The 54,247-nt window shown below is 42.6% G+C and carries 55 protein-coding genes (1 of these 55 cut by a window edge); 33 read left to right on the top strand and 22 right to left on the bottom strand.

The window, feature by feature from the left end; translation table 11 throughout:
• Positions 1–70 precede the first annotated feature (70 nt).
• The 5 genes from DP923_RS15120 to mtgA form a co-directional block, all read right to left on the bottom strand.
• Positions 71–964, bottom strand: a complete 894-nt coding sequence (locus DP923_RS15120; RefSeq protein ID WP_112304832.1) for a polysaccharide lyase — start codon at positions 962–964, stop codon at positions 71–73.
• A gap of 713 nt (positions 965–1,677) precedes the next feature.
• A complete protein-coding gene (locus tag DP923_RS15110) occupies positions 1,678–2,559 on the bottom strand; it encodes a polysaccharide lyase (RefSeq protein ID WP_112306684.1) in 882 nt (293 codons plus the stop codon).
• A gap of 995 nt (positions 2,560–3,554) precedes the next feature.
• Positions 3,555–4,460: a polysaccharide lyase gene (locus DP923_RS15105; RefSeq protein ID WP_112306683.1), complete on the bottom strand. Its 906-nt coding sequence runs from the start codon at positions 4,458–4,460 to the stop codon at positions 3,555–3,557.
• Positions 4,461–5,627: 1,167 nt separating this feature from the next.
• Positions 5,628–6,083, bottom strand: a complete 456-nt coding sequence (locus DP923_RS15095) for a YybH family protein (RefSeq protein ID WP_112306681.1) — start codon at positions 6,081–6,083, stop codon at positions 5,628–5,630.
• Positions 6,073–6,810, bottom strand: coding sequence for a monofunctional biosynthetic peptidoglycan transglycosylase (mtgA, locus tag DP923_RS15090; RefSeq protein WP_112306680.1), 738 nt, complete (start codon positions 6,808–6,810; stop codon positions 6,073–6,075). The genes DP923_RS15095 and mtgA overlap by 11 nt, the downstream gene beginning before the upstream one ends.
• Before the next feature lie 145 nt (positions 6,811–6,955).
• Here mtgA and DP923_RS15085 point away from each other — a divergent pair, with 145 nt between their 5' ends.
• Entirely contained in the window at positions 6,956–7,591 is a 636-nt protein-coding gene (locus tag DP923_RS15085; protein WP_112306679.1) for an LON peptidase substrate-binding domain-containing protein, read from the top strand.
• A gap of 24 nt (positions 7,592–7,615) precedes the next feature.
• On the top strand, positions 7,616–8,848 hold the full coding sequence (locus tag DP923_RS15080) for a metallophosphoesterase (RefSeq protein ID WP_112306678.1): 1,233 nt from the start codon (positions 7,616–7,618) through the stop codon (positions 8,846–8,848).
• Here DP923_RS15080 and DP923_RS15075 read toward each other — a convergent pair.
• Positions 8,843–9,754 (bottom strand): diacylglycerol/lipid kinase family protein, encoded by a 912-nt coding sequence (locus DP923_RS15075; protein ID WP_112306677.1) that lies wholly within the window; start codon positions 9,752–9,754, stop codon positions 8,843–8,845. The two genes, DP923_RS15080 and DP923_RS15075, sit on opposite strands and share 6 nt — an antisense overlap.
• 307 nt (positions 9,755–10,061) lie before the next feature.
• On the bottom strand, positions 10,062–10,871 hold the full coding sequence (locus DP923_RS15070; RefSeq protein ID WP_112306676.1) for a M48 family metalloprotease: 810 nt from the start codon (positions 10,869–10,871) through the stop codon (positions 10,062–10,064).
• A 251-nt stretch (positions 10,872–11,122) separates the two neighbouring features.
• On the opposite strand from DP923_RS15070, the gene DP923_RS15065 reads away from it, so the two are divergent.
• Positions 11,123–11,320, top strand: coding sequence for a hypothetical protein (locus DP923_RS15065; protein ID WP_112306738.1), 198 nt, complete (start codon positions 11,123–11,125; stop codon positions 11,318–11,320).
• A 70-nt stretch (positions 11,321–11,390) separates the two neighbouring features.
• Here DP923_RS15065 and DP923_RS15060 read toward each other — a convergent pair whose 3' ends face one another.
• Positions 11,391–12,203, bottom strand: coding sequence for a murein L,D-transpeptidase catalytic domain family protein (locus tag DP923_RS15060; RefSeq protein WP_112306675.1), 813 nt, complete (start codon positions 12,201–12,203; stop codon positions 11,391–11,393).
• A 268-nt stretch (positions 12,204–12,471) separates the two neighbouring features.
• On the opposite strand from DP923_RS15060, the gene DP923_RS15055 reads away from it, so the two are divergent.
• Positions 12,472–12,849 (top strand): hypothetical protein, encoded by a 378-nt coding sequence (locus tag DP923_RS15055; protein ID WP_112306674.1) that lies wholly within the window; start codon positions 12,472–12,474, stop codon positions 12,847–12,849.
• A 53-nt stretch (positions 12,850–12,902) separates the two neighbouring features.
• Here the strand turns inward: DP923_RS15055 and DP923_RS15050 are convergent, their stop codons facing one another.
• The 3 genes from DP923_RS15050 to DP923_RS15040 form a co-directional block, all read right to left on the bottom strand.
• Positions 12,903–13,298, bottom strand: a complete 396-nt coding sequence (locus DP923_RS15050; protein ID WP_112306673.1) for a hypothetical protein — start codon at positions 13,296–13,298, stop codon at positions 12,903–12,905.
• Between the two features lie 400 nt (positions 13,299–13,698).
• Positions 13,699–14,157, bottom strand: a complete 459-nt coding sequence (locus DP923_RS15045; RefSeq protein WP_112306672.1) for a DUF4199 domain-containing protein — start codon at positions 14,155–14,157, stop codon at positions 13,699–13,701.
• A gap of 25 nt (positions 14,158–14,182) precedes the next feature.
• On the bottom strand, positions 14,183–14,653 hold the full coding sequence (locus DP923_RS15040; protein WP_112306671.1) for a DUF4199 domain-containing protein: 471 nt from the start codon (positions 14,651–14,653) through the stop codon (positions 14,183–14,185).
• 329 nt (positions 14,654–14,982) lie between these two features.
• Between DP923_RS15040 and DP923_RS15035 the strand changes: the two genes are divergently transcribed.
• Complete coding sequence (locus tag DP923_RS15035; protein ID WP_112306670.1) at positions 14,983–16,602, top strand: ABC-F family ATP-binding cassette domain-containing protein; 1,620 nt, start codon at positions 14,983–14,985, stop codon at positions 16,600–16,602.
• Positions 16,603–16,688: 86 nt separating this feature from the next.
• Positions 16,689–17,417, top strand: a complete 729-nt coding sequence (locus DP923_RS15030; protein ID WP_239021055.1) for a hypothetical protein — start codon at positions 16,689–16,691, stop codon at positions 17,415–17,417.
• A 72-nt stretch (positions 17,418–17,489) separates the two neighbouring features.
• Here DP923_RS15030 and DP923_RS15025 read toward each other — a convergent pair whose 3' ends face one another.
• Complete coding sequence (locus DP923_RS15025; protein WP_007660460.1) at positions 17,490–17,639, bottom strand: lmo0937 family membrane protein; 150 nt, start codon at positions 17,637–17,639, stop codon at positions 17,490–17,492.
• Between the two features lie 59 nt (positions 17,640–17,698).
• Positions 17,699–17,851: a lmo0937 family membrane protein gene (locus tag DP923_RS15020; RefSeq protein WP_112306669.1), complete on the bottom strand. Its 153-nt coding sequence runs from the start codon at positions 17,849–17,851 to the stop codon at positions 17,699–17,701.
• Between the two features lie 444 nt (positions 17,852–18,295).
• On the opposite strand from DP923_RS15020, the gene DP923_RS15015 reads away from it, so the two are divergent.
• Entirely contained in the window at positions 18,296–19,189 is an 894-nt protein-coding gene (locus tag DP923_RS15015; RefSeq protein WP_112306668.1) for a 3-hydroxyacyl-CoA dehydrogenase family protein, read from the top strand.
• A gap of 169 nt (positions 19,190–19,358) precedes the next feature.
• On the opposite strand, the gene DP923_RS15010 is transcribed toward DP923_RS15015, so the two are convergent.
• The gene (locus DP923_RS15010) at positions 19,359–20,171 is read right to left on the bottom strand and encodes a 2,3,4,5-tetrahydropyridine-2,6-dicarboxylate N-succinyltransferase (protein ID WP_112306667.1); all 813 of its coding nucleotides are present in this window, start codon (positions 20,169–20,171) and stop codon (positions 19,359–19,361) included.
• A 49-nt stretch (positions 20,172–20,220) separates the two neighbouring features.
• Here DP923_RS15010 and DP923_RS15005 point away from each other — a divergent pair, with 49 nt between their 5' ends.
• From DP923_RS15005 to DP923_RS14910, 20 genes are all read left to right on the top strand, one after another.
• Positions 20,221–21,348: a glycosyltransferase family protein gene (locus DP923_RS15005; protein ID WP_112306666.1), complete on the top strand. Its 1,128-nt coding sequence runs from the start codon at positions 20,221–20,223 to the stop codon at positions 21,346–21,348.
• A 91-nt stretch (positions 21,349–21,439) separates the two neighbouring features.
• Complete coding sequence (locus tag DP923_RS15000; RefSeq protein ID WP_112306665.1) at positions 21,440–22,438, top strand: 3-oxoacyl-ACP synthase III family protein; 999 nt, start codon at positions 21,440–21,442, stop codon at positions 22,436–22,438.
• Positions 22,439–22,523: 85 nt separating this feature from the next.
• Positions 22,524–23,180 carry a metal-dependent transcriptional regulator gene (locus DP923_RS14995; RefSeq protein WP_112306664.1) on the top strand — a complete coding sequence of 219 codons (657 nt, stop codon included), beginning with the start codon at positions 22,524–22,526 and terminating at the stop codon, positions 23,178–23,180.
• A gap of 11 nt (positions 23,181–23,191) precedes the next feature.
• Positions 23,192–24,109, top strand: a complete 918-nt coding sequence (locus DP923_RS14990; protein ID WP_112306663.1) for a metal ABC transporter solute-binding protein, Zn/Mn family — start codon at positions 23,192–23,194, stop codon at positions 24,107–24,109.
• A 4-nt stretch (positions 24,110–24,113) separates the two neighbouring features.
• Positions 24,114–24,911, top strand: coding sequence for a metal ABC transporter ATP-binding protein (locus DP923_RS14985; protein ID WP_112306662.1), 798 nt, complete (start codon positions 24,114–24,116; stop codon positions 24,909–24,911).
• On the top strand, positions 24,908–26,194 hold the full coding sequence (locus DP923_RS14980; RefSeq protein WP_112306661.1) for a metal ABC transporter permease: 1,287 nt from the start codon (positions 24,908–24,910) through the stop codon (positions 26,192–26,194). Before DP923_RS14985 ends, DP923_RS14980 begins: the two co-directional genes overlap by 4 nt.
• A 46-nt stretch (positions 26,195–26,240) precedes the next feature.
• Positions 26,241–27,113, top strand: coding sequence for a metal ABC transporter permease (locus DP923_RS14975; protein ID WP_112306660.1), 873 nt, complete (start codon positions 26,241–26,243; stop codon positions 27,111–27,113).
• An 86-nt stretch (positions 27,114–27,199) separates the two neighbouring features.
• On the top strand, positions 27,200–27,769 hold the full coding sequence (locus DP923_RS14970; RefSeq protein ID WP_112306659.1) for a thioredoxin family protein: 570 nt from the start codon (positions 27,200–27,202) through the stop codon (positions 27,767–27,769).
• 74 nt (positions 27,770–27,843) lie between these two features.
• Complete coding sequence (gene mnmE / locus DP923_RS14965; protein ID WP_112306658.1) at positions 27,844–29,223, top strand: tRNA uridine-5-carboxymethylaminomethyl(34) synthesis GTPase MnmE; 1,380 nt, start codon at positions 27,844–27,846, stop codon at positions 29,221–29,223.
• 231 nt (positions 29,224–29,454) lie between these two features.
• Positions 29,455–30,018, top strand: coding sequence for a helix-turn-helix domain-containing protein (locus DP923_RS14960; protein WP_112306657.1), 564 nt, complete (start codon positions 29,455–29,457; stop codon positions 30,016–30,018).
• Positions 30,019–30,025: 7 nt separating this feature from the next.
• Positions 30,026–31,162: a site-specific integrase gene (locus DP923_RS14955; protein WP_112306656.1), complete on the top strand. Its 1,137-nt coding sequence runs from the start codon at positions 30,026–30,028 to the stop codon at positions 31,160–31,162.
• Between the two features lie 68 nt (positions 31,163–31,230).
• On the top strand, positions 31,231–32,163 hold the full coding sequence (locus DP923_RS14950; RefSeq protein WP_112306655.1) for a hypothetical protein: 933 nt from the start codon (positions 31,231–31,233) through the stop codon (positions 32,161–32,163).
• Positions 32,164–32,277: 114 nt separating this feature from the next.
• Complete coding sequence (locus DP923_RS14945) at positions 32,278–32,616, top strand: helix-turn-helix domain-containing protein (protein WP_112306654.1); 339 nt, start codon at positions 32,278–32,280, stop codon at positions 32,614–32,616.
• A 100-nt stretch (positions 32,617–32,716) separates the two neighbouring features.
• The gene (locus DP923_RS16595; RefSeq protein ID WP_125047752.1) at positions 32,717–32,899 is read left to right on the top strand and encodes a hypothetical protein; all 183 of its coding nucleotides are present in this window, start codon (positions 32,717–32,719) and stop codon (positions 32,897–32,899) included.
• Positions 32,896–33,327 carry a VRR-NUC domain-containing protein gene (locus DP923_RS14935; protein ID WP_112306652.1) on the top strand — a complete coding sequence of 144 codons (432 nt, stop codon included), beginning with the start codon at positions 32,896–32,898 and terminating at the stop codon, positions 33,325–33,327. Before DP923_RS16595 ends, DP923_RS14935 begins: the two co-directional genes overlap by 4 nt.
• Positions 33,320–34,279, top strand: a complete 960-nt coding sequence (locus tag DP923_RS14930) for a helix-turn-helix domain-containing protein (protein ID WP_112306651.1) — start codon at positions 33,320–33,322, stop codon at positions 34,277–34,279. Before DP923_RS14935 ends, DP923_RS14930 begins: the two co-directional genes overlap by 8 nt.
• 25 nt (positions 34,280–34,304) lie before the next feature.
• Positions 34,305–34,811: a terminase small subunit gene (locus DP923_RS14925; protein WP_112306650.1), complete on the top strand. Its 507-nt coding sequence runs from the start codon at positions 34,305–34,307 to the stop codon at positions 34,809–34,811.
• Positions 34,812–34,815: 4 nt separating this feature from the next.
• Entirely contained in the window at positions 34,816–35,073 is a 258-nt protein-coding gene (locus DP923_RS14920) for a hypothetical protein (protein WP_112306649.1), read from the top strand.
• Positions 35,074–35,111: 38 nt separating this feature from the next.
• Complete coding sequence (locus tag DP923_RS14915; protein WP_112306648.1) at positions 35,112–35,339, top strand: hypothetical protein; 228 nt, start codon at positions 35,112–35,114, stop codon at positions 35,337–35,339.
• A 30-nt stretch (positions 35,340–35,369) separates the two neighbouring features.
• Positions 35,370–36,026: a hypothetical protein gene (locus tag DP923_RS14910; RefSeq protein WP_112306647.1), complete on the top strand. Its 657-nt coding sequence runs from the start codon at positions 35,370–35,372 to the stop codon at positions 36,024–36,026.
• Between the two features lie 263 nt (positions 36,027–36,289).
• Here the strand turns inward: DP923_RS14910 and DP923_RS14905 are convergent, their stop codons facing one another.
• The 3 genes from DP923_RS14905 to DP923_RS14895 are packed head-to-tail and all read right to left on the bottom strand — an operon-like array spanning position 36,290 to position 43,616.
• Positions 36,290–37,459 (bottom strand): OmpA family protein, encoded by a 1,170-nt coding sequence (locus DP923_RS14905; protein WP_125047751.1) that lies wholly within the window; start codon positions 37,457–37,459, stop codon positions 36,290–36,292.
• 11 nt (positions 37,460–37,470) lie between these two features.
• Complete coding sequence (locus DP923_RS14900) at positions 37,471–38,466, bottom strand: PorP/SprF family type IX secretion system membrane protein (RefSeq protein ID WP_112306645.1); 996 nt, start codon at positions 38,464–38,466, stop codon at positions 37,471–37,473.
• Positions 38,467–38,471: 5 nt separating this feature from the next.
• On the bottom strand, positions 38,472–43,616 hold the full coding sequence (locus tag DP923_RS14895) for an NHL domain-containing protein (protein WP_112306644.1): 5,145 nt from the start codon (positions 43,614–43,616) through the stop codon (positions 38,472–38,474).
• Between the two features lie 616 nt (positions 43,617–44,232).
• Here DP923_RS14895 and DP923_RS14890 point away from each other — a divergent pair.
• Positions 44,233–44,808: a heme NO-binding domain-containing protein gene (locus DP923_RS14890; RefSeq protein ID WP_112306643.1), complete on the top strand. Its 576-nt coding sequence runs from the start codon at positions 44,233–44,235 to the stop codon at positions 44,806–44,808.
• A gap of 99 nt (positions 44,809–44,907) precedes the next feature.
• Here DP923_RS14890 and DP923_RS14885 read toward each other — a convergent pair whose 3' ends face one another.
• Positions 44,908–46,050, bottom strand: coding sequence for an SDR family NAD(P)-dependent oxidoreductase (locus DP923_RS14885; protein ID WP_239021054.1), 1,143 nt, complete (start codon positions 46,048–46,050; stop codon positions 44,908–44,910).
• A 170-nt stretch (positions 46,051–46,220) separates the two neighbouring features.
• Here DP923_RS14885 and DP923_RS14880 point away from each other — a divergent pair, with 170 nt between their 5' ends.
• Entirely contained in the window at positions 46,221–46,607 is a 387-nt protein-coding gene (locus DP923_RS14880; RefSeq protein WP_239021053.1) for a hypothetical protein, read from the top strand.
• 20 nt (positions 46,608–46,627) lie between these two features.
• Here the strand turns inward: DP923_RS14880 and DP923_RS14875 are convergent, their stop codons facing one another.
• Genes DP923_RS14875 through DP923_RS14865 form a run of 4 tightly spaced genes read right to left on the bottom strand, consistent with a single transcriptional unit; the run spans position 46,628 to position 49,137 of the window.
• Complete coding sequence (locus DP923_RS14875; protein ID WP_125047749.1) at positions 46,628–47,434, bottom strand: hypothetical protein; 807 nt, start codon at positions 47,432–47,434, stop codon at positions 46,628–46,630.
• Positions 47,431–47,607, bottom strand: coding sequence for a hypothetical protein (locus DP923_RS16750; protein WP_165838210.1), 177 nt, complete (start codon positions 47,605–47,607; stop codon positions 47,431–47,433). The genes DP923_RS14875 and DP923_RS16750 overlap by 4 nt, the downstream gene beginning before the upstream one ends.
• A gap of 1 nt (position 47,608) precedes the next feature.
• A complete protein-coding gene (locus tag DP923_RS14870; protein ID WP_112306640.1) occupies positions 47,609–48,691 on the bottom strand; it encodes a toxic anion resistance protein in 1,083 nt (360 codons plus the stop codon).
• Positions 48,692–48,696: 5 nt separating this feature from the next.
• Positions 48,697–49,137 carry a hypothetical protein gene (locus DP923_RS14865; protein ID WP_165838209.1) on the bottom strand — a complete coding sequence of 147 codons (441 nt, stop codon included), beginning with the start codon at positions 49,135–49,137 and terminating at the stop codon, positions 48,697–48,699.
• Between the two features lie 231 nt (positions 49,138–49,368).
• On the opposite strand from DP923_RS14865, the gene DP923_RS14860 reads away from it, so the two are divergent.
• The 4 genes from DP923_RS14860 to DP923_RS14845 form a co-directional block, all read left to right on the top strand.
• Positions 49,369–49,926, top strand: coding sequence for a 3'-5' exonuclease (locus DP923_RS14860; protein WP_112306639.1), 558 nt, complete (start codon positions 49,369–49,371; stop codon positions 49,924–49,926).
• Positions 49,927–50,050: 124 nt separating this feature from the next.
• Positions 50,051–50,785, top strand: coding sequence for a phospholipase D family protein (locus DP923_RS14855; RefSeq protein ID WP_112306638.1), 735 nt, complete (start codon positions 50,051–50,053; stop codon positions 50,783–50,785).
• Between the two features lie 4 nt (positions 50,786–50,789).
• Positions 50,790–52,697, top strand: coding sequence for an McrB family protein (locus tag DP923_RS14850; RefSeq protein ID WP_112306637.1), 1,908 nt, complete (start codon positions 50,790–50,792; stop codon positions 52,695–52,697).
• An 11-nt stretch (positions 52,698–52,708) separates the two neighbouring features.
• Positions 52,709–54,247, top strand: the 5' portion of a protein-coding gene (locus DP923_RS14845; protein WP_112306636.1) for a DUF2357 domain-containing protein. 732 nt of this gene lie beyond the right edge of the window; the window shows 1,539 of its 2,271 coding nt (coding positions 1–1,539); it begins with the start codon at positions 52,709–52,711; its stop codon lies beyond the right edge, outside the window.

Genomic DNA, 54,247 nt, shown 5'->3' with positions numbered 1-54,247 from the left:
CTTCCCACATTAAAAACAGCACAGGCAGAAGAGTGATCTTCTGCCTGTGCTGTTTGAAGTATAACCTATATTAAAGTTTTCTGGTCGGGGCCACGTCGTTGTAGGTGGCATTCTCGTTTCCTACCCGCACCTCATCCACAAAGAGCCTGCGCTTGGTGGTGGCGGTGTCCCAGTTGCGCTTGTAGATGCCGTATTTGAAGAAAGGTATCTTCTGGTCGTTGTAGCTGTTGGGGCCTTTGTGGTTGACCACCAGTTTGCCATCCATCCATACCTGAATCAGGCCGTCTTCCTTGTAGGAGTAGTTGATGTGGTAGACAAAGTCCGCCCACTTGTCTTTGGGCAGCAGGCCCAGGTCAAACTTTAATTCTCCGTCCCGGGTGGCATCCGTGTGGATCGGGGCAGAGGCCCACTTCACACCCAGCTTTAAGCGGCCCTTGGAGACAAACAATTCAATAGGTGGGTTGTGTGCCTCCTCGCCCGCATCGTGCTGGCTCCAGAACTGGGTGATGATCTCCCAGTCATTGGAGGTGCTCCAGTCCGAGGATGGCAGATACAGGCTCAGCCCGTACCAGCGGTGACGGTTGGTTTCAGCATTACGACTGGCCGCCTCCGAGCGGATCACGCCTGCGGCGGCATCGGCCTTGAGCATCTCAAACTTACCTGAACGCGTTCCTTTCTTTGCCTTCTCGGCGGAGGCATCAAAGCTGTAGAGCCTGGAGGACTGCATCTTGTAGAAGGCACTGTAGTTGCCCGAAATGAAATCGGCCAGTTCAGGGGTTTCAAAGCGCTCTTCTACCAGCAGGTTTTTGCGGTACGTCTCTACTGAAGAGATAACAGATTGCTGCTGCTGGCTTACCTCGCCTGCAATGGACTGGCTAACGCTTGGAGCGGCCACTTCGGACTGCTCACATGAAATTGTAAAAAACGAAACGAGGGCGGCGGCTAAAAGTTGGGTGCGTTTCATAAAAAGTCTGTTTTAAAAATAAGTAGTAAAAGTTATTTCAAATAAAAATGCTATAAATTTTGCAATGATAATCCCGCTAACTCAGATTAATAAGTGGAATTTGCTGTATGGCCAATGAAATCCAAAAAGCTGATTAGTGAAATTCAGAAGCAATTTATTTATTTTTATAAATATAATTAATTCAAGACACATCTACATCAATCCGCTTTCTAATTGACTTGTCACAAACATATTGATAATAATTAAATAAGCAAAATAAATATTCTTTTTAATGTAACCTTTTAGTTATTACTACAATAATTCATATTTAAGGCATAATTTTAAAAATTTAAATCCAATTTACGCTTTTGAAAAATCCATTAACTCTTTGCAATAATGGATATAACCCAACGATCGACGTTAAAACTTTAATTATACATTTCTAAGCACAAAAGAAATGCGATATATAAAAGTATTCAGAAATAAGCACAATTTAAACGTTAAACCTTACCTATACTTAAAATACAGAAATGGCCTTTGAAAGAATATTTAACCTTAAGAGGAATTATACAATAAGACACAACCTGTTATCAGATGTAATAACTGCTGGAATCCGCTATTATATCAAGCTTAGATCAGTGTTTTTAAGTTTAAAACATAATAAATTAAAAAAGGCAGAAGGATATCCTTCTGCCTTTTTTAATTTATTATACCTAAATAAAAATGGTCAATAATTATTTTCTAATTGGAGCTACATCATTATATGTAGCATTCTCATTACCAACACGTACTTCATCAATATAAAGTAGACGCTTGCTGGTTTTGCTATCCCAGTTACGCTTATAGACACCGTATTTGAAATAAGGTACTTTAGCATCGTTGTAGCTATTTGGACCTCTATGATCAACAACTTTTTTGCCATCCATCCATACTTCTAAAACGCCATCAGATTTGTAAGAGTAGTTGATATGATAAACAAAGTCAACCCACTTATCCTTTGGCACCGGACCCAAGTCATATTTCTTTTCACCATCACGGTTAGAATCTGTATGGATTCTGGCAGAAGCCCACTTCACGCCTAATTTAAGGCGACCTCTGGAAACAAAAAGTTCGATCGGAGGATTGTGTGATGGTTCACCTGGATCTTGTTGACTCCAGAACTGAGTAATAATTTCCCAATCATTAGATGTGCTCCAGTTAGCGCTTGGCAAATACATGCTCAACCCATACCAACGGTTACGATTTGTTTCACTCTGCCTGCCGATAGATTCTGAACGAATAACTCCTGAATCTGACTTACGCAATTCGAATTTAGCTGATCTTGACCCTTTTCTGGCTTTAGCAGTTGTCGCATCAAAATTATGTATCCTTTTTGCTTGTACTTTATAGAACGGGCTATAAGTACCATCTATAAAAGAGCTGCCTTCATGTTTCTCAAAACGCTCTTCAGTGAGCAGGTTTCTTCTATAAGAGTCAACAGAGGTAATTTCGCTCTGGATACTCATTTCTGTATCAATGGTGCTAGCAACAACATCTGGCTGAACAGCCTCTTCTTGCTCGCATGAAAATGTTAAAAATGATAAAAGTGATAGGGCTAAAAGTTGAGTGCGTTTCATTTGTTTTTCTCGATTAGATGCTTCCTTCTTTCTGTTTAAAGTTAAGTTTGATTTAAACCCAGAAGCGATTGATTAATTGATAAATTTAAGTGAGACAATAATACTTAAGCGATACTGCAATACCTTTCCAAGGCGGTACATTTAATATTAAAAAAGAATTTTTAGTTGATAATCTTTATTCTTCAATGATATAATAAATCAAATTCCGGACTCTGATTCTGATGTATCAATCTTGTGTTACAAACATACTACGAAATTTAATTACCCACAAAAAAAAATGGTAATTTATTGTAACTTTTATAAATTTACCCCATAAAGTATTATTAAATATAATTTATAGGTACTAAAAAACTGAATTAATTTATTTATATTAAGATTTCACTATATTACTTCTCAATAAATAAGAGCAATTTTGAATATTTATTATTATATTTTTCCATGATTACACATTTATTTTATAATTGAACAAAATACATAAATTGCATTTGTATTTAAACCCAAATCAGCAAGAACAAATTTGGTATATTTTCTGGTCCCTTTGCATTGGCATCCCAATTAGTCTACTAACCGAGTTATAATCTTACACAACAAGCTTTATTAAATTTTAAATACTTCAATTCACTGTAAATAAATACATTACAATAAAATATACTTGTAATAGGATTTATATCTCCAGGGATCATCAGGAGAAAAAAAGAGAGAGGTAATTTCAAAGCAAGATACACCAACATACCTATGCCCAATGTTAGGGAACTCAAGAAAGTACAGATTAGAAACTTGGGTATTCATAAACAATTTATGTTTCAGCTTACCTTAATATTAGTAAGTATAAAAACAGTTTATAAACAGACTTGCAATGAGAGCACTAGATATGCTTAATTCTTATTTAGATTTAGGATGTAATTTGATAAGGATGAGATCAGGTTAGTTAATGTGGTAGCTACAATTTGTAAATACTACTCTACCTGATCTCATCTTATACTTTATACTACTACTTAAATAGTAGATGGCGCTACATCTTTATAAGTGGCAGAGCCATTTCCAACCCGTACTTCATCTACATAAAGTACTCGCGATGATACATCTTCCCAGTTTCTCTTATAGATTCCAAACTTAAAGAAAGGCAGTATTTTATCGTTATAACTGTTCGGACCTTTGTAGCTAACCACTTTCACTCCATTCTTCCACATCTCTAATATACCATCAGTGCCATAAGAATACTTCACCCGAAAAACAATATCAAGCCATTTGTCTTTTTCTACAGGACCTAAATCCCAAGATTTCTGGCCATCTCTGTTGGCATCTGTATTAATTGGTCTTGCTGAGTAACACGTTTTTAACATTAATCTGCCTCTGGAAACGATAAGGGAAATAGCTGGGTTTCTAACTGATTCTCCTTCATCAGGGACACCATTCATCTGAGTAATAATATCCCAGGCATCATCTCTCTCCCAATATTTAGCAGGCAGATATAAGCTTGCAGCATACCAGCGTGTCGGACTACCTTCTGCTTTCTTCCCCATCATCTCTGTTCTGATGATACCCTTGTCAGTATTTCGCATCTCGAATCTGGCAGAAGCGTTTCCTTTTCTCTTTATACCAGTTGATTGTTTAAAAGCATATTCCTTAGAAGGATCAGAAAATATTCTGTAATAAGGCTCAAAGTATCTAAACTGTGTGTATTTAGAATCGAAAATAGATTGCAGGAAAGATTTCTCAAATCTTTCTTCTATTAACAGGTTATTTCTACCGGGCTCAGCGGAAATGATAACATCTTGGCTCAGATCAGCTTTAAGCGCTATATTATTGGCCTGACTTTGTGGCTCAACTATTTCTGCTTTGTCGCATGAAAATGTAATGAATGATAATAAAGAAATTGCTAAAAGTTGGATTCGTTTCATCACTAATACTAGTTAAATCTATTTCACAAAAAATACACAATAAGTAATCTTTTAATTAACAATTGGTCAATAGACTTAATACAGGGCGGCTTGTAATTTAAAATAACATTAATTTAATGTAGTGTAACATTTAAAAACTGTCATCTTGCACTCTAATATCTTCTATCGCACTGGGCAAATGCTCTAGATCAATATGATAAAACAAATAGGAGTTTATAAGTTTTCTTACTTGCTTACTCTTACAAACATAAAGTAATTTTACCCATTCACAAAAAATATTTTTACTTAATCTTGCAACCTTACTTAAATTAAATGATTTAATCATAAATTAAGTGATTATAATCACAAAATATAGCCAAAATCAAGCTCTTTAATCAAAATTAATTTAAAAAGGGTTTCTAATAAGGTTGGCTTAGTGTGTTTGCATATAATTTCACCATTCAAAGAGTATAGCTAAATCATATATTTCATTCAGGAACGCTTTTTATGCGGGTCTATAAAGTACAGGCCATAAATAAAAATTGTACTTTATATATAATATAAAAAATTGTCTTTTTCATTTTACAACATCTAACAAGTTGGGTATTCAAATATTCAAGTTATACTATGTAAATTTATTTTTTTATGATAAAATATTGAAATACAGATAATTAAGAAATCGAAGATAAAATACTTCTAAAATAGTTGTGGAATTTATTACACACTTTGTGCACATGGTCGACAGTGCTATTGTAGCATCTCCCGCGAGAACTGTGGAAATACCACCCGTGATTTTTTTCAAATTACAGCCGAAATGAATTTTTATTAAGATTTGAAGTATAAACTTATAAAGAACCTGAACTGCCTGTGTCCTGTCAAGTAAGTTAGCAAGGACTTGTATAGCTCTGTTTATGAAGCAATTGCCTTCAGTTTTTAAAGTTTAAACACCTATACATGTAGCTACCTATATTTTAGGTAGTTAGTGCATTAAGCTCCAAAGATCAGATGGGAGCTTTGATTTTGAAGACGCCTTTACCCTACCTTTGACACTAAACACGACTCTTAGCTTGCTTTTAAGTATGAATTCTGAAAAAGCATCCGTAACGTAGCGCGACTGCTAAAAAATAAAGGCCTGCCACACCAAGTGTAGCAGACCTTATTTAAAGATGACAGGTTATACTTGCCAGATTAGCTTGAATGATCCGTTATGATCTTCCAACCTTCCGGGAACCGCTTGAAAATAACTGAAAAGTGGCCTTCCACATCTCCTTCTGTAACTGTACGCGCAAGGTGCCACTTTCCTACTACCAATACCGTTTCTGTAGCAAGCGGGCGCATTTCTTTTAGATCGAAGGTTAATTTGCCCATAGCTGCTGCATCAGGGTAATTGAGCTTATAGTTGGCCATGGTCTGCTCCCATCCGTACGTCAGGCCGCTTTTGCCTACAAACAACAGCGAATCAGATTTCCAGTAAGGAGTCATAAAGCACGCTAGGTCGCCGTTGCTCCAGCAAGCTGCCTGCTCTCCTAAAAGCTGGCGTATCTCAGCATTTGCGCTTGCATGAGGTTGTGATTGTTTTAAAGAGCTGCAGGAAGTTATGCTTGCAGCAAACCCTAAGGCCAGTAACAGGTTTTTAGTTCTCATTTTTCGTTTCCGGAAGTATAGATTGAATGTATGTTGTTCCGCCCAGGCGGCTCATTGCTCTCGATATTCTGCTTCTGCGCGTGCGCACGTAACCCGAAGGCTGATGGGCTTTATACCTAATTGGGTTAGGCAATACGGCCGCTAAAAGGGCAGCTTCACTTCGCTTCACTTCGCTGGCCGGTTTAAGGAAATATTTCTGCGAAGCAGCTTCCACGCCAAACACCCCATCCCCCATCTCTGCAATGTTCAGGTATACTTCCATGATGCGCTCCTTACCCCACAAAATTTCGATTAACGCTGTAAAGTAAGCTTCTACGGCTTTGCGCAAGTAACTCCGGCCATGCCACAGAAACACATTTTTAGCAACCTGCTGGCTTATCGTACTCCCGCCACGTATCTTTTTGCTATCCTGGTTCTGTTTAAAGGCACTCCAGATCGCTTCAAAATCGAAACCGTGGTGCTGCAGAAAAAGCTGGTCTTCGGAAGCAACAACGGCCAGGGGTAATTGTGGCGACATCTCTTCCAGCGATACGAATTTATACTTTATCTCAGGGTCAGTTTTAGAAGCCACACCCGCTTCAGCGCGGCGCTTTACCATATGCAGCGTGGCTGGTGGTGCTACCCAGCGGTACAGCAATACCCAAACTATACTTAACAGAAACAGTGTTAAGATCAGTTTTACAGTCAGCAGCTTAAGAGACCGCAGTCCTGTTGCCTTCTTTTTCATCAATTATACTTCTAAGAATGGCCGCAAAGGTAAGTAGTTTGACGCATATTCAAATTTAAAGTATGGCTTTGTGCTTTCAGGCCAACGCGGCTTATACTAGCGCCGTAAGTTAGAAGGCATTTGTTTCTGTAAAACATGATCGGGCATGGCTAAATATCTACCACTTTTCCCACTTCAGGTTGTTGTATTTCCGGGTGAGAAATTAAACTTACACATATTTGAGCCGCGCTACATCCAGTTGGTCCTCGATTGCCTGGAAACGGGCATCACATTCGGTATTCCGGCTTATATTAAGAATGGCGTTGGTATTTTCGGAACGGAAGTAGAACTGGTGCAGGTCGAAAAAAAGTATGATTCCGGCGAAATGGATATCAGGACCAAAGCGCTTTCTGTTTTCAGAATCCGACAGTTTGATAAAGTAACCCCGGGCAAGTTGTATGCCGGCGGCCAGGTAGAAGCCGTTGCCGATGTGATGGACGAAAATATAGTTATTAAAAACAAGATCAGGGAAGCAGTACAGGAACTGTATTCCATCTTAGGAATCGGTAATTTATTCTTAAAGCTCCCGGAAAACTTCAGGAGTTTTGATATTGCCCATACCATCGGACTGAGCCTGGAGCAGGAATACATGCTGCTGCAACTTACTACTGAAAGCGAACGCCAGCTTCTTATCCTGGAACATATTGAGCGCATACTTCCTGTAGTAGTAGAAACGGAGCGCCTGAAAGAACGCGTAAAATTAAATGGCCACTTTAAAAACCTGACGCCGCCAAACTTTTAAATTCCGGACCAAGTACACCTGCTTATGCTTTTCTACTTCCTTGTTATACCTGTTGTGTTGATACTGGCGTTTCTTGCTTTCAGTTACTGGCAGGAATTAAAGTACAGGCACAAGGCATTCTATAAACTAAGCGACATAGGCTGGCAACATATAGCACCTCCTGCAGATGCGGAAATAGTACATTCAGTAGCGATGATCGGTGATGTAGGCGCATTTGCAACAGATGGTTCCGATCCCATACTCAGGATGCTTGATAACTGGCAAGTTCAGAACTCAGGCCATAAAGCTACCGTCGTCTTTCTGGGCGATAACCTCTACCCTGTCGGTTTGCCAGCGGAAAACACCAAGCACCGGCAAAAAGCAGAAGAACGGCTGGATCTACTTACGGATAAACTAAAGCAATTTAACAGCAGAAGTATATTTATGAGTGGCAACCACGACTGGAACAAAGGCCGCAAAAATGGCTACCAGCAAATGCTCCGGCAGGAAAATTACATTACCCAACGTATGGGAAACCCGGAGGCCTTTCTGCCAGCGAATGGTTGCCCGGGCCCACATGCTATACAGTTAGCCGAAGGATTACTGCTGGTTGTGATCAATACGCAATGGTGGGTGCAGCGCGGCGAAAAACCTTTGGGCAGTGCCTACAATTGCGCTATCGAAAGTATAGAACAGTTCTATGTAGAGCTCAACACCTTGCTTCGTAGGAATGCGCACCAGCGCGTACTTATCGCGGCACATCATCCTTTGTATAGCAATGCCCAGCATGGCGGCAAATTTACGGTACGGCAGCACATTTTTCCGTTACTGGCTGCTAACAAACGTTTTCTTATTCCCTTACCGATCTTTGGCTCTTTATACCCGTTTTACAGGCAACTTTTTGGGGCAGCAGAAGATATGTCGCATAGGCGGTATAAACGTATGCGCAAACGTTTGCTTCGTATTTTTAGCCGTTACAGCAACATTGTATACATTGCTGGCCACGATCATAACCTACAACATTTTGAGGTGCGTAAAAACCACTTTCTGGTAAGTGGGGCCGGCAGCAAAACGGCATTCGTTACAAAAGGAGGCAAAGCAACGTTTACAGTAGAGCAGCTCGGCTTTTTTGTTTTTAACTACTACAGCAACGGCCAGCTTTGGATGGAAGCCCGGGTCGCAGACGAAAAATCACCGGAAGGATTGGTGGCTTTCCGGAAAGAACTAAAGCAGGAACTGCATTGGGCTGCAAAACCTGCTCCGGTTAAAAAATTATAAATGTTTCTGGTTTTCTTCTTCCGGCAAAATAACTTTCAGGCTTTTACTCAGCATTTTCACCTCTACGGTTGTACCTAATTCCAATGGTTCGCCATCAATATGCATCACTTCTTGGTTGAGGTTATAAATGGTGGCACGGCTGCAACAGATTTTGCGACTATAAACTGAAGTATCTATACTATCAGTATACAGTTTATAAAGTATACCTAAGCCAGCTGTTTTCGGAAATGGCTCTATCAGACAGATCTCAAATTTACCATCGTTTAAAATTCCGTTCGGGTTTATACTTGCGTTAGAGCCAAAGGCGTTGGCATTGGCTATAGTCACCATAAAAGCAGGCCCTTCGAAGTTTTCGGTATCTGTTTCGATTCTATACTTTTTCGGTTCATAAGCCAGGTATTCCTGCATCGCGATCCAGGCATAGGCGCCGGGCCCGCGCGTCTCGCCATCATGAAAATGCTTTACCACCAAGGCATTAAAACCAAAATCACTTAAGTGTATAGAAGGATTACCGTTTAGCGTGATCGTATCAATGTTACGGATTATGTTGCGGTGTATAAGCTGCAGGGCATCTTCCGTATCCTGGGGTATGTTCAGGTCTTTGGACAAGCCGTTGCCAGACCCCAGCGGAATAATACCCAATGGCATGTCGGTTCCGATAAGCAAGGCGGCCACCATGTTTACGGTGCCATCTCCGCCAACTGCAAATACAGCATCATACTTTGCCTGCTTTATGAGTTCTGTGATTTTTTCCTTATCAGCATCTCCTGTTGTTTTATGGATCTCGAAGGTTATATCGTGGTCTGTGCAGACTGTTTTTATATCTTCTTCAAGCTCTTCCTTGTCGATATCGCCGGCAATTGGATTGATCACAAATAACAGGCTTTTTAATTTTGCCTCTTCCATAGTTTAACTAAGTATAATTGCTTGTTCTGATACGGATTTTATACTTGTTGGTAGCAAAAAAACGTAGCCGGCAATACAAAGTTTTTTTGCTGCCCTTGTTGTACCAGTTATGTGTTATAACGTTCTCTGTTTACATGATTTTAAGCTAGCCGGACTAATTGATGTAGATGCTCCTATTAAAGCAGAAGAATTACTATTGCTAAAATTTATCTGTTTGATTTTATATTACCTGTAGCAGAAAAAAGACAGTGCATAAGTTCAGACTCCTATCGGATATTTTATTAATTATGCTGCTTTATACTTTGTTCTATTCCTGAAGGCCGGCTGGCAAACCATTCGGGTACTGTGCCTGTATAGCCCGTTCAATCTCAGCAACACGGTTGCCGGGGTTTGGGTGCGTCTGGGCAAATTCTGGTCCGCTGGTACCACCGCTTGCTTCTTCCAGAATGCGCATAACCTGTATCATGGCTTGCGGATTGTAACCAGATTGCGCCGTGAGTGCAACAGCCAGCCTATCCGATTCAAGTTCGTCTTCGCGACCATAACGCATGTTCAGCAGCTTGCCAACCATAGCAGCCACCACTGCCCCCGACTGGCTTGCCGGGTTTTCGGGATCGTAACTGGCAATAGCTGCTGCACCCGTTAAGCCTTGCGTAAGTTTTGCTTTAGCCAACTGCTCCGCAGAATGCCTGGCCACTACATGCCCAATCTCATGGCCTAACACACCCGCTACTTGGCCTTCTGTACCCAGTTTTTTCAGGAGCCCAGCTGTTATAAAGATCTGTCCGCCAGGCAACGCAAAGGCATTTACTGTTTGTTCGTCGGCCAGCAAATGAAAATCGAACCGATAAGGCGTTTGTCCTGCTTTAGAGTTTTGCAGTAACTTCTGCCCAATTTCCTTGATCTTGGCTGCAGCTACCTGGTCGCTGTGCAGGCCGCCGTATTGAGAGGCCATTTCCGGTGCTGCCTGCAGGCCCAGCGCTATCTCCTGTTCAACTGTAATGTCTACGTGCTGTTTCTCGCCTGTAAACTCATTATCCTGCGTATTGCACCAATAAGTACCCAACGATAGCAGCGCCATAAACAAGCCAATAATTATCTTTAATATAGCTTTCATTTTTCTGTACTGGTTTCTGGTTTATACTTTATAACAGCATCAACTTACGCATAGCAAGTCAGGTAGCTAAAGCTGTAACCTGCAAACGAGCCGACAGGTAGTGTGGTTGCTGTTGTGCTATGCCTGCTCGACCAAAGTATACAGCATTTTATATTTACCAGCCTGATACAGCATTTACTTTTTTATATGTTTTGCGTATGACAAGTAATTTTCTGCCACACGGGCAGCTTCTGAAACTAAATTTTTGCGATATGAATATGAAAAGAACATTCGGTGCCCTGCTGACTATACTGGGCATCGTCGGTATTATATGGGGCGCTTATGCTTTTATAAACGGTGGAGATGGTGTTGCTGTAGGTAAATTTACGGCTGCTGTTCCTTTTGTAGTAGGGCTGATTTTCTTCTTCTCTGGTATAAACTTAGTTAAAACGACTAAAGATGAGGCCTAACCACCTCAGATAAAAACAAAAAGCCCACCGGAGATCATCCGGTGGGCTTTTTGTTTTTATTACCTTCTTGTTATATGCTTAGTGCAGGCATTGCAGTTGCAGAAGCAAAAGCTTCTATAGCTGTATCCTGGTTTAAGTAGTTAGAAGTATAAGTGGGGTTATTGCCGTTAATATAGATCAATGTATGGTCTTTAATCGTTTCGATTACTTCTTTAGAGATTTCCTGTGGCAAAGCAGGGCATCCTAAGCTACGCCCTAGGCGGCCATACTGCTTCACAAAGCTATCGCTTACATAATCGGCGCCATGCACTACAATAGCTCTTTCACGGGCTTTATCATTGTAGCCTTCATCCATGCCATCCAACTTTAACGATAAGCCATGTTTGCCAAAGTAGGTTTCATCAGTTAAATAAAAACCAACACTGCTCATATTTGAGTTAGGCAGGTTCGAGAACTTATCAGCAGTAGCCTGGCCCGTATTGCGACCGTGGGCAACCAAGGTATTAAATAATACTTTCTTGGATTTCAGATCAATGATCCACATTCGTTTTTCGCTGCTCGGCTTTGTAAAATCTATAACCGTAAGTATAGATTTAGCTGGCGCGACAAGATTACGCTGCTTAAAGTTCTGAAAACCTACAAAAGCTTTCCTGAAAACGTTAAAAGATAATCCTGATTTCTTCAGGGATGCATCATTGTAAACTTCCAGTACGCGGTCATCAAAAACCAATTGTTTTTCAGCAAAAGTAGCTGTTGCGTTATTAGTTGCCAGTTCCTCTTTTGCCGAAATATTTGTATTCAGACTATGTTCTATTCCGGAGGCTCCTGGTGATGTAATTGAGACTAGGCCAAGGGTAATCGTGGTCAAAAGTGCTCTGATCATAAGTCGTTTTTTATCTTAGATTTTACAGTCAAACTACTCAACAGCAATTTAAGTACAATTTGTTCCTTAACTTTTAATATTCTAAAAGTGTTGGTTCTATTAATCTAGAGCCATTTATCCAGATATTCAAGCAACGTCTGGCATTAATTTTTATTTTATTAATACAATTAAATATTTCCTTTGGTTAATACACAACTTTTAAATTTTATGCCTGTTGCTTGTGTAATCCCAAAGCTAAATGCAACTTTGAGCCTGAAAACCGAAAGCCATGTTCAGAAAATTATTAGCCTTAATGCTGCTTGTGTCTCTTAATGCATGTTATGTGCCGGATACCTTAAAAGGGTTCGACAGCGAAACCTGGAAAGCCGACAGGTTCGGATGCGAAAGCAAGCGTAAAAATCTTGTGCAGGATTTCGATAAGATACGCAAAGAGTTGTATGGCAAAAAAGAGTTTATAGTACGCAATGTTTTAGGCAAGCCAGACCATGAAGAATTACTGGAGCGAAGCACCCGCATCTACTATTATTATTTCGAGCCTGGCGCCCAATGCGATGACCGCTCTAAGATGTCGGAAGCTAACCGCGCAGAGGTAAGGATTAACTCACTCGGAAAAGTATCAGAAGTAACTTATAAAAGGCCCCTTTAAACTAAAAAAGGCCCGGATAATTCCGGGCCTTTTTTAGTTTATACTTTTTTTACTTATTCATCACTTTCACTTACAAAGCGAATATTGTTTCGTCCTTCAAGTTCCAGGTATTGTCTGAGTTGATTGTCGCTTAGCACACTTGTAAACGCTTTGTCAGTTTCCATCTTGATGCGATAGATCGTTTTAGAAAGCAGGATTGGATCTGAGCTGAATTCCTGTTCTGCTTCTTCAATCAGTTTATACTTGGCTACGTTCAGTTCAGCAATCTGGGCCAGCTGGTTATGGTCTAGTTTAAGCTCTTCTTTCATCTCTAAATTAGCCATCTGCACACCATCCAGCTCAACCGCCAAAACCATTTTATCCAGGCCGTCATCTGTAACCTTAAGTCCCTGTGCTGAACCAGCAGTTGCAAATAAAAGTGCTAATGAAATGAGTAATATATGTTTCATATCCGAATGTCGTTTATATGTCTGTTGTTATGATCTCTAACGGGAGTTCTCCAGAAATGTTGAACTAATTCTTAAAGATAAATTATATTTATTAAATATAAAATGTAACCTATATTAAAATCTGTTAAAATAATTATTGTATAGTATAAACACTATATGAAATAATAGGCTTAATCTCTTTAAAATCAATATTTAACAGAGAAATAAATTTTTAAAAAATTTCCATAATTAATATTAATTATTCCTTATATAATCAATATCAGTCTGCATATTTACCTCTTGCTCCGATTACGGTTCAAAGTATACACCAGTCTCAGATGATAAACTGGTGAAGCTAAGTGCACAAAAAAAACAGTGCCTCTTTTTAAGGAGACACTGGTTTCATAATTCAAATTTTGCTTCAGGGGCTGTTCGGAACTTTATAGCTACGCTGTTTAAAATACTGCATCGCAATAAAACTGATCATAGCTCCTGAAAAAATGCCTTCGAGTAACAAAACCGAAAAGACAACAATGCCAGGTGTATGTTCTATCTGGTCGCCAAAATATTTGTCGGCTGCCAATACTTGTAACAGATCATTGTTACCTGTTTTAAGTAAAACCAGCATAAAGGCTGCAAAAAGCACCGTAGCAATAACTGCTGTAATCAACCCGGCTCCTAATCCCTGGAAATAACCGATCTTCTGGTTATTAACTTTTTTAAAAGTACGGATACTTAGTATAATGCCGGCTGCTAAGATCAGGCCGTTAAAAAACCGCAACTCCACTATATGAGAGAGGCCAATCAGCTTCATCAGCAGAAAGTATAAAATAAGGCCAGCAGCAGTAAGTACGCCATACTTAAGGCCTATCTTTTCCATAAATTAAATTGTTAAATCTTGCTACTTAAACTCTTTCAGTCATTGAATGGTCTGCTCGTCTGAACCACTGCATGGCAACAAAAGCCATCAGGAAGCCCGGTATCAGGCCATAGATAATAGTGAGCGCAAATAACGACAGCATAGATAAACTTTGCGGGAACAGTGCACTTGTCTGCAGGTTAGCCAGATAGCTTGTATCGAAGAGGTTAATGTAAAGCACCATAAACAGGGCAAGCAACGTAGAGGAAACCACACCGGTTATAGCACCGATAGCCAAGCCCTGAAAATAATCTATCGTGCCGTTGCGGCGGCGTTTAAAATTTGCAATAGCCAGGCAAATACCTATTGCCAGAAATATGGCACTCAGGAAGGACATCTCGGTTTTATCGTGAAGCCCCAGCAAGCCCATCAGTAAAAAATAAACGATGTGGGCTACTCCCACTAAAATTCCATATTTCAAAGCTATATTAGTCCAGGATACTCTTGAAGATGCCATAATTGTTTTGTTTTATACAGTTCTACACTTAATTAAAAATGAACAGTTTAACCTTCGGATTGGTTAAAATAAAGGTTATATAAAGCACTGGGCCTAAAATTACCTGTTCATACTGCTTTATATCATTAAATCAATATACTCCATTATCAGCCCTGGCGTTGTGCTTTCGCATATTATTTTTTAATCTGATAACCTTAAACCGCTTATTAAAAAGCTGTTATAAAGTATAAAATTGTAATAGAGAATATCTTGGTGACAGGCTTTTACAAGGGCCATATTTTTTTGTAATTTTACAGCACAATTAATTCATATTTCTTTAGAAGCTATTTATGATCAGTACCAGCAATGTAAGTTTGGCTTACGGCAAACGCACATTATTTGAAGATGTAACCATTAAGTTTTCTCCCGGCAACTGTTACGGCCTTATTGGTGCGAACGGCGCTGGCAAGTCTACTTTTCTTAAAATACTTTCCGGTGAGATTGACCCGAACACCGGCTCTGTAAATATTCCGGCTAATGCCCGCCTCGCTATCCTGAAGCAGAACCACTTTGAGTATGATGAGTATCCTGCCCTGCAAACCGTGATCATGGGCCACACCAAACTGTGGGCTATCATGCAGGAGAAAGATGCGATCTATGCCAAGCCAGATTTTAATGATGCAGACGGAGAGCGCGCAGCCGAACTGGAAGGCGAATTTGCCGACATGGAAGGCTGGAATGCCGATTACGAAGCAGCTGAATTACTGAGCGGCCTGGGCATTGGCGAAGACCTGCATTATACCTTGATGAAAGACCTGAGCGGTAGCGAGAAGGTACGTGTGCTTTTATCGCAGGCGCTGTTTGGTAACCCTGATATTTTATTGCTCGATGAGCCTACCAACCACCTGGATGCTGAATCTATCATGTGGCTGGAGAACTTCCTGGGCAATTTCCAGAATACTGTTATTGTAGTATCACACGACCGCCACTTCCTGGATGCCGTTTGTACGCACGTTGCCGATATCGACTATGGTAAAATAAAACTATATGCCGGTAACTATTCGTTCTGGTACCAGTCGAGCCAGCTGGCCCTGAAACAGCGCACAGATTCTAACAAGCGCACAGAAGATAAGCGTAAAGAACTCGAAGAATTTATACGCAGGTTCAGCGCCAACGCTTCCAAATCAAAGCAGGCCACTTCCAGATCAAAACTACTGGAAAAACTAACGGTGGAAGATATTCAGCCTTCGTCGCGTAAGTACCCGTACATTGCCTTTAAGCCTGAACGCGAAGCCGGAAACCAACTGCTTAACGTAGAAAATCTTAGCAAAGCCATTGACGGTACCACCATCTTCAGTAAAGTTTCTTTCATGGTGGATAAAGGAGATAAAATCGCAGTGTTGGGCCGTAATGACCTGGCAGCTTCTACCTTCTTCAAGATCATTATGGATGAAATGAAGGCAGACAGTGGCGAGTTTAAGTGGGGAACAACCATCAATGCAGCCTTCTTCCCGAAAGACAACCAAGAGTTTTTTGATACAGACCTGAACCTGGTAGACTGGTTGCGCCAATACTCCGTGGAGAAAGACGAGAGCTTTATCCGTGGCTTCCTGGGCCGCATGCTTTTCTCGGGCGAGGAATCGCTTAAAAAAGCAAGTGTACTTTCAGGAGGTGAGAAAGTGCGTTGCATGTTCTCTAAAATGATGCTGCAATCAGGTAACTTGCTTGTTTTAGATGAGCCGACTAACCACTTAGACCTGGAGTCGATCCAGGCGCTGAACAACTCGCTCCGCGATTTTGATGGCACTATCCTGTTCTCGTCACACGATTTACAGTTTGTGGATACTATTGCCAACCGCATCATCGAGCTCACTCCGAAAGGAATGATCGATAAGCGCATGACCTACGAAGAATACCTCGAAGATGAAAACATCAAGGAGCTTCGTAAAAAAATGTATGCTACTTCTTAATTAAAAAAACTACTCCACTACTTACTTTAGTGGAGTAGTTTTTTATAGCCTAAAAATTTCAAAGCTTATACTTTAAACAGGTAGTTATGGGAAAGCACACGTGCCTCGCCGGACTTTTAATGCCGCTTTTGTTTATACTTTTTGCAACTCCGGAAGCTGCCGCGCAAACCGTACCGAGAGATACAACTTATCAAAAACCTTCGCTGCCTACTGGTCCGCCGGTGCCGGTCTCCCCTGCTCCGCAACCAACCCAACCGGTTAAAGAAAGGCCTGTTATAGTGTCACCGCCTCAGGTAATTATACCTGATACCGTCCGTAAAGAAGACAACCGGGAAGTAAAGGAAAATGCTACGTTCGTTGATAAACTATATTATGGTGGTAGTTTCGGGTTACAGTTCGGGACTTATACGAACATCTCGTTGCTGCCAACAGTTACTTATAGGTTAACCGATAAGTTAGGCATTGGGGTTGGTGGTGTGTACCACTTTATCAGGGAAGGCGATATCAGCCTTAATAATTATGGTGGCCGGGCACTACTGCAGGCAGAGACGTTTGAAATTGGCGATGGCGCTATTTTGTTGCATGCCGAAGTGGAGATGCTGAGCCTGGAATATCTTTCTGCATTTAACGCCGGCTTTTATGAAACGAGCCGTAAATCTATTGCGCTGCCTATGCTAGGGATTGGTTACCGCCAGCGCATAGGCGAAAAGGCATCTTTTGACCTACTGCTGCTTTATAATGTAAACGAAGACCGGCTTAACCCATACAGTAATCCGGTTTTCAGGGCAAGCTTTAATTTACCGTTTAAGCGCTAATATTAATATTATAAAAAAGAAGGGCTGCCAAGTATGGCAGCCCTTCTTTTTTATGAATAGTCTTATAACTTGTTATCCTCTTATCAATCGAAGCAGAACCACGATTACAGCAATTACTAATAAGATATGTATTAGTCCGCCTACGGCATCAGGAAAGCCTAAAAAGCCAATCAGCCAAAAAATAACAAGAACAACTGCGATTATATACAATAAATTTCCCATAGTTTTATCAGTTTTAGTTTGTAAGGTTAATAGTAAGTAACGTGAAAAATCTTATCAGGTTAAGCCCTGCGAATAAGTCTTAGCAGCACAGCAATTACAGCGATCACCAGTAATACGTGAATGATTCCGCCCACCGCATCCGGAAATCCAAGAAATCCGATCAGCCAGAAGATGACCAGTATTACGGCGATTATGTAGAGTAAATTTCCCATAGTAGTTTTTGTTTTTTGTAAGTGCTTTCCTGCTGTGTACAGTTTAAAAGGGTGTTGTAACAAGCATCAGGTTCAGCGACCTTACTTTTTCGTTTTTGTATTTTTAAGTTGTAGCTTCTAACGGAATATCGATTTAAAAGATTTAAAAAAAAGCTTTGATTTAAATAAAACATCTCTTTAAACCCCTGTTCCCGATAAAAACCCGAATCAGAATATAGGCATACATACTTGAAATACAGCTGGTTTGTTTTTATACTATGGATATATTTTTAAATTTTAATTAACTTTTATATTTATGAAGTTGTTAAAATTGTTTTTACTAAATCATTTCTAAAATATCTGCAAAGTTGAAGTCTTTTAAGAGCGCTTTTTATTCGGGCATTGATTTCTGGATTTTATCTTAGCTTTGTATTTATACTATCATCATACTTAGTTTGATCATCTATGAAAAAAGTTGCAGTTATCGGCTCCGGCACCATGGGCAACGGAATTGCCCACGTTTTTGCACAGAATGGCTTTTCGGTTTCCCTTATTGATATTTCAGAAGAAGCTTTGCAGAAAGCACTTGGCACCATCGCTAAAAACCTGGATCGCATTGTAGCAAAAGGCGCCATTACCGAAGATCAGAAACAACAGACCTTAACAAATATTACCACCTTTACCAGCATGCAGGAAGGTGTGCAGGAAGCCGACCTTGTAGTAGAAGCAGCCACCGAAAACGTGGACCTGAAACTGAAGATTTTCCGCGACCTGAGCAGCTTTGCCAAACCGGAAGCTATACTTGCTTCCAACACTTCTTCCATCTCTATCACCAAAATTGCTTCGGTTACAGACCGCCCGGATAAAGTGATCGGGATGCACTTTATGAATCCGGTTCCGGTTATGAAGTTGGTGGAAATTATCCGTGGCTACTCTACTTCGGATGAGGTGACTACGCAGATCATGGAGATATCAAAACAGCTGGGCAAGGTGCCTACCGAGTGCAACGATTATCCTGGTTTTGTGGCCAACCGCATTTTAATGCCGATGATAAATGAGGCTATTTACAGTTTATACGAGGGCGTTGCCGGTGTTGAAGAGATCGATACGATCATGAAATTAGGAATGGCGCACCCGATGGGGCCTTTGCAACTGGCAGATTTTATTGGCCTGGATGTTTGCCTTTCCATACTTCGCGTGCTGCATGACGGGTTCGGAAATCCAAAGTATGCGCCTTGCCCATTATTGGTAAATATGGTGCAGGCCGGCCACAAAGGCATCAAGTCTGGTCAGGGTTTCTATTCGTGGTCGCATGGCACAAAAGAACTGATCGTAGCCGACCGTTTCAAGAAAAATTAATTGTTGATTGTTGAATTGTTGCTTGCTAAAATCTAGTTTAATAGCAGCTTATCTAAAACAAAAGCGCCTTTACCAGCTAGCTGGTAAAGGCGCTTTTGTTTATACTTGGTTTAAATTCAGTCACTGAAAACAACTGATGATTAGCAATTCAACAACCAACAATTAGCAATTAAACAGCTACCGCATGGTCGCGGAGTACATCGTTTAAAGAAGTCTTTAAATCAGTGCTTTCCTTGCGCTGGCCAATGATAAGGGCACATGGCACCTGAAAATCGCCTGCCGGAAATTTCTTGGTATACGAACCCGGAATTACTACCGAACGCGCCGGTACGATGCCACGGTACTCTTTTGGCACAGAACCGGTTACATCAATAATTCTGGAGCTTCCGGTTATGGTAACGCCAGCCCCGATTACGGCTTCTTTACCAATGCGGCAACCTTCTACCAGTATACTTCTGGAGCCAATAAAAGCGCCATCTTCGATGATAACCGGAGCAGCCTGAACCGGCTCCAGCACACCGCCTAAACCAACGCCCCCACTCAGGTGTACGTTTTTGCCAACCTGTGCGCAGCTACCAACTGTTGCCCACGTATCTACCATCGTTCCCGAATCCACGTAAGCGCCAATGTTTACATAAGAAGGCATCATGATCACGCCACTTGCCAGGTAAGCACCGTAACGGGCCACAGCATGAGGCACCACACGCACGCCAAGGGCTGCATAGTTATTTTTCAGGCTCATCTTATCATGAAACTCGAACGGGCCAACTTCTATGGTCTGCATCTGCTGGATCGGGAAGTATAAAAGTACGGCTTTCTTCACCCACTCATTTACCTGCCACTCATCTCCTACCGGTTCGGCTACACGTATTCTGCCTTTATCAAGGTCTTCGATTACAGCGCGAATTGCGTCTACAGTTGTATTTTCTTTTAACAGATTGCGGTCTTCCCACGCCTGCTCTATTATTTGTTTAAGTTCCATGTCTGGGTTGGGTTTGTATATGATCAGGCAAAAGTATTAAATTTAACCAATGTCTGAAAAGAGAATCCTGCTTGCTTCACTCCTCAAACCGGTTACCGACACCCGCATGTTCGAAAAGATCGGGCTGTCGCTGAGCCAGTTACCAGGCACAGAAGTGCATATATGCGGTTTTCATACAGACTTTATTCCCGAGAATTCTGCTGTATTTTTTCATCCTGTTTTCAGATTCAGGCGCCTCAGTTTTGGTAGGATAACAGCGCAGCAGCAATTTTACAGGTTATTAAGGCAACTAAAGCCTGATCTGATCATCGTTTGTACCCACGAGCTTCTGCTGCCGGCTGCACTTTACAAAAGGAAGTATAGCTGCAAACTGGTGTATGATGTACAGGAAAATTACGCCCTCAACCTGAAAGCCCAGCAAAATTATCCGCCGGTTTTAAAAAGTATACTTGCGTTTGGCGTTCGAAGTATGGAAAAGCTGCTGGCCAAAAGTATAGATCATTATTTTCTGGCAGAGCGCAGTTATGCAGATGAACTTCCTTTTCTGAAGCCCAACAACTATACGATCCTTGAAAACAAGTATAAAGCGGTTTATACTTTACAGCAAAGGCAACTGCCGGTTTCATTGCGAAACACACCCTTACAGCTTTTATATGCGGGCACTATTGCAGCAGAGTATGGCATTTTCGAAGCGATAATATGGGCAGAAAAATTCTATCAACAGCAACCCGATATCACGCTCACCATTATTGGTTATTGCGCAAAAGCAACAACCTGGCAGCGTGTACTTCAGGCAACAAAAAACAAGCCTTACATTAAACTGATAGGCGGTTCTGAACCTGTACCACACCAACTTATACTTGCGCAAATACAGCAATGTAACCTCGGCCTGCTCCCCTACCAGCCCAACGAAAGTACGTTCCGATGCATCCCAACCAAGTTATTTGAGTATGCAGCGCATGGTTTACCTATCTTAATACAGGAAAATCCGTTCTGGAACCAACTGGTAAAGCAGTATAAGGCGGGTATAAGTATAGATTTTGCCACTGCAGGTGCTGCCGGAGTTTTAAATCAGTTGCAACAGCAGCTTTTTTATCAGTATGGGATTCCGGATGACGTATTCTGGAAATCCGAAGAGCAGAAATTAGTACCGTTGATCTCAAATTTAATCAACTGAAATCAAACGATATCTTTGAAAAAAATATTTTTAGGCAAATCTAAATCTCACGATAATCAGTATATTTGAAATCTATAAATAGCTAAATACTATGCGTAATTCTAAAATTGCCGGTACCGGCCACTACGTTCCTGATAATGTAGTTACAAATAAAGACCTGGAGAAGTTGATGGATACCACTGATGAGTGGATCAGGGAAAGAACGGGTATACAGGAGCGTCGTTATTTTGAGGAAGGCAAAGATACTACCGCCAATATGGCTGCCAATGCTTCGCGCAAGGCCCTGGAAATGGCTGGTTTGCAAGCCACTGACCTGGATATGATCGTGTTTGCTACACTTAGCCCGGATTACCTTTTCCCAGGCTCCGGTGTATTGTTGCAGCGCGAACTGGGCCTGAAAGAGATTCCGGCTTTGGATATCCGTAACCAATGCTCTGGCTTTGTATATGCCCTTTCGGTAGCTGATCAGTTCATAAAAACAGGCATGTATAATAACATTCTGGTGGTGGGTTCTGAGATACACTCCAGCGGATTGGATTTCTCGGATCGTGGCCGTGGGGTTTCGGTTATTTTCGGAGACGGCGCCGGCGCGGTTGTTTTAACACCTGCTGCCGATAACAACTCCGGTATACTTTCCACGCACCTGCATGCCGATGGCGAGTTTGCCGAAGAACTGGCTGTAACGGCACCTAACTCAAATAAAAAAGACCGCCTGACCCACGAGATGATCGACGATGGCAGCGTATATCCTTACATGAACGGTAATGTGGTATTTAAGCACGCTGTTACCCGTTTCCCGGAAGTGATTGAAGAAGCCCTGAACAAAAACGGGTACCAGTCTTCGGATATCAACATGCTGATTCCGCACCAGGCAAACCTGCGCATTACCTCTTTTATACAACAGAAAATGGGCCTGCCTGCTGAGAATGTTTTCAGTAATATTCAAAAGTATGGCAATACCACTGCAGCCTCTATTCCGATTGCGCTGAGCGAAGCCGTACAGGAAGGCCGCATTAAAGAAGGCGATCTGGTTTGCCTGGCCGCATTTGGCAGTGGGTTTACCTGGGCTTCTGCCTTAATCCGCTGGTAGGTTTTTGAATTCCGAATTTACAATTATGAATTACGAATTAGGATCTCATTCTTAATTCGTAATTCATAATTCTTAATTATCTAACGTGCATAGCCATACCGAAGAAAATTACATTAAAGCCATTTACAAACTGTCGGTTAACAGTACGCAGGAAGTAAATACCAATGCCATTGCCGAAGCGCTGAACACCAAAGCCGCCTCTGTAACAGATATGCTCCGGAAACTCGGCACAAAGGGCATTGCCAATTATGTAAAGTATAAAGGTGTCTCGCTTACAGAAGAAGGCGAGCGCATTGCTTTGCAGATCATCCGGAAGCACCGGCTTTGGGAAGTTTTCCTGGTAGATAAACTGAAATTCAGCTGGGACGAAGTACACGAAGTAGCCGAAGAACTCGAACATATTACTTCTGAATTGCTGGTAAAGCGCCTGGATGAGTTTCTGGCTTTTCCGCAGTTCGATCCGCACGGCGACCCGATTCCTTCCGAAAGCGGCCAGATGAAACAGAAAAAACAAAAGCTGCTGGCCGAGTTGGAAGTTGGCACTGTTGGGCGTGTGGTTGGCGTAAACGATTCGCAGCCGCTTTTTCTGCAGTACCTCGATAAAATGGGCATTGGTCTGGGCAGTTCCATACAGGTGCTGGATAAAATTGCGTACGATAACTCCATGGAAATTATGCTGAACGAAACCAAAAGTATGGTGCTCTCCAGCGAAGCTTCCAGAAACATTTTCCTGTCGGCTTAAGCCGTTATACTATGAAAACCCTGCTCCTCTTTCTGTTTATACTTCTTTCGGCCTGCACCCAGGTTGTAGACAAAGGACCCGTAAAACCCGGGGAGCGCATGCAGGTAATTACCACTACCGGCATTTTGGCGGATGCTGTCAAAAACATTACAGGCGATGCCGCCGATGTGGAAGCCGTGATGGGCAGCGGCGTTGATCCGCACCTCTACAAAGCTACACAAGGCGACCTGAATAAGCTGACTGAGGCAGATGTAATCGTTTACAATGGCCTGCATTTGGAAGGCAAAATGGGCGAAGTACTCGAAAAACTCAGCCGGCTTAAAACCGTTGTAGCCGCCACCGAAAACATTCCTGAAAACCAACTCAGGCAGCTTGGCGATGGCTCCCAGAACCACGACCCGCATATCTGGTTTGATGTAGCGCTCTGGCAACTGGTCGTACAGCACCTCAGCGAAGAACTCCAAAAGAAAGACCCTGCCAACGCTGCGCTTTATAAACAAAATACAACTTTATACTTACAGCAGCTCACGCAACTGGATAGCCTGGTAAAAACTGAAATAGCAGCGATACCGGTTCAGCAACGCATCTTAATAACAGCCCATGATGCCTTCGGTTATTTTGGTGATGCTTATAAAATAAAAGTGCGCGGCCTGCAGGGTATTTCCACAGTTTCGGAATTCGGACTGCAGGATGTATCATCGCTGGTAAATTACATTGTAGCAAACAAAATAAAAGCGGTGTTTGTAGAGTCCTCGGTATCCCCGAAAGCCATCGAAGCAGTACAGGAAGGCAGCCGCCAGAAAGGCCACATTGTTAAAACCGGCGGTACATTGTATGCCGATGCACTGGGCGCAGCCGGCACACCCGAAGGCACTTACATCGGTATGGTAAAGTATAATGTCCGCATTATAGTAGCAGCTTTAAAGTAGATCTATGATTATACATGTTGAGAATCCGGTAGTAGAAGTACATGACCTGACGGTAAGTTATGATCGGAAACCTGTGCTCTGGGGCGTAGACTTAACATTGCCCGCCGGTGCTTTGGTGGGCGTGATCGGTCCGAACGGTGCCGGAAAATCTACCCTGGTGAAAGCCATCATGGATCTTCTGCCAACCAGCAGCGGCTACGTGCGCATCTTCGATAAAGAAATCAAGGAAGTCCGTAAAAAGATAAGCTATGTACCGCAACGCGAATCGGTAGACTGGGATTTTCCGGCCTCTGCCTTTGATGTGGTACTGATGGGCCGCTACGGAAGTATGGGTTTGTTTAAGCGTCCCGGTAAAGCCGACAAGGAAGCAGCCATGCTGGCACTCGAAAAAGTAGGCATGCAATCATTTGCCAACCGCCAGATTTCACAGCTTTCGGGAGGGCAGCAACAACGCGTTTTCCTGGCAAGGGCACTGGCACAGAACGCTGATATCTACTTCATGGATGAGCCGTTTGCCGGCGTTGATATCGCTACGGAAATGGCCATTATCGAACTTCTCCGAATTATGCGCGAACAAGGCAAAACGGTGGTTGTGGTACATCATGATCTGCAATCTGCAGTAGAATACTTTGACTGGATTGTACTACTGAATATGCGCCTGGTAGCATCCGGGCCAACCAACCAGGTACTGACACAGGAACTGCTCGAAAAAACCTATGGCGGCAAACTAACCGTACTGACTAAAGTAGGCGATCTGCTCCGCAAACAAGAAATACCATCACGCGAAAAACAGGTAAAATGAACGAGTTCCTGGAATTCTTTTCGTTTGCTGATGCCAATGTACGCTTTGTTACGATTGGCTCCATTTTGCTGGCGAGCAGTTCGGCGGTAGTGGGTTGCTTTAGCCTGCTCCGCAAAAGGGCGCTGGTAGGCGATGCCGTGGCCCATGCCGTGCTGCCGGGCGTTTGCCTGGCATTTATACTTTCGGGCACAAAAAACCCTTTCATACTTTTGCTGGGCGCTTTTATTACCGGTTGGTTTTCGCTCGTTGTTATTGATTTTATTACGGCCCGTACCCGCATTAAAGAAGATACGGCCATTGGCCTGGTACTTTCCGTTTTCTTCGGGATCGGTATACTTTTACTTACATCCATCCAGCATTCGGGCAACGCAGCGCAAAGCGGACTCGATAAGTTTTTATTTGGAAAAGCAGCCTCGCTGGTCGGCGAAGACCTCATTGTTTTCAGTGTGGTGGCTGTGCTTCTTTTAGTGGCTACTATCGTTTTTTATAAAGAATTAATGCTGCTGTGTTTCGATCAGGCTTATGCGCGTACCATCGGGTTTCCGGTGAGGGCATTGGAACTGCTCTTAACCACGCTTACAGTGTTTGCGGTGGTAGTGGGCATACAGGCGGTTGGGGTTGTATTAATGGCGGCCATGCTGATCACTCCGGCTGCTGCGGCTCGCTTCTGGACAGAGAAATTACCGGTTATGCTTTTGATAGCTGCTGTGATGGGTGCATTTTCGGGGTTGGCGGGAGCTTTTGTTTCCTACACGGCGCCTTCCATGCCCACCGGTCCCTGGATCGTATTGATCATTTCCCTGATCGCTATACTTTCGTTTGCGTTTGCACCCGGCCGTGGCTGGGTATCCCGGATCATTCGCCAGCGCCGCAACCGTTCCCGCATCCTCGACGAAAATATTCTTAAGTTACTCTACCAGGTGGGCGAGCTGAAGGAGAATTTTACAGATGCACAAAGTATAACCGAGCTGATGCAACGCCGCCATCTACCCCAGAATAGCATCCTGAAAGGCTTAAAAAAACTTCAATGCGAAGGTTTTGTAAGTAAACAGCAAAACGGCTGGCTGCTAACAGAAGAAGGCCGGATTCGGGGAAGACGCGTAGTGAGGCTACACCGGCTTTGGGAATTATACTTAACGCAATACTTAGAACTCCCCTCCGACCACGTACACGAAGACGCAGAAACAATCGAACACATCATCACACCCGAACTGGAAGAAAAACTGATGGAAGAACTGAATTACCCGGCACTCGATCCGCATCAGTCTAAAATACCACTTTAGAGTTCTGAGTTACGAGTTATTTATTAAACAATAAAACCTTTAACCTGTGAATGCATTCTGGATCATATTGACTGGTTCGTTGGTAGCTACCTGCTGTAGCTTGCTGGGGTGCTACCTGATACTTAGAAGGATGGCCATGGTGGGCGATGCAATCTCACATGCAGTGCTGCCTGGCATTGTGATCGCTTTTCTTTTGAGCGGTTCCCGTGATACGGTTCCGATGCTGATCGGGGCAGGCTTGCTGGGCGTGCTCACCACCTTCCTGATCGAGTTTTTTCATCGCTATGCGCGTGTGCAGGCTGATGCAGCTATTGGTGTAACTTTTACTTCTTTATTTGCAATCGGTATTATCCTGATTTCCGTTTTTGCCGGACAAGTAGACCTCGACCAGGATTGTGTGCTGTATGGCGAAATTGCGTACGTGCCGCTCGACCTATGGCTAACCGACAATGGCCTTAGTTACGGCCCACGCACCATCTGGACGCTGGGAGTTGTTACGCTGCTTATACTTTCGTTTATCGTTATCGGTTACAAAGAACTGTTCCTGACCGCTTTTGATCCGGCTTATGCAGCTGCTATTGGCATTTCCACATCGTTGTGGTACTATTTACTCATGACGGCCGTTTCACTTACTACGGTGGCATCGTTCGAGTCGGTAGGTGCGATATTGGTAGTGGCTTTTATCGTTGGTCCGCCGGCTACAGCTTATTTACTGACCGATAACTTTAAAACGATGCTTATACTTTCGGTTATACTTGGTGTAATCGCTTCGTTTTCAGGTTATTACCTGGCGGTGTGGCTGGATGGTTCTATTGCCGGTGCTATCGCCACCGTTACAGGTGTCGAGTTTATTTTGGCACTTTGCTTTTCGCCGCAGCGTGGTTTGCTTTTGAAGCGCCGCACCCTGCAACCGGTATAAGGATAACCTAAGCCGGAATTTATACTTTACCCGCGTTGTTTCCATCCAGATAATAGCAGCATTTATACTTTACAAAAGAAAACAACATGTTTCGTAAGCCATACTTACTTTTTATACTTTCACTTGCTTCTGCACTTTCCGCTTTCGCGTTTATCTCTCCGGAAACAAGCATTTCATCTGCTCATGCCATACTTTCTGATAAGAAGCCAGCCGAAAAGATTAAGTGGATCACGATGGAAGAAGCTGCCCAGAAAATCAAATCAAACCCTAAAAAAGTTTTTATTGATGTGTATACCGATTGGTGTGGCTGGTGCAAGAAAATGGATAAAAGCACTTTTTCTGATGCCGAAGTAGCCGCCTATGTAAACAAGAATTACTACGCTGTAAAACTGGATGCCGAAGGCAAAGAGCCGATCACGTTAAATGGCCATACTTACAAATATAACCCGGAATACAAAGCACACGAACTGGCTGTTGCGTTGCTGCAAGGGCAAATGAGCTTTCCGACGACGGTTTACTTGGACGAAAAATTTAATATGCTGACTCCGGTTCCGGGCTATCTGGATGCAAAGGCTTTCTCCAATATTCTGAAATATTTCGGCGACAACCACCACAAAACCATGGACTGGCAGCAGTACGAAAAAACGCTGAAGTAGTAGGCTGTGCTGCTAAGTGCGCTTCCAGATTCATACTTTTTCGTACTTTTGCCTGTTCCTTAAGCGACTTTATTTTGATTAACCATACTTTTTCGAACGATACCATTGCAGCTGTAGCTACCGCTCCCGGCACCGGCGCTATTGCCGTTATTCGCCTTTCGGGCCCTGAAGCCATCAGCATTACCAATGCTGTTTTTGCCGGTAAGAACCTGTTAAACCAAGCCAGCCATACCATACATTTTGGTACTATCCGCGACGGAGAAAAAGTGCTGGACGAAGTGCTGGTGTCGTTGTTTGTAGCGCCGCATTCTTATACCCGCGAAAATGTGGTGGAAGTATCGTGCCACGGTTCTGATTTTATTGTGCAGCAGCTGATGCAGTTGTTCCTGAAAAAAGGAGCGCGACTGGCCAATGCCGGTGAGTTTACGAAACGCGCTTTCCTGAACGGCCAGTTTGACCTGGCGCAAGCTGAAGCCGTAGCCGACCTGATCGCTTCTGATTCTGCTCTTTCGCATGAAGTGGCCATTAAGCAGATGCGCGGTGGTTTTTCGCAAGAAATAAAGCGCCTGCGGGCCGAACTGGTGCACTTTGCTTCGATGATCGAACTGGAACTGGACTTTGGCGAAGAAGATGTGGAGTTTGCCGACCGCGACCAGTTACGTACGCTTATTCTCAACATTCAAAGTATAATCCGGGAATTGCTGAAGTCGTTTGAACTAGGCAATGTGATCAAAAACGGTGTACCAACCGTGATCGTAGGAAAACCAAATGCCGGCAAATCTACGCTGCTGAACAAACTCCTGAACGAGGAAAAAGCTATTGTATCGGATGTGCCCGGCACTACCCGCGATTTTATTGAAGATGAGATTAACATTGGCGGCATCACTTTCCGTTTTATTGATACCGCCGGCCTCCGCGAAACAACAGACAAAGTAGAGAAAATCGGTGTGGAACGCACGCACCAGAAGCTTAGCCAGTCGTCGCTGATCATTTACCTGTTCGATATCACCACCAGCTCGCCCGAGGAAGTACAAACTGAAATTGAAGAACTGAATCCGAAAAAACTTCCGCTGCTGGCCGTTGCCAATAAAATAGACGAAGCTTCCGCTGCCCTGCTTTCCGCTTTCGGAAATATGGAAAACCTGGTACAGATCTCGGCTGCCGAAGGTGCCAATATGGAAGCGCTGAAACAGGCATTGATGGACAAGGTTAACCTCGGAAAACTAAATACGCAGCAACAAACCATCGTTACCAACCTCCGCCACGTAGACAGCCTGAACAAAACGTACAGTGCCTTAGATGATGTACTCAACGGTCTCGCTCTGGGCATGAGCGGCGATTTGGTAGCCGCCGATATCCGCCGCGCACTTTACAGCTTAGGTGAAATCACCGGAGAGATCACAACAGATGATTTATTGGATAATATTTTTACCAAGTTCTGCATCGGAAAGTAACCTATCAAAACATACCCATTCTATAAATTAATAAAAACCCTGTATACAGCTCGTTTACAGGGTTTTTTATTATCCAATTTAATTGGCTTTACTATTCTATTATGCGTATATTTCTATTATATTTGTACCTCAATTGTACCTCGTTAGCTGGATTTGTACCTTAACCCGTTCAAATGGCGAAATCTTGCAACATATTGCACCATACTGCAACATACTGAAACACTAAGCAACATGAGTTCTAATATTAAGCTACAGCGTATTTGCCAGCATTGCGGCAGCGAGTTTACTGCTAAAACCACCGTTACACAGTATTGCGGTGATAAGTGTGCTAAACGTGCTTATAAGGCAAGGCAGAAAGTAGCAAAAATTGAAACTAGCGATAAGCAGACAAAAGCGATAAAGAATAAGCCTATTGAGGATTTGAGAGCTAAAGAATATTTAAGCATTGCGAACGCCTGCCAATTATTAGGACTAAGCCGTTGGACGTTATGGCGTGCTATAAAGAAAAGAGAATTAACAGCCGCTAAGATTGGCAGAAGCACACTAATAAAACGGTCTGATATTGATAAGCTCTTTGAATTGCAACACCTGCCACAAGCCAGTAAAGAGCCTATAGAAATTACCTTTTGCCCTGACAATTGCTATACCTTATCTGAAGTTCAGCGCCTGTACAGCATATCAGATAAAGCCTTGTATGATGTAATAAAACGCAACAACATACCAAAGTATAAACAAGGTATTTTTGCCTATGTACCTAAAGCCGCTATTGATTGCATATTGAACCCACAAGCATAAAGGACTGATGACAAAAGTAACGCTGAGGCAAAAGCCAATATCCAAAGGGCGGCAGACGCTGTATCTGGACTATTACCCCCCTATTCCAAACCCTGAAACAGGCAAGCTAACCCGTAGGGAGTTTTTGAGCCTGTTCGTTTATGATAAGCCTAAAACACCGCTGGACAAACAGCATAACAAAGATACGCAGGTATTAGCTGCTAACATTCGGGCAACAAGGCAACTCGAAGTACAGAACAAGCAATACGGATTCCTGCCAACCTCGCAACGCGATACAACTCTAAACGCTTATTATACTGAGTTGGCAGCTAAACGCGAAGGCTCGAACAGCGCCAACTGGAAAAGCTCTTTATACTTTCTGAATCAGTTTTTTGATGAAGGTATAAAGCTAAGCCAGCTTACAGCACCTATCTGCAACGATTATAAGGCGTTCCTGCTAACAGCACCTAACCAACGGGGCAAAGACAAAGAAAAGAAAAACGCCACCCCTATAAGCCGCAATACAGCCGTTTCCTATTTCAATAAATTTAAGGCTACACTAAAGCAGGCATACAAAGACGGACTGTTACAAACAGATCTTAACAAGAACATACAAGCCATCAAACCACAGGAAACGCAGCGCGAGTACCTGACGCTCGAAGAACTGCAAACCCTGTACAGTACACCCTGTTCCTTACCAATTATAAAGCAGGCTGCTATCTTTTCAGCTTTAACAGGGCTTAGGTTTTCAGACATTCAGAAACTTACCTGGAGCGAACTACAACAAAGCCAGGCAGAGGGATATTATATCCAGTTCAGGCAACAGAAAACAAAAGGCGTTGAAGTGTTGCCCGTACCGGAACAGGCTATACTGCTGTTAGGCGAACGGGGGAAACCAGAAGCTAAAGCGTTTCCTGATCTGCAATACTCAGCTTATAACAACAGCTTTTTAAAGGACTGGATAAAGGCAGCCGGTATAACCAAGCCTATTACTTTCCACTGTTTCCGGCATACCTACGCCACGCTGCAATTATCCTTAGGAACCGACATTTACACCGTCTCAAAGATGCTAGGCCATAGAGAGCTAAAGACTACGCAGGTTTACGCGAAGGTAATAGACAAAGCTAAACGGGAGGCCGCAGGTAAGATTAAACTATCATTATAAGGACATAACGCAACTATTAGCATTCAGCTAATAAACGCAGGTATTTAAACAGCCTTAATTTTAAACTTATGAGCAATCCGGATAGAGAAGAAACAAGAAAGGCCAAATATGGAGCCAATTACCTAACGAAGGAAAAAGACGGCCTTACCTATAGATCCTATGACGGGGGCAGGAGCTGGAAATCATCGCATAAATACGATAAGGCAGAAGCTGATAGGCGAAAGGAGGAATTAAAGCGAAAGTTTGAGCAAGGGGACTATTTAACAACATTTGGAGGTATGGCTGATAGCTTCAGTCGAAACTACAAAGAAAAGTTTTTAGAAGCCTGCCGCAGAAGAGATTTAGATACTTTGATACTTAACTATGACTTTGCTATAACGGGCTCCAAAGACAATGCGAAGGGCTTGCTTAATCAACAAAATACGGACTTTTTTGAAGAGAAAAATTATATTGAAAGTCTGATAAAAAGAACTGAAGATATTATCAAAAAAGAGTTAGAGACACCAGGTTTCGACAGTATCAGGACAGAACACGTTGGCAGGCATTTTATCAAGTTTCTGGAGGAGGAAAAGGCTAAAGTTGAAGCAGACAAAGACAATATAGCACCGGATCCGCTTAAAGAGTTGGCAAGCCAGGAAAACCAATTCTGTAAGGGTATGCCAATGCAAGAGGTAATTGAACACTTTAAACCATTAGCAACAACACTATCCAAACATAATAACCAACCGTTTTTAAGCCAGGAGCAGTTTAATTTGTTCTTGAAACGCGCTTTCCTTAACCAAACAGGTATTGAGCAACAAAAAATCAATATGGGGAATGGAGAAAAATACTTTGTCATTAAAAGATTTTATCAATTCTACTCTATTGCTTCAGTGCAGTATGAATCAACAACTCAATGTAAGGATAAATACATACGCCTGCTATCAGACAATTTCAGCAACTGGAAATACGAGGATTTAAAGGGAAATTTCAGCCAAAACAAATCAAAAAGGGAGTGGTAATTACTTTTGTTTTTACTTCTTTACTTTTGTTTTTACACTACTTACTTAACTACAAAACAGACAGTTATAAGCACGTAACATTGCACAAGTTCAAATTAATAAAACTTGTAAGCAATGGTAATTTTACAATTAACTGGAGAGGAATTAAGCAACTTGATGCTAAACGCTGTTCGCACAGCATTAAGTAACACCCCACCCAGCAGCCCGCCTGCTACAGATGAATTTTTAACAGTTCAGGAAGCCGCTAAGTTTTTACATTTAGCTGTACCCACCGTTTACAGTATGGTGCAACGGAAAGAGTTTGCAGCCTCAAAACGGGGCGGCCGCTTGTACTTTTTCAAATCTGATCTTATTGCATACTTAAAGGGCGGCCGCAAGAAGTCTAATAATGAGATACAGGCCGAAGCAGCCAGATATATTGGCAAGAAACGGAAAGGGGGCAACAATGCATAACACCGCCGCCCCCCATCTTAAAAGTCAATCTAAAGATACGAAAAACTGGCAAAAGCAGCTAACAATAGTTAAAACAGCTTTTGGCAGCACCCCCGCCACTATGCTAATGATTGCCCGAAAAACGGGTATAGAGCGTGCCAACATTTGCCGCTACGTTGCCACCCTACGCAAGGCCGGAGCCATAACCCTGATCAGAAAAGGCTTTTGCCCTATCACAGGTTTCAGAGCCGGATTCTTTACCACCAACATAGCACAGTTCAGAGAGGGAGGGCTCGAAGGATGAAGGCATTAGATATAATCCGGAACCTATCCTTAGAGCGCAAAAGAGAGCGTTTCCCGAATGTTCCAGCATACGGCATAGTTGCACCTAACTATTCTGATAAAGACGCTAACGGCCTCACAAAATGCATTATAGACTACTTCAGATTAAATGGAGGCTACGCGGTACGCATCAACACACAAGGCCAATATAATGAGAAGTTAGGCAAGTGGACTAAAAGCACCACTAAGCGAGGCACAGCAGATGTACACGCCTGCCTGAATGGTATTCATTACTCCATAGAAGTAAAGATAGGACGTGATACACTTTCAGAGTACCAGACAGAAACACAGGAGCAGGTAAGAGCGGCAGGCGGCAGATATTATGTTGCTAAAGACTTCCAAGACTTTTACAACTGGATAAACCAGAGAAGGGAGGGGTTAAATGAATGAGCAAAAACCAAAGGAATTTAACCCGCTCGCTTTTAACATTCTCAGACTACAAAACTATACCGACTTTTTCGACTTGCCCGAGATCGTACTGTTTGAGTGGTTTATGGTAAAGGCCAATTCCTTTAAAAGACTGAATGAGTTCTATTATTCTATAAGAAGGATTGCAGAAGAAACAAGAATAAGGAAAGCTCACTTATCTACCATTATCAAAAAGTTTGAGGGCTTAGGAATTATCCAAGTTGAGAAAAAAGGAATGCCAAAATGCTCCTACTTCAGTATCAACAAAGAAAAGGTAATAGCCCTAATTCCTGAAATATACCAGTTTACCGAAAACGGAAAACTATTACCTGAAAACGGTAAACTATTATCCTATTTCGGTAAACTTTTGCCCGAAAACAGCAAACATAAAGGAACTTATAAGGAACATATTAAGGAACCTAAAAAAGAAACTTCAGAAAATGAAAAGAATATGGTAGTTGATAACTCAACTACAGACCATTCTCTTTCTTTTTCTAATGGTAATAATCCAGAAGATCCAAAGAAACAAAAAGCATTAGAGGCAGCAGTACGAAAAGCACAAAGGGAGGCTGAGCAACAGGCTAAAGCTAAGGCTTTAGAAATTGGCCGCTTAAAGAACTTGCTTAACAGCACCTATGCCCAAAGGGTTACAATGCACAACGCTGACAAAAAGAAAGGCGAACGGGTAAAGAGTATTACAAAGCTCAGCTTCCTACAACGCAATGAAGATGCCCTGTATGAGTTGAGCCAGCAATACGGGTTCGAAGAAATAGAGAATAGCTTTATCGCCTATGCTGACGACTTTTTAGCGGGTAATCTTGAGGTTAGCAAGTTGATATCCTACTTTCTTTCTAAAAAGCCCCAAACCAAAGACTTTGACACCTTTCATACATACCTGAATAAGTATACAGCTGATTATTCATACACGAAGTAACACACCCGCAAACCTGATAAATAATATGGAGAAAGAAAATTTAACCCCTAAACAACAGCGGTTCTGCCTGGAGTACATGAAGGACTGTAACGCCACGGCGGCCGCTATCAGGTCGGGCTACTCGGAGAAAACAGCCAACGAACAAGGCGCGCGGCTGTTAGCAAATGTTAGTATTCAGCAAGAAGTACAACGGCTACAAAAACAGGTAGAAGATAAAACTGGAATACAGGTTAAACAGCTTGTACAGGAACTCGCTAAAGTCGCATTTGCTGATATGCCCGACCTGATAAACCCTGAAACAGGCGAACTCAAAGACCTCAAAAGCCTGAGCCCAGCACAACGGGCGGCCATACAGGAAATAACTAACCACGGCGGCAAAGTGAAAGTGCGATTGCACCCCAAACTTACGGCTATTGATATGCTGATGAAGCATTTAGGCGGGTATGTAACGGCCTCAGATCTGATTGACAAATTGCCACCGGAAAGACTGGATCAGTTAGTAGACGAACTATTACAAAAACTTAAAAGATAGGCACATGACAGACAAGAAACGGAATGTACTAAAGCAACTGATAAGCGGCCGAATAAGCCCACAGGAGGCCGCTGCAAGGCTCCAAACGGAGGAAGGAACTAACAGCATAGCTTTAGCCATCAGAGCGGCAAACGGCCTGTATAACATTGGCAGCGAAACGGGCCTTACATACGAAGAAATGAAGGAGCTGTTTGCAGGCAGCCTTTATGTAGAGATTGATGAAGATGATGCGCTTTTAGGAGGTAACGGCTTGCCATCATAAAGGCGAATGTATTAACTCATTTTACCAGATAACAGCAGATGAAAGACAGCAGAACAATTTTAAAACAGATGCTGAGCGGCGGTATCAGCCACCACCAGGCAGCGGCCGAATTAAGAAAGCAGGCAAAGCCGTTTCCTACGCTCATCAAGTGGAGCGATAACAGTTACTCCCTTTGGCCGGATAAAGGCAGACTGACAGAGGAGGAGGTAAAGGATAAATTAGGTACGGATTCCTTAGATGACGTGGTAAAAATTGCTTTTAAATAAATCCATAATAAACCCTTAAACCTTTATTCTATGATGATCAAAGTAGAAATTCCATCAGAGCCAATTCAAATGGCACAGGAGACAGACAAAATCAATTCGTACCGCCAACGTGCCGGGCAAGCCTTACAACTTGTGCAGGAAGTAGTAGTGGCCTATAAGGCTTTAGAACTCGGAGATCTGACACAGGCAGAACTAAACCGGCTACTAAAGCAAAGGCCTCAGCAGCTGATACGGGAGAAGGTAGCAGGCACGGAGCCCGTAAGAATTGGAACACTAACCTTTTCCACAGAGAAGGTACAGGAACTGATAGAATTACCAGACTTGCGAACGCTCGAAAAGGCTTTAAGCGAAGTGCAGGAGTTTCAGCAACGTGAAGCAAGGACACCATACGGCCTAAAGGCGTTAGATAGCGTTATGATCGTGGAGGGCGTGGTAGTGGCAAACGCCGAGAAGTTGAACCAGGTAGAGGCGATGTATACAACATACGCGGTTACAGAAGCGGAAAAAGAAGCTTATCTGTACATGAAGGAGGCAGCGGATATACTGGACTATTTATCAAGCAAGTACAGCACAAACTTTGTAGGCGACGTGCTAAGGCAGGTTACGGACTATCAGGCAGGCGGCTACACAACAAATATCAACATTCACTTGCTTAAGAGTAAAGTGACCTCACGCAGAGTGGGATAAAATATTATTATTCATGTTTCTTGGAAAGAGCCGCCCCATTGGAGCGGTTTTTTTTATGCCTACTATGTTTATAAAAGTAGCTGCTTAAATAGTTTTGTTCCTTATTTGTACCTTATAATTTAATTTTAATGATAAGTTATTAATTACTAACAAGTTATACGCCCTACTTACTTTCTGCATCGGAAAGTAACCGATCAAGTACATCTCTAAAACAAAAAAGCCACTCAAACAGAGTGGCTTTTTTCATAAACTTATTTTTATACTTATTGCATCAGGTAAACTTCCGTTTTACGATTGGCTTTGCCTTTCTGCTCCAGAACTTCACTTTCAAGTGTGATGGTGAAGTTCTTGGTTGGGTAGTTTTGCTGGATGTAATTTTGCACCTGTACTGCCCTGTTACGGCTTACAAAATCTTTTGCCTCAGCAGAGCCATAGCCATCCGAATAGCCTTTTACAACTAAAGCGGTGCCTTCTGGTTGCTTAGCTAGAAAAGCTGTGAGCTTGGCCATATCCTGTGAGGCTGGCTTTGTAATGTTCAGGTTATGAAACATGACAAGAGATGGTTTGGCCACTTTTATTTTTACTGCAGGAGCTGGTTTAGCAACTTCTACAACCGGAGCTTCTTCTACCTGCTCAGGTGCTGCAACAGTTTTTTCTAACACAAAAGCTGTATGCGTTGCTTTGTCTGTAGAAGCGGTTATCCACAACTGTCTATCTTCCTGCTTTTTATAATAAGCATTATAGGTATTCAGCTTGTTTATACTTTCGTCTAACTTCACTGCCTCTCCTGCTACATTTCCGCCTGAAAAAGGAATACTGTACGCATACACAGCATCTGCCTCTTTTCTTGAGAAGTATAAGGTATCACTGGCCAGGAAAGGAGCAAATTCCGGTTGACGGGTGTTTATACTTTTGCCCAGATTTTTAGGCTTGGACCAGCTGTTATTTTGCCAGGTACTCAGGTATAAATCATCGTGGCCGCGGCTTTTACCCAGTTCGGCTGCTACCAGTAACGTGTTTTTATCTGCAGAAAGGAACAGGCCCAGGTTGTAAGAATGATTCTTTAACTTAGGTAACGCTCTGTCGCCTGTTTTTTCGAAAATACCGTTCTGTAATGTATAAAAAGTGATTACTTCCTCGTTTCGGCCGTTTTTCTGATAGACATATACCTCGTTGTTGGCAGGATTATTCCCGATCAGGGTATTGATAGAACCTGTATTCAGAATAGTCTCTTTTTTAACCGTTCCGCTTTCCCCGCGTTTCTCAGTGTAAATGTACTGGCCACCTGCTTCTTTCATGGTGTAAATCAGCAGATCATCCTGCAGCACTGTAATATCTGCCAGCTCATGAGTAGCTTCTTTCAGTACAGACTGGGCGTTGGCCACAGCGCCGCTTGCAAGTATAAAGGCAATGGTGTAAACTATTTTTTTCATCTTTCTTCCGATTACCACATGGTTACTTTCTTGCCATACTTCGGATACTTTACAGGTATCAGGTTGTAAGTAAGCATGATCTCATTTGTATTTCTGTTGATAGAGCTGGCATCACCTGCCGGCATTTCGTACACATAGCCAATCTTTAACTGACTTAGGCGCACGCCCGCGTTTACACTGTAAGCCAAATCTTTCCGGTAGCCGGCACCTACCCAGAACATGTTCTGGTAAACACCTTTCAATTGGCCCTCCAGCGTTTCTTCGAGTTTGCTGTCGTAGCGATACAAGCTGTTTACTACTACCCCAAACTGATCAGAAACCGGTGCACGAAACCCGGCTTGCACTACATGGTGCTGCGGTACATTGTTCTGCAGGTATTCGTCGCCGGAAGACAGTAATTTACCTTTTGTTATTTCCTGCATCGCATAACCAACATAAAAATTCTCTCCCGTAAGCGTCAGGCCCATGTTCAGATCCAGGCGGTTTACTTTGCCATTGTTTCCGATCACATCAACAAATTCAGGGTCATTTTCCTGGTCAACTGTCAGTTTGTTACCATCCAGTTGCTGCGAGCTGTACGCAAGTGCTGTTCCCCAACGCAGGCTTAACTTTTCTGATAACTGCACCCGTGCGCCGTAACTTAGCTGTACCTGTGTTTCCTTAAATGGGCCGAAACGGTCGTTCAGGAGGGTAAGTCCGAAAGCGTGTTTGCCACCTGTCTGTCTGTTGTAGCTATCGTTTTGGTTTGTTTTAAGCACACCGTCCTTTTTCCAGGAAGCCATATCTGCCAGGTCCAGTTCTGCGGAGGCAAAAATGGTTTTTGGCGCATCCTCAAAGCCAGTCCATTGGTTGCGGTAAAACGATTTTACCATTGACCCTTCGTAGCCTGTCAGGGAAGGGTTAAAATATTGCTGAAACAGCGAGAAGTTGGCTACATGTTTTCTGTTCTGGGCTTGCACACCCAGAACAGAAACTACAAGAGCTATTGATAATACTATCTTTTTCATTTTGATTATTTACTAAGGATTGTCACAACACCTCTTTTCACCCAATTGATATCCTTCACCTCTACTGTATAAAGGTATGGACCTTTCAGAAGCTGCCCGTTTGAGCTTCGGCCGTTCCAGCCGGTTTCAGGATCAGTTGTTTCAAAAACACGCACACCTGAACGGTCGAAAATCTGGATGTATACATTGTTATAGAAGCGCAGTTCCGGGATTGTCCAGTTGTCGTTGATGCCATCGCCGTTCGGAGAGAAGGCGTTCACGATCTTCAGTTGATCTTCTGTTTTGCCATACTTGCCTTTGGTTAGTGTAAAGGTTTTTTCGATGGTGTTGAAGTATGGATCAGTGCTGCGCACGCGGATCGAGAACTGTACTTTGCCGGATAAGCCGTTATTTGATTTCAGGTATACTTCGTTGCCTCTGATTTCGAACAGGCTGTTATCTGCATCGCCATCACCGTTCACGAACGTATAAACAAACTCGGTATCGTCCGGATCGGTGGTTGTAAGCGTTCCGATCACCTCATTAGCTGTTGCTTCCGGCTTGAAAGTAGTTGCACTGAAGGCAAGCGCTGTCGGCGCTTTGTTTGGCTGTACTTCCACTACTACCGTTGCTACCTTATTATCCAGGTTTGTTGTGCCGTTTGCAAGTATAAGTTCGCCGGTTAACGTATAAGGTCCGGCTACCATACCATTGTAATTACCTTTGTTCCAGTTGATGCTTACTAGTTGCTTTTCATTACTGGTATAAGTTACTTCAACAGAAGCAGGAAGCGGAACGGAAGTATAAGGTGTTCTGATCGGTACTTTGATCATCGACAGCTGTGCTACTGAAACAATGTTAGCTCTTACCGTTACAAGCTGTGTAGCTGTTTCTGTATTGCCGGATGCATCTGTTACCGTCCAGGTCACGGTTGTCGTACCCGTCGGGAAAATAGCAGGTGCATCGTTTTCAACTTTTGCTACCGAGCAGTTATCCACTGTTACCGGTGTGCCTAATACTACCTCAGAAGCAGTATTCTTACCGGCATCCACGTTTACTACAACTGCTGCAGGAGCTGTAATGCTCGGAGCAATTTTATCCAGAACCGTAACCGTTACCGTAGCAGTAGCTTTGTTGCCGCTATTATCTATTACCGTAAGTATAACCTGGTTTTCGCCTGTGTTCGTGCAGTTAAATGCTGTTTTGCTGGCTTTAACTGATTTAATACCACACGCATCTGTAGAGCCATTGTTTAACTGATTAGCTGTGATAGTAGCCTGGCCGTTTGCATCTAACTCTATTGTCAGGTTTTGTGCAGTAACTACCGGTGCTACGTTATCCTCTACTGTAACAATGGCAGTTGCTGTTGCTTCGTTGCCGTTGATATCCTTTACAGTTAATATAACCTCATTTTTACCAAGGTCTGAGCAGTCGAAGCTTGATTTGTCAATAGAGAAGCTATTTACATCAATACTACAATTATCAGTCGACCCGTTGTTCACCATTGCTGGTGTGATGCTGGCCTTGCCTGCTGCATCTAACTGAACTGTGATGTTTTTAGCAACAGCTACGGGCGCTATCTTATCTTCTACAGTAACTATTGCTGTTGTAGTAGCCTCATTGTTGCTAGCATCTTTCACAGTAAGCGTTATTGTATTGGTTCCTACGTTGCTGCAGTTAAAAGTAGCTTTAGATAGCGATAAGGTTAAGTTACCACACACATCAGAAGATCCGTTGTTTATCATTTCAGGGGTAATAACGGCGGCTCCGTTTGCATCTAACTGAACGGTAATGTTCTTAGCAATTGCTATCGGGGCTGTTTTGTCTTCTACTGTTACAATTGCAGTCTTAGTGGCTGAGTTTCCACTTGCATCTGTTACGGTAAGTATAACTTCGTTTGTACCAACGTTCAAGCAGTCGAAGCTAGTCTTATCTATAGCATAACCGTCTTCTGGTATTGTGCAGTTATCTATAGATCCGTTATTTACCATTGCTGGTGTAATACTAGCTTTACCTTCTGCATCTAACTGAATCGTGAAATTATTAACTAGTACTGTTGGCTTCACATTATCTGTAACTGTTACTGTAAAGCTCACAGTTGTTTCGTTGCCAGCAGCATCTTTCGCTACAAATGTATTTGTTGTTACGCCTAACGGGAATACCGAGCCTGACGGCAAACCAACTGTTTGCGTAACCGTTGCCTGAGAGCAATTATCGTTCGCAACTGGTGTAGCATACTCCACAATGGCACCACAAGAGGCTGTAGATGCACTCACAGCCAAATTAGTCGGTGTACTATTGCCAAATGTAAGCGCATTTAAAAGCAACTGTCCTGTTAACGAATATGTCTCAGGGAAACCGTCTCCCCAGTCGTACCCGATGATCATGGCGTATCCGGATCCTGAAGTTCCGCCCAATATGGCAGCTTGTCCGGCACGGGTAGCTAAAACTTCAACACCTTCTCCTATGTCACTAAACGAGATGAAGAAATCTGTGCGGTCAGCCTCATAGTATGGGTTTGGTAGGTCTTTTCCTAACTTTGCACCTTTTGCCGTTGAAGCAAAGGTTACAACGCTATTCTCTACATAACCCGCTGACACATGCCTAGCATTGAGGAGCTTGGCTGTATTAAGTGTCCACATAGATGCATCATACTCGGTTATCAGCAAGCCTCCTTTTTTTACCCATTCAATTAGGTTATCATTCCCTGGAGTTCTCATAAGTATTACAGCATCGTAGGTAGCAAGATCCGCTGCATTCGGAACTGCCGTTAAAGTGATAGCAACATAGCCTTGTGCAGCTAAGAAAGACTTCATTTTCTCAGTTCCCCAGCCTCCTATAATAGCAACTTTCGAAACTTTTTTACCAATAACCGGAGCTGTTACATCCTTGATACTAACATTTTGTGTCTGAGTAGATGCGTTTCCGCTCTTGTCGGTATATTTCCAAGTGATGGTGTAGTCGCCCTGAGTTGTATATACTACTGGATCAGAAGTCGTTGCTGTAATTAGACCATCTGTTTCATCATTTGCTGTTGGTGCTTTTACAGTGGCTTCACATTCAGCAGTAATAACCGGCAGATTTGCTATGCTTGGCACAGGAGCTTTGGTATCGTTTTCGCCGATGGCTAACGAATACGTATTTATGGTACCGTCTTCTGCAGTTACCAAAACCTCGACCGAATTCATTCCCCTGCTGAGCTGAACTTCTATAGCATTACCACTCACTACAGCTGTTCCGTTTACTTTTATAGTTGCTTTCGGATCTTGTGCAGTGGGTGTGATGATGACAGAAGTAGCTGGTTGCGCCAGTTGTACTGCATATGAAAGCGTAGCCGAAGTGAACGCAGGCGCAAATGTACCTGAAGCAACCGTTAAGTTTGAGAGACTGGCATTGGAAGAATAATAATTATACAGCTTCCCGTTTAGTGCATTCGAAGTATAATCTTTAAACAATCTAGGTACGGCATTGGCTGGGCCTGTTACGCCGGCATCAATCGGGAAATAGGCTACCAGGCCTGTGCTTGATGCAGCAACAGGGGCATTCATGTTTTCCTTAATTTCAGCCGCTGACCGTAGTGTGTTCCAGATACGCACCTCATCTATGGCACCTTCAAACAACTCGTTAGCTCCAAGTGCTGTACCAAGTTCAGAAGCTCCGACTTTAAGATCGTATCCTGTTCCGTTGGCTCTGAGCGTATTATTTGTACTACCAATCAGAATACCATTTACATAATAATCAGTTGTTACGGACTTCATGACAACAGCAATATGGTACCATTGGCCTTTAACAAAAGTATAAGGCGTATAAAAGGAATTGGAATTATTCCAAAGACCAATGCTATTCAGGTCATTCCCTATATGCAGGCTGTATCTTGTTCCTGAATTTGATCTCATAGAAATCATACTTGGGTTGGCTCCACCATGAGAACCTGCTGTCCAGTTGGGTTTTACCCACATTTCTACTGTTCCGGTTGCAAACTCAAGTGCACTATTATTCGGAACAACTACATATTGGTTTGTGCCGTTAAATGTCAGCTCATTAGCCGGAAGATTCATCACCTTTCGGATACGCCTGTTAGCGTAGTCTGCAATAAAAACATGGCCGTTACGGTCCACTGCTACATCAAGCGGAGAATTTAGTTTTGCATTGACTGCAGGCCCGCCATCTCCCTCATAACCAGCCGTACCTGAACCTGCTATTGTAGAAATAGTACCGGCCATAGTAACTTTACGAATGCGGTGATTACTAAAATCTGCAATGTAAATGTTCTCTTCACCATCTACTGCCAGGTTGTAAGGAGAGGCTATAGCAGCACTTGTTGCCGGACCGCCATCGCCACTAAAACCAGCTGTACCGGTACCGGCGACTGTACTGATCACACCATTTGTACTGATTTTACGGATGCGGTGGCCACCAAATTCAGAAATATAAATAGCACCACTTTTACCGATCGATATTCCTGTAGGATTTCTGAAACTTGCACTTGTTGCCGGACCGCCATCGCCACCGGAAACTGCTGTACCATTCCCAGCAAAGGTGCTGATAATACCATTTGTAGCAACTTTTCGAATACGATTATTTTGGTAATATGTAATAAGCAGGTTACCAGCTGCATCTACAGCAACAGACCACGGATAGTATAAACTTGCACTTGTTGCCGGGCCGCCATCGCCACTGAAACCTGCAGTACCATTCCCAGCTACCGTTGTGATAATACCGCTTGTGCTGATTTTTCTGATTTTGTTACTTTGATATTCTGCAAAGTAAATATTTCCGCTATTATCCAGGGTTATACCAATCGGTCCGGAAATTTGTGCATTTACTGCCTGTCCTCCATCGCCGGTAGACCCGTTAACACCTGTTCCCGCTATTGTACTGATAATCCCATCTGTACTGATCTTGCGTATTTTATGAGCTTGATATTCGGCAAAATAAATATTACCACTTGCATCTACTGCTACACCATAAGGAGGTGAGATAGCCGCACCTGTCGCAGGGCTTCCGTCGGCCCCTGCGCCCCCCCCTCCGACTGATGATATATTTTGAGCAGCAGCTATATGTGTACATAAAAATGCAACATAAAAGACTAACTGCTTCAGGTACGATTTGAAAAAACCATACCGTATATTCTCCCGCTTCTCGAGAGAAGGATTAGGTAATAATGCCATAAAAGCTTGGGTGTAGATTTGTTACAATAATACAATAATTAGTCATCACAAATCTATAGCATTTTTTCAACATGAACAACATTCTGCTATCTATTTATTCTAAATTAATTTTCTCCCACTTAAACTTACAACCACAACACCTAGCTAATTACCAGACATTTAAGCTTGATTGGAATAATAAATGATAAAAGTTATTTATTATAAATTTTTAAAGAGGCACTTTAAATTATAACTATTTAAATAATTAATATTTTATTAAAATGATGATAAAGTCTACATATGTTAATTAAGTGCAATATCAAGATAGCATCGTCTGTAAACTTGTTTAGAATGCAAGTAAGCATGTTGATTAAGGGCAAGTATAGATAGTTTGCATTAGCTTCCGGATGGATATAATGCTGAAAAACATAGTAATTCAGCAAATTACAAAAACGAATATCCTTTATAAGTACAATATAATCACTTTTAATACACTTGAGAGCTACGCAACTACAATCCTGAGAAAACCGCCCTGAAAAACATTTAACCAAATATAGTTGGGTTTAAACCAATTTTATTTAATTTCAAATCTTAACCTGTTGCACTCAATAGTATAAAAAATTTAATATTATAATATATGCATTCTGCCTTTTCAGATAATATGCATGGGTCTATTTTCATTTTCCTGAAACGGTTTATGGAAAACGAATATGATTACAGTACCTGGATCAAAATTTTAGAGCGCAAAGGGATTAACCGGTTACACGAAACCTATCAGATGAATGAGGTATACCCGGTAGCAGAACTGTTCGATATTATTTCGGAGGGAGCTGCCATTACAGGTGTCTCAAACCCTGAGTTCCAGGAAAAGTTTGGTGAGTTTTTAGTGCCGGACCTGTTGCTGGTTTTTAAGAAATTTATTGACCCTAACTGGAAAACCTATGACATGCTGCAATACATAAGCACACACATGCACGGTGGTATTAAAAAAGAGAACAGCCTATCAAACCCGCCGCCGCTGCACGTTACTAAAGTTGGCCGAAACCTGATCATAATAGATTACCACTCTAAGCGGCGGATGGCGGGTTTTGCGATTGGCATTGTAAAAGGCCTGGCCCGGTATTTCCAGGAACAAGACAGAATAAATGTACTGCCAACCACAGACCTTAATGCCGAACGCGTGCAGATCAAAGTAGAATTCAGCCATCCATAGCATCGCTGTTAAACAACCTGCCAACACTTTAGTATACTACAGTAAAAAAGCCTGGCTACACTACTAGCCAGGCTTTTTTTAATAGGTTTATACTTTCCTTTATTTATAGCTCGCTTCCTGCTGCTTTTTTTGTTTCCGTAGTTTGTTTTCTGCTTTCATGCGCTGCTTTACGTTATCGTCTACGCCTCTGCCAGACGACATCGGCTTGTAAACTGCTCCTGTTGTTGATGGCGCGGGCGGTGCATTCTTTATTTGTGCTTTATGAATAATGTTAGCCGACAGTCTTTCCGTAAATCGCGGGAAGAGCCTGTGAGAAATGTAGGCACCTCTTGCTTTCCAGCCCACTGGCAGCTCGTTTCTGCGGCGCAAAGAAGCCCGGATCGTAGCATTTACTACTTTGTGTGGCGGGTCCATGGCAGCCATGCGCGCCGTACCACCGCTATAGTTAGCTGCGTGCCCCCAGAAAGGGGTATCGGTTGCCCAGGGCTCCACAGTTACTACACGTATGTTTCTGTTACCACTCAGTCTGAGTTCCTGGTTAAGGGCCTGCCCCAGGTTTACAACGCCGCCTTTGGTGGCTGCATAAGTGGCATGGTAGGCGAGCGGGTTTTCACTTTCGATAGAGCCAACATTTATAAGCGTACCATAGCCCTGTGACCTAAACTGGCGGATAGCCACATGGCTGCCATAAACAAATCCTTTCAGGTTAATATCCACAATACGCGCCTGGTCCTCAACAGGTATATCCCAGAACCGCCCTATTGCACCTACGCCTGCCATGTTAATCCATACATGTATCTCACCAAATTGCTGAAGCGCTGCGTCTGCCAGGCGTTGTACATCTTCCGGCTTGCTGATATCCATGGTTACTACAAGCGCTTTTCCGCCTGCAGCACGCACGTTTTGTGCTACTTCCTCTAACAGCTCTGTGCGGCGGGCGGCCAGTACTACGTTGGCTCCGTAAGCACCCAATTGCTCTGCTACGCCTCTGCCAAAACCGCTGGACGCGCCCACAATCACAAAGGTTTTTCCTTTTGTTTGGCGCTGCCCTGATGCTCCCAGCTCCCAGGTGGCACAACTGCTTAAACAGAACAGCAGCAGCAGAACCCCTAATTGAGAAGCAGTTTTTATACTTTTGTTCAGGTACATTGCCGGAGTTATACTTTGGTTTGGTCTTGTAAAACCTTTTTCACAACGCGCAGCAATATAACGGACCAGATAAAATTGTGGTAAGTGTTTCATAGCTTATTAGTTATCAGATGGAATGACAGCCGGATTGCAGGCAGCTTACTTTTCACGAAAGACGGCAGTATAAAGTTGTGGCTTGCCCGCCCTCCGGCAAATAAATATACCAGGCACCAACCCTTTCTATACAGGTTCGTTTTTTGGAGTGTACCAGGCAGCTTTCCAGAATGATGAAGTATAATCCAATCGGACCTACCGCTCACGGCGCTATTGATTATGGCTTTGTAATACTACAGGCTCTTGCGCCTGGCTTGTTTAATCTGAAGGGATCAGCTAAAACATTATGCTATACTTTTGCCGGTATGCAGGGTCTGCTCAATGCGTTTACAGACCACCCGTTAAGTATAAAAAAAGTGGTGCCGCTGCGTATACACGGCGAACTGGAAATGCCTTTGGTACCTGCTTTGCTGGTACTTCCGTTAGTAACCGGCGCAATGAAACAACGTAATGGCCGCCGTTATTTTATTTCCTTTTTCGGAATAGCGTTCGCTAACTTTCTGCTAACAGATTACCTTGCCAATGAAAAAAAGCAACGTGCCCGTCGTAACTTATAACCTATACTTTATACTTTGGATCAGCGGTTTTTGGCGTAAGTCCGGACCGGGAACAGGTGAAATTTCTCGATGCTGAAAATGTAGGAACAGCCTTTCACCTGGATAACCGGCGCCAGCTCAGGAAGCTGATGGCCATTGCTATCCGGGAACGAGACAAGTGCATTGCCAACATAGGCTACTTCCTCCAGGCCAAGCCTGACGGAAACATACGTTGCGAATTCCTCTTTTTCTTCCGGAGACGAAGTATAGCCAATCTCATGCGAAATAACGGACCCGGCCATACTTTCCTGCAAATAAATGAGCTTGCAATACGTGTTGATCGATACCTGCATGACACCTAACCGGGGCACTTCGAGCTTGGCGGCAATGGCATCGGCAAGCACGGTTCGGCTCATTTCCATGTTCTGCTGCAGCGCTTCTTTAGCTTCTTTGGTACCTTTCCGGAAAGGGTCAGGTTCAGGAGGCCGGTTTAGAGCAGGCCTGGCCACCCTATGCTTGCCATGTTGCCGGTGCATATCGATGATCACACTAAACGTATTCAGGAAATTATCGGTATGCTGCAGATGGAAAAGTTCGAGCTCATGGGCCTTTGCCCGGCTTAACAGGTAGGTATGCAGGTGCTGCGTTTTTTCGTAAACAGCGTTTATCTTGTTGGCGTGCGGTGTGGTTTTATACTTAAAGTATAGTTCTTTTAAAGCAGCGAGCCGTTGCAGCGAGTTCTGACTATATACAGCATCCTGCACGTTTAACGTGACGGGTGCACCGGCAACCGTCCGGGTACCTGCCTCCCGCTTCGCCGCGAAAATACCACGCAGAAATCCCATCATTTGGTCAGGATCTTTTTAAGATGCTGGGTTTCTATCTCGACCTGTATTTTTTCGGCTGTTTTTATACTTTCAAAATAGGTATCCAGGTGCCGGATGTAGAGGTCGAGTAAAGCCTCCTGTTCCGGGTTAAGTATACTGCCTTGTGGTATTTGTTGCTCTTTTTTGCCGGTCATGCTACGCCTCTATCTTCTTTGATTTACCGAAGGAGCCGATTACTTTATTGCTTAGTTCTTCCTGCACCTGGGCCAGCTCTTTTACTGCTTCGGCACGCTTCTTACTTCCTTCTTCTGATATTTTTAGTACCGCATCTAACGTTTCCACCATGTCCCGGTTTACTTTTTTAAGCGTATCCACATCCACAATGCCTCGCTCGTTTTCCTTTGCCGCACTCACTACATTAGTTTTCAGCATCTGAGAGTTTTTAAGCAGCATTTCGTTGGTAGTGTCTGTTACTTTTTTCTGGATCTCGAGGGCTTTGCGTTGCTTTTCGAGGCCCAGCGCGATGGCTACCTGCTGGCGCCATACCGGAATTACGGTTACAATAGAGTTTTGTATTTTCTGAGCCAGCACATCGTTGGTGGTCTGGATCATGCGTATCTGCGGCATCGACTGCGTGGCAATGGTATGCGACAGTGTTAAATCATGTACTTTCTTTTCGAGGCGGTCTTTAAACGCTACCAGGTCGCTGAGGCGCTGCACCACCAGTTCATCCTGACCGCTTTCTTCTACTTCTGCCTGCAACGCCGGAATAGCGGTATTTTCCAGTTCTTCGATCTTTAACCTGCCGGCAGCAATTACAGCGCGCACTTCGTGTATGTATTCTACGGCCTGCTTAAACATCACTTCCAGGCTGGTCGAATCTTTCAGAATGCTCTGGCGTGTTTTCTCCAGCTTCACCACCACATCATCCACGTTGCTCGAAATAGAATTATACTGGCTGGCCAGTTTCTTGGAGCGATCTTTTATCTTGCTCATAAACGGGATCCGCGACAAAATGCCCCGTTTTTCATCCTCGTCTACTTTTATCATGTTGATCTGGGCCAGCAGTTCGTTTATGGCCGTGCCTGCATCGCCGGAATCTTTAGCTTTGACTTTGGAAAGCAGCTCGTTGGAATAATAACCCAGTTTCTGTTGCGTTTCCACGCCAAAGTTTGTCAGCGTTTCGGGCTTGGACGGGTCGATGGTTTTAGAAATTTCCTCTGCCCTTTTCTGGAGCTGCTCTTTGTTCTCGGTGACGGTGATATTCGTATTTTCCATAGTGCTTAGTTTCCAAAATGCGTTTTGTGCAGGTTATCCAGGGAAGTCAGGTGCTGGCGGATGGTGTTTTCACGTTCCTTGTTCTCATACCATTCTATCTCGTTCTGGGGCAAATATTCTCCGAGCAGCTCGCGCACTTCGCGCAGCAGGGCCTCTCCTTTCTTCGTCCTGAACTCGGGGTTTTTATAGCATGCGCTCACAAATTCTACCTTCACCTGCCCGCCCGATGTTACAGCCAGTTCCTTTACTTCCACTACCAACTCCGAAGACTGGTTATGGTCCGTTACGATGGTTTTGTACACGCCTTTGTTGTGTTCCTGCAGGGCTAACATGCCTTTGTCTCTTGCCTCTTTTATGGCATTACGCAGCGTTAGGTTTGGTTTAATAAAGTAGCCGAACAGGTATCCGAGCAGGGCGCCTATCACGAAAATCCAGAAAATCAACATATATGTTCAGGTCTTTTGATCTAACAAATTGGGGTATACTTTCCTATACGCGTATTACTGCCTCAAAGTCGAAACGACTACGGCGCCATACCTGGTATAGCGATACCCTATACTTTGCTTTAAAGCATTGCACTAAATTTACTTTTAATTTACTGAAAAGAAATGATTTTTTCCGGATGTTTTCTGAAGAAAGCGTAACAGTAGCTGCATGCGGTTTTGTTATCTTTGGCGATGAATTTTATCAGCTTAGATTTTGAAACCGCTACTCCGCAACGCGACAGCCCCTGCGAAATTGGCCTGACCGTTGTCCGCAACAAGAAGATCATAGAAACGCGCTCGTGGCTGATAAAGCCGCTGTATTATCCGCACTTTAATTCTTTTAATGTGGCGGTGCATGGCATTACGCCAAACGATGTTAAAAACCAACCTGATTTCCGGGAGTTGTGGCCGCAACTAAAGCCCTACCTGGAAGGCCAGTTCCTGATCGCGCACAATGCCAGCTTTGATATGAGTGTGTTGCGTAAAACGCTGGCCACCTACAACATTCCCTTACCTGAAGCCCGCTACGCTTGCAGCCTGAAATTCTCTAAAACAATCTGGAAAGGCATGCACAAGTATGATTTGAAAACGCTCTGCAATCTGCACCGCATTAACTTCCTGCACCACCGCGCCGCCTCCGATGCCGATGCCTGCGCCCGGTTATCGTTAAAAGCCATGGAACTGACCGGCACAACTTCGGAAATGGAGTTTGCTGGCAAGATGGGGTGTGGGATTAGTGTGTTAAAGTAATGTGTGATTTAGAATTAAGTGTATACTTTTAATACATTTTTTATATCCTTACATTAGCACAAGTATATATACCTGATTTATACTTTTTTTTAATTATTACAGCCAAATTTTCACAAAGCACATAATGGCCAAATTTCTTGACACTACTGGTGTTTCTTACCATCTACAACAATTAATAAATAAGGCTAATGAAAAATTAGTTTTAATAAGCCCATATCTTAAAATAAACGAGAGAATAAAGCAATCTCTTGAAGATAAGAATAGATTGAAAATTGATATAAGAGTTATATATGGAAAAAATGAGCTTCAACCTGAAGAAAATAATTGGCTGAAATCAATGTCAAGTATTCGTTCTAGCTTTTGTAAAGACCTGCATGCTAAGTGCTATCTCAACGAAAGAGAAGCTATTATTACATCAATGAATTTATATGAGTTTTCTCAAATAAATAATAATGAAATGGGCATTTATGTAGAGAAGGATTCAGATCCTGATTTGTATAAAGATATTTATGAAGAGGTAAAAAGACTAATAAGAATTAGTGATGAAATCATTGTATCAATTGAGAAGGCTCCAAAAGAAAGACAAACATTTTCTGAAGTAACCAAACCGAGATTTGAGCAGAAAATGCAGAAACTTACTGGTTACTGTATAAGAACTGGTAAACCTATACCGTTGAATCCTGAACGTCCTTTGACTTATGAAGCATTTCAAACATGGAGTCAATTTGGAGATGTAGATTATAAAGAACGTTTTTGTCATTTCTCAGGTGAATCTTCTAATGGTGACACAAGTGTTAGGCGGCCAGTTCTTAGAAAAAACTGGAATAAAGCTCAGGAAGCTATGAAAAGCAATATATAGTAGCATGGTAATTCCTAATAATATTCAAAAAGACCATATCCTTAAAGCCATTGAAAAAATTAGAGCTGAAGGAATTCCATCTAACACACATTCTTCAACTTATGATGTAGATTTTGAGGGTAAGAGATTTCCGCCGAAGCTCCTTGTATCATATGCAAATATTTTTGCTAATAATACAGCGTTAGATAGAAGGACATTTGAAGGAGGGTTAAATACAGATTGTTTTAGATTATTAGAAAGACTAGGATTTAAAATAGTTCCTAAAGAAAAATCCTTTTTCGAAAGATTAATTTCTTTTTTAAAACAAGCGCAGTCAAATGAGCTAAAAACTAAATCTTTCAGAGGGGACTATCAGAATTTAAAAGTTGAAGTAAGCTTTGGCAAGGGTAATGTAGCACGTATACCTTGGATAGCATTTTTAAGAAATGATCAATCTGTTTCAAATGGGATTTATCCTGTTTATTTATACTATAAGGATTTAGACATACTTGTGCTTGCTTACGGAGTAAGTGAAACACAAGTATCAATTCATTCATGGAACCTAGATTCTTCAGTTAGATCTATCAAAAATCTCTTTTCTGAGGAATTTAATTTTACCCCCGCTAGGTATGGGAGCTCTTTTGTGCATTCTTATTATTTCTTAGACAAAAATTCTGATTCCTTTGGGTTGAATACTGAAACTATTAATGCTGACTTATCAGAAGTTATTAAAAAGTATAATCAACTGCCTCTCGAGTTTAATACTAATAATTCAACCTCGAGTATTAAGGAAGGTGACTTAGAAAGAAGGATGGAATTATTTAATTATAAAGCATTTATAGAAGACACTAAAGCAGCAGGCCTTAACTTACAAAATGATCTCTTAATCCGTTTTGTAGCTTCCCTTTGCACTAAGCCGTTTGTTATACTTACAGGCCTGGCTGGTTCGGGAAAAACGAAGCTTGCACAGGCGTTTTCATACTGGATATCTGCTGAAGAAAGTCAGATCTGTATCGTATCAGTTGGAGCTGACTGGACCAACCGGGAACCTTTGTTAGGGTATCCAAATGCATTGGACCCAACTAAATATGCTTTACCGGAAAACGGAGCCGTTAAACTTTTAATAGAGGCCAACAGAGAAGAAAATGCAAATAAGCCATATTTCCTGATTCTGGACGAAATGAATTTAAGCCATGTGGAACGCTACTTTGCCGATTTCCTCAGTGCCATGGAATCCCATCAACCTATTCCGCTTCATGCTGAAGAAGATATAAAAGATGTTCCGTCCCGTTTATACTTATCTCCCAATGTCTTTATTATTGGCACTGTAAACATAGATGAAACTACTTATATGTTTAGCCCTAAAGTTCTGGACAGAGCAAATGCTATCGAGTTCAGGGTTACTGAGAATGAGATGAAAACATATTTTAGTAACTCCATAAAACTAGATTTAAATTCGCTAAAAACCAGGGGCGCTGGTATGGCTTCAGATCTTGTAGGCAAAGCAAAATCTGAAGCTAATAAATTTCCTGATGCAGAAGCCCTGAATGAAGCACTCCTTACTTTCTTTGGTGAGCTTAAGAAAGTAGGAGCCGAATTTGGTTACAGAACAGCCTCAGAAATAAAGAGATTCTCTGAAATTATACATTCTCTTGAAGCAGGCTGGTCTGTAAATCAGATAGTGGACGCTGCCATTATGCAGAAGTTGTTACCTAAAATTCATGGGTCCAGAAGAAAAATTGAACCCAGCTTGAAAGCTTTAGCAAGCCTTTGTCTTATAAAAAGCGGAGACATAAACCTTTTTCTTAAAGATTCAGAAGCAACTGGCATAAAAGACCTCTCCGGAGAAAAATACCCTCTTGCTTTGGAGAAAATATTACGCATGTATAAAGCTGTGGTACAGGATGGATTTACAAGTTTCGCTGAAGCTTAATTTCAGGCTGTATGGCTAATACTGTAATCACCAAAGAAGTAACTTTAACAGATGGGGGTACTGTTTTATTTACAGTTTTCGCTGAGTCTGATAACGAAAATTGTTTACAATTATTATGTGAGTCTGAAGCATCTGAGCATGGCGAAGCTGCGCTACAATTGTTGGAGGGTTATAGTTACGAATATGCTATCTCAGGCAACTATAAAATCAGAGAAATACCTAAAGTTGTAAGTTTATCAAAAGTAAATGAATCCGCAGGGCGGATAACCCCTAACATTTATGTAGGCACTTTAAAGTTAGAGGTTCTTGATAAACTGACTTTACAGAAACTGGGCATTATTCCTGTAGAAGTACGATCTATTAAAACTTCTTACCGCCAGGATTATCGTTTCATGCTGGAAGACATTACAGAGAAGTGTACTGACCTGTTGATGCAACATACCTCGCCTGTAACACAAAATTTCACAATAGATTTTAATAAAGATCCACAGACACTATACCAAAGGTTTGCTTTTGTAAAGTCATTAATCGAATCGTCTGATTTTAAGGAAGCCGTACATCGGATAGTTTCTTTTCCGGTAACAAAATGGACTGAAATAGAAGACGAAAAAGACATCAGAAGGACCAGACGGATGAATAACAGTATAATCCGGCAACTTACTTCTGGTTCGAACCGAATCAAGGTTCCTGTCAGTCATCCTTTACATAGCAAGCTTTCTTCTATCCCTACAAGATTAAAAGTCAGTAGTAAGCATGAAACTGTTGATACACCTGAAAACAGATTCATCAAACATGCTCTTACAACTTTTTCTCAGTTCTGTGCCGATATCAGGTCTTGCCTTTCTACCGAAAGCCGTGCTTTTCATGAAGCTCTTCAGCTTGAAGAAGTTCTCGAAAACTTTTTAAGTCATTCTGTTTTCAAGGATGTTTCTCCTCCTGTCTCCCTGAATTTAAATAGCCCTGTACTTCAGCGTAAGGAGGGCTATCGGGAAGTCCTCCGGGCCTGGCTAATGTTCGATCTTGCAGCAAAACTTATATGGAAGGGTGGTGATGATGTTTATGATGCCGGCAAACGGGATGTGGCAACTTTATATGAATATTGGCTTTTCTTCACTCTTCTTGATGTGTTTAAAGAGATTTTTAAATTCGAACCTTCCACTTTAGATAAACTTATAAAACCTACCTCTGACGGGCTTGGTCTCAAACTTAAATCCGGAAAGTACATACCATTTCAGGGTATCTATGATACAGGGAACCGAAAGCTACGGGTTGTCTTTAGCTTTAACCGTACTTTCACAGGTAATAAGGTTTATCCTTCCGGTGGAAGCTGGACGAAGGATATGCGACCAGATTACACGCTTAGTATTTGGCCGGATGGGATATCTGCAAAAGAAGCTGAGGACCAAGAGTTAATAACACACATACACTTCGATGCTAAATATAAAATCTCAAATTTAATTGATATTATAGGCAACGAAGAAGACAACCTCGACGAGGAAAAAGAAGAAAATAAAAAAGGCAACTACAAGAGAGAAGATCTTCTTAAAATG

It is taken from the genome of Pontibacter arcticus, from assembly GCF_003284895.1.
In the GTDB taxonomy this organism is placed as follows: domain Bacteria; phylum Bacteroidota; class Bacteroidia; order Cytophagales; family Hymenobacteraceae; genus Pontibacter; species Pontibacter arcticus.
The sequence above is the reverse complement of the archived record's forward strand: the minus strand, read 5'-3'. Positions and strand labels throughout refer to the sequence as shown.

Coding starts and splice junctions, on each gene's coding strand:
- DP923_RS15120 (WP_112304832.1), bottom strand. CDS start 964: ATGAAACGCACCCAACTTTTAGCCGCCGCCCTCGTTTCGTTTTTTACA.
- DP923_RS15110 (WP_112306684.1), bottom strand. CDS start 2,559: ATGAAACGCACTCAACTTTTAGCCCTATCACTTTTATCATTTTTAACA.
- DP923_RS15105 (WP_112306683.1), bottom strand. CDS start 4,460: ATGAAACGAATCCAACTTTTAGCAATTTCTTTATTATCATTCATTACA.
- DP923_RS15095 (WP_112306681.1), bottom strand. CDS start 6,083: ATGAGAACTAAAAACCTGTTACTGGCCTTAGGGTTTGCTGCAAGCATA.
- mtgA (WP_112306680.1), bottom strand. CDS start 6,810: ATGAAAAAGAAGGCAACAGGACTGCGGTCTCTTAAGCTGCTGACTGTA.
- DP923_RS15085 (WP_112306679.1), top strand. CDS start 6,956: ATGGCTAAATATCTACCACTTTTCCCACTTCAGGTTGTTGTATTTCCG.
- DP923_RS15080 (WP_112306678.1), top strand. CDS start 7,616: ATGCTTTTCTACTTCCTTGTTATACCTGTTGTGTTGATACTGGCGTTT.
- DP923_RS15075 (WP_112306677.1), bottom strand. CDS start 9,754: ATGGAAGAGGCAAAATTAAAAAGCCTGTTATTTGTGATCAATCCAATT.
- DP923_RS15070 (WP_112306676.1), bottom strand. CDS start 10,871: ATGAAAGCTATATTAAAGATAATTATTGGCTTGTTTATGGCGCTGCTA.
- DP923_RS15065 (WP_112306738.1), top strand. CDS start 11,123: ATGAATATGAAAAGAACATTCGGTGCCCTGCTGACTATACTGGGCATC.
- DP923_RS15060 (WP_112306675.1), bottom strand. CDS start 12,203: ATGATCAGAGCACTTTTGACCACGATTACCCTTGGCCTAGTCTCAATT.
- DP923_RS15055 (WP_112306674.1), top strand. CDS start 12,472: ATGTTCAGAAAATTATTAGCCTTAATGCTGCTTGTGTCTCTTAATGCA.
- DP923_RS15050 (WP_112306673.1), bottom strand. CDS start 13,298: ATGAAACATATATTACTCATTTCATTAGCACTTTTATTTGCAACTGCT.
- DP923_RS15045 (WP_112306672.1), bottom strand. CDS start 14,157: ATGGAAAAGATAGGCCTTAAGTATGGCGTACTTACTGCTGCTGGCCTT.
- DP923_RS15040 (WP_112306671.1), bottom strand. CDS start 14,653: ATGGCATCTTCAAGAGTATCCTGGACTAATATAGCTTTGAAATATGGA.
- DP923_RS15035 (WP_112306670.1), top strand. CDS start 14,983: ATGATCAGTACCAGCAATGTAAGTTTGGCTTACGGCAAACGCACATTA.
- DP923_RS15030 (WP_239021055.1), top strand. CDS start 16,689: ATGGGAAAGCACACGTGCCTCGCCGGACTTTTAATGCCGCTTTTGTTT.
- DP923_RS15025 (WP_007660460.1), bottom strand. CDS start 17,639: ATGGGAAATTTATTGTATATAATCGCAGTTGTTCTTGTTATTTTTTGG.
- DP923_RS15020 (WP_112306669.1), bottom strand. CDS start 17,851: ATGGGAAATTTACTCTACATAATCGCCGTAATACTGGTCATCTTCTGG.
- DP923_RS15015 (WP_112306668.1), top strand. CDS start 18,296: ATGAAAAAAGTTGCAGTTATCGGCTCCGGCACCATGGGCAACGGAATT.
- DP923_RS15010 (WP_112306667.1), bottom strand. CDS start 20,171: ATGGAACTTAAACAAATAATAGAGCAGGCGTGGGAAGACCGCAATCTG.
- DP923_RS15005 (WP_112306666.1), top strand. CDS start 20,221: ATGTCTGAAAAGAGAATCCTGCTTGCTTCACTCCTCAAACCGGTTACC.
- DP923_RS15000 (WP_112306665.1), top strand. CDS start 21,440: ATGCGTAATTCTAAAATTGCCGGTACCGGCCACTACGTTCCTGATAAT.
- DP923_RS14990 (WP_112306663.1), top strand. CDS start 23,192: ATGAAAACCCTGCTCCTCTTTCTGTTTATACTTCTTTCGGCCTGCACC.
- DP923_RS14985 (WP_112306662.1), top strand. CDS start 24,114: ATGATTATACATGTTGAGAATCCGGTAGTAGAAGTACATGACCTGACG.
- DP923_RS14980 (WP_112306661.1), top strand. CDS start 24,908: ATGAACGAGTTCCTGGAATTCTTTTCGTTTGCTGATGCCAATGTACGC.
- DP923_RS14970 (WP_112306659.1), top strand. CDS start 27,200: ATGTTTCGTAAGCCATACTTACTTTTTATACTTTCACTTGCTTCTGCA.
- DP923_RS14960 (WP_112306657.1), top strand. CDS start 29,455: ATGAGTTCTAATATTAAGCTACAGCGTATTTGCCAGCATTGCGGCAGC.
- DP923_RS14955 (WP_112306656.1), top strand. CDS start 30,026: ATGACAAAAGTAACGCTGAGGCAAAAGCCAATATCCAAAGGGCGGCAG.
- DP923_RS14950 (WP_112306655.1), top strand. CDS start 31,231: ATGAGCAATCCGGATAGAGAAGAAACAAGAAAGGCCAAATATGGAGCC.
- DP923_RS14945 (WP_112306654.1), top strand. CDS start 32,278: ATGGTAATTTTACAATTAACTGGAGAGGAATTAAGCAACTTGATGCTA.
- DP923_RS16595 (WP_125047752.1), top strand. CDS start 32,717: ATGCTAATGATTGCCCGAAAAACGGGTATAGAGCGTGCCAACATTTGC.
- DP923_RS14935 (WP_112306652.1), top strand. CDS start 32,896: ATGAAGGCATTAGATATAATCCGGAACCTATCCTTAGAGCGCAAAAGA.
- DP923_RS14930 (WP_112306651.1), top strand. CDS start 33,320: ATGAATGAGCAAAAACCAAAGGAATTTAACCCGCTCGCTTTTAACATT.
- DP923_RS14925 (WP_112306650.1), top strand. CDS start 34,305: ATGGAGAAAGAAAATTTAACCCCTAAACAACAGCGGTTCTGCCTGGAG.
- DP923_RS14920 (WP_112306649.1), top strand. CDS start 34,816: ATGACAGACAAGAAACGGAATGTACTAAAGCAACTGATAAGCGGCCGA.
- DP923_RS14915 (WP_112306648.1), top strand. CDS start 35,112: ATGAAAGACAGCAGAACAATTTTAAAACAGATGCTGAGCGGCGGTATC.
- DP923_RS14910 (WP_112306647.1), top strand. CDS start 35,370: ATGATGATCAAAGTAGAAATTCCATCAGAGCCAATTCAAATGGCACAG.
- DP923_RS14905 (WP_125047751.1), bottom strand. CDS start 37,459: ATGAAAAAAATAGTTTACACCATTGCCTTTATACTTGCAAGCGGCGCT.
- DP923_RS14900 (WP_112306645.1), bottom strand. CDS start 38,466: ATGAAAAAGATAGTATTATCAATAGCTCTTGTAGTTTCTGTTCTGGGT.
- DP923_RS14895 (WP_112306644.1), bottom strand. CDS start 43,616: ATGGCATTATTACCTAATCCTTCTCTCGAGAAGCGGGAGAATATACGG.
- DP923_RS14890 (WP_112306643.1), top strand. CDS start 44,233: ATGCATTCTGCCTTTTCAGATAATATGCATGGGTCTATTTTCATTTTC.
- DP923_RS14885 (WP_239021054.1), bottom strand. CDS start 46,050: ATGAAACACTTACCACAATTTTATCTGGTCCGTTATATTGCTGCGCGT.
- DP923_RS14880 (WP_239021053.1), top strand. CDS start 46,221: ATGATGAAGTATAATCCAATCGGACCTACCGCTCACGGCGCTATTGAT.
- DP923_RS14875 (WP_125047749.1), bottom strand. CDS start 47,434: ATGATGGGATTTCTGCGTGGTATTTTCGCGGCGAAGCGGGAGGCAGGT.
- DP923_RS16750 (WP_165838210.1), bottom strand. CDS start 47,607: ATGACCGGCAAAAAAGAGCAACAAATACCACAAGGCAGTATACTTAAC.
- DP923_RS14870 (WP_112306640.1), bottom strand. CDS start 48,691: ATGGAAAATACGAATATCACCGTCACCGAGAACAAAGAGCAGCTCCAG.
- DP923_RS14865 (WP_165838209.1), bottom strand. CDS start 49,137: ATGTTGATTTTCTGGATTTTCGTGATAGGCGCCCTGCTCGGATACCTG.
- DP923_RS14860 (WP_112306639.1), top strand. CDS start 49,369: ATGAATTTTATCAGCTTAGATTTTGAAACCGCTACTCCGCAACGCGAC.
- DP923_RS14855 (WP_112306638.1), top strand. CDS start 50,051: ATGGCCAAATTTCTTGACACTACTGGTGTTTCTTACCATCTACAACAA.
- DP923_RS14850 (WP_112306637.1), top strand. CDS start 50,790: ATGGTAATTCCTAATAATATTCAAAAAGACCATATCCTTAAAGCCATT.